The organism is Streptomyces sp. SID5469, from assembly GCF_009862865.1.
GTDB classification, from domain to species: domain Bacteria; phylum Actinomycetota; class Actinomycetes; order Streptomycetales; family Streptomycetaceae; genus Streptomyces; species Streptomyces avermitilis.
Window position 1 is genome coordinate 56,839 of sequence record NZ_WWIN01000001.1, and the last position, 57,045, is coordinate 113,883.

Below are 57,045 nucleotides of genomic sequence, written 5' to 3' on the forward strand. Positions count from 1 at the left end.
GAGGTGTCGTCGGTTCCGTTGCAGCAGGCGCTGCGGCACCTGCAAGGGGCGTTCGCGAACTTCTTCGCCAAGCGTGCCAAGTACCCGCGGTTCAAGTCGAAGCGGAAGTCCCGCGCCTCGGCGGAGTACACCAGCTCGGCGTTCACGTTCCGCGGCGGCCGGTTGAAGCTGGCGAAGATGGCCGGGCCGCTGGACATCGTCTGGTCCCGCCCCCTGCCCGAGGGCAGTGTGCCGACGACCGTGACCGTGTCCCGGGACGCGGCCGGCCGCTGGTTCGTGTCGATGCTGTGCGACGACCCGACGGTGAAGCCGCTCGCGGCCACGGATGCGGCGGTGGGGATCGACGTCGGCCTGGACCACCTGCTGACCCTGTCGACCGGTGAGAAGATCGCCAACCCCCGGCACGAACGCCGCGACCGCGCCCGCCTCGCCAGGGCACAGCGCACCTGTGCCCGCAAGGAGAAGGGCTCCGCGAACCGGGAGAAGGCGCGCCGCAAGTCCGCCAGGATCCACGCCCGGATCACCGACCGCCGCAGGGACGGCCTGCACAAACTGACCACTCGACTCGTGCGCGAAAACCAAACGCTCGTGATCGAGGACCTGACCGTGCGCAACATGGTCAAAAACCACCGGCTCGCCCGCGCCATCAGCGACGCGGCATGGAGCGAGTTCCGGAGCATGCTGGAGTACAAGGCTCAGTGGTACGGGCGGGACGTGGTGGTCGTGGACCGCTTCTTCCCCTCGTCCAAGCTGTGCTCCCACTGCGGCACCCTGCAGGGCAAGATGCCGCTGCATGTCCGTACCTGGACGTGCGACTGCCAAACGGTCCACGACCGGGACGTGAACGCGGCGAAGAACCTTCTGGCCGCCGGGCTGGCGGTGACAGTCTGTGGAGCTGGTGTCAGACCTCAACGGAGAACTCCGGGCGGGCAGTCGGCGACGAAGCAGAAAACCCCACGGCGCGAGCCGTAGGATTCCCCCTCGTTTACGAGGGGGAGGAAGTCAACGGAAACGATCCAAGGCCGCGACTGACGTTTCCCCACAACCAGACCAACGAACAGGCAAGCCAACAGTCACATGATGACAGCTTTTGTTAGAGCCAGTAAGGCACCAACCGCATGATCAAGCTGACCGTCCGCACGGCCCACGGCTTCCGCAACCCCGCCAACCAGCGCCTACGTACACGCTGCGTCACCACCCGCCGAGCCCGCGGACACCTCCGCACCGCTCGACCTTGAAGACCCCCCTTACGGATCGTGACAGGACGTCAGCGGTCCGGCGCAACGCACTGCTCAACTTCGGAGACTCTCAGGATTGTGCTCCGGCGGATCAGGCGTGCGGCAGTTCGCTGACGGCCGGGCGACGGCCTCCGTAGGAGGCGACCAACGCGTCTGCCACGATCGCCGCGTCTGCCTCGGCCGCGTCCGCCGGGTACTCCGGCAACAGGTCGTCCCAGATGACCATCCACGACCCGTACAGTTGGGCTTGCCCCTCGGGACGGGCGAAGAACCAGATGTGCAGATGGGCGCCACCGTCTCCGATGCGGTAGACGTGGGCCCGAGAGATGTGCGGCAGTGCTTGCACATGGCGGGCGATGTGGGTGGTGAGCACCCCCAGTTCGGCGGCCAGTTCGTCGGGCAGGTCCGCCAGGTCGAAGTGATCGCGTGGATGCAGCATCAGCACCAGCGGCACGCCGACTCCCGTGATCCGGGTGAGCCGCCAACGGTCGTCGAGCCAGATCCCTTCGTCCCGGCTGCGGCACGCGTTGCAGTCCAAGGGGTCCTCGCCGTGCCGCGCCGGTTCGGGTAGAACCGGCGGGCGCAGCGGCGCGACGCGCAGGCCGTCCGCCTCGAACGGACTGATGTCCCACCCCGTCATACGGGCTAGCGGGAGCCGTCGCTCACCATCCGCAGCGGTACGTGCGTGGGCGTAGAACTCGTCAGGTCGCAGGGCCATGGGCCGAAGACTACTGTTGTTCGACGGCAATCAGCGCCTACGCATACGCTGCGTCACCACCCGCCGAGCCCGCGGAAACCTTCGCACCGCTCAACTTTGAAGACCGCTCAACGGGCGGACACCAGTGGAGTGGTGGTGGAGACGGACAGGGTGCTGGCGTTCCACCACACCCGGCCGTCGTATTCCGTTCACATCGTGGTGGTTCCCAAGGGACCATGCGCCGTCGCTGATCGACTTCGGGGCCGGCGGTGAGGAGCTGCTCGCAGAAGTCATCCGGGTGGTGCGCACGGTGGCCGCCCAGGTGGAGCAGCAGCACGGCGCGTGCTCGGTGATGACGAATCTGGGGCTGTATCGGGAGTCCAAGCACCAGCACTGGCACGTCGTCCACCGCGGCGAACCCAGGACGGAGGTCCCGTAGAAGTACGGGGCTCCTGCCGTCGGGGTACGGCGGCCGGCCCGGCCGGCTCAGTCTTTGTCCTTCGGGGGCAGCCCCGCCACGGCCTCGGCCGTGGCCTCGGTGATGCGGTCCAGGTCGAGGGTCAGTCCCTGCAGCCATGCCTCGGCGTCGTAGTAGACCGGCGGAGGCGGAGCGGCGTGCGGCCGGGTGTCCTCGGCTCTGCGGGGGCCGGGGCGGCCGGACGGTGCCGGCGGCGGGCGGGTGCCGGCGAGGAGGGTGGCGACCAGCTCGTACTGCCCGGCCAGTTCGGCACCGTCCCTGGCCAGTTCCGCCCGGTATGCGGGAGCGGGCCACCGGGACGCGGCCGGGTCCCCGGGCTCCAGCAGGCGCCTGGAACCGCGCAGGGCGTGATGCCCGGCCATCAGCGTCGCCTGCCAGTCCGCCACCGGTGTGCCGGCCCGGCGCGGCTCGCTCTGGTACTGCGCGAAGGACGACTCCGCCAGCGTCAGGGCGTGCTGCAGCGAGGGCCGGCCGCGCTGTGCCTGCGCATGGCCCTGGGTGAGGAACGACGTGGTCGAGGTGACAGTGGAGGCGATGGCGCCCAGCAGCGCGGCGATGTCTCGGCGCAGTTCCTCCTGGGCGCCCCGGGGCCAGGCGAGCAGCCCGATCACCAGGCCGATCACGCTGCCGGTGAGAACGTCGAGGAAGCGGAACTCGGCCAGATGCCAGGTGGCCGGCGCGAGCTGGGCGAAGACGGTGGACACGACCAGGGTGAACATTCCCTGCGCCCAGCCCACGCCCCGTGTCGGCCCGATCCAGAACGTGGCCAGCATGATCACCGGCAGTGCCACGGCGTAGGCCGTGTTGTTCCCTTTGACGAACACCAGCAGGGCGGCGGCGGCCAGCGCGCCCAGCAGCGTACCGATGAGGGCCTGGCGTACGATCGCGCCCGTCTGCGCGGCCGTGGTGCGGATCAGGGTGAGAGCGGCCAGCATGGCCCAGAATCCGTGCGGCAGGGAGTCGACGCCGGCCACGGTACGGGCGGCCGCCAGGGCCAGGCTGATGCGCACCGCGTTCTGGAAGTACACCGAGCGGGGGCTCAGGTGTCCCACCAGACGGTGCGCCCACAGGCGGATCGTGCTGTGTCCCGCGTACCAGAAGCTGCCGTCCTGTGTCTCGGTGGGCCCGGGGCGTCGCCCCAGGGCGAGATCGGCGGCGGTCGCCAGTGTCACCGCGGCGTAGGCGGCTTCCATGAGCATCGCCTGACGGTGCATCACTGTGCTGGTGGTCTCAGGTGTCGCGCTGTCTGCCGGCACGGTGCGCAGACGCCGGTAGGCGGCCAGGGCGTCCGGCAGCCGTCCCGGGCCGGCCGGCCGGCCGGTGCGCAGCGCGGCGGCGGTCCGCCGGGCCGACGACGCGACCTCGAGCAGGAGTGCGAGGGTGTGGGGGTGCGGGCCCCCACGGCCCGGCCGCGGGACCTCCTGCAGCCGGGCCAGAAGGACACGGGCGGCCATGCCGGTGTGGGCGAGCGCCCGTTCCCGCGGTCCCGGTCCGGCCGGGCGCTGCGACTCCGGTACGTGGAAGGGGCGCAGCGCTTCGCCGGCCGACCGTGCCGCGCTGCGGGTTTCGTCCGAAAGGGTCCAGGGCGGGTGGGTCAGTTCGCTCGCGCAGCGTGCCGCGGTGATGGCCGCGTTTGCCGACCGGGTCCGGTAGGAGGTGGTGGGCGGGTCGGGCAGCAGCAGGCTCTCGGCGAGCACGAGCAGCAGGATGCCGAGCGTGGCGCCGCCCAGGCGTTCGCCCAGTGTCTGCGGCGCGTACGGGGGGAAGCAGGGCAGGATGTAGAGCAGTTGCAGGCCCGGGGCCGCACCGGCCAGGCGTGGACCGGCCGCCGCCGCGAACGCCAGAAGGAAGCCGATCACCAGCATCCCCGCCACCGCGGCCCAGGTGTGTACCGCGAGCAGGGTCCCGGCTGTCACGAGGATCCAGCCGGCCGGGAGCACCCGGATGACGACGGCCGCGCGCTGGCGCCCGGTGCCGGGGATGCGGGAGAGGCCGGCCATCGCCACCGCCGCGAAGAGGGCGTACGTGGCGGTGACGGGCTCGTGCAGGCCGTAGAGGCCGGTGTAGAAGGCGGCGACGGATGCGGCTGTCACCCGGACGGCGCGCCTGCCTGCGCAGGCCGAGGCGCCGGTGCCGTGCCGCAGTTTTGTGGCGGTCCGGCGCAGTGCCGGGGCGGGGCGCGGACGTGCCCGGGCGGTGGTACTGCCGCTGTCCGCCTCAGGGCCCATGGCCGGCACCCCTGCCCGCTCGTCGTTCCTCCAGGATCACATCCGCTCCGAACCGCCGCACGGCCTTGGCGGTACTCCCCTTGTCCGCGGTGCCGCGGTGCCGCGGTGCCGCTGTGCCGCGGTGCCGCTGTGCCGCTGTGCTGACCACGGCCGGGGCCTGCCCAAAGGGCAAGGCCCTGTCCGATGCCACCCGTTACGGTGCCGGCGAGAGCGGCGAGGAGGAGCGGCGACGGCACCCGGGGGCCGGGAGGGCCCCGCCACAGGCAGGCCGGGCAGCTGTGACGGGCAGGGGCTGCGCTGCCCCGGGCGCTCTCGACGTTCTGCGGGCCGGGCCGGGCTGGTCCGTCCGTCGTGATGCCGACCCGGCACAGCGAGAAGCCCCGCCCTTCAGGACGGGGAGGGAGTCACCGCGTCTGTTCGGGTGAGGTGCCGGGCACAGGGAGGTCCTCGCGGCGCGGGCGCGGGAAGGATTTGGTCCATGCAGACCGATCCAGCAGAAACCGTGGAGCGCTTCCTTCATGCGCTGAGCCCGGCGAGCCGGGAAGTTGTCCGGCAGTTGCCGCGCGACCAGCAGGAGATGATGGCCGCGTCGTGGGAGCGTCATCTCCGAGATGACACCAGTCTGCTGACGCTCAGCGAGCTCGACCCGGCCTCCGCCGAGCACCGGGCGGCCGAAGACGTCGTGCAGGACCTCCTCTGAGGCGCTGCCCGGTGTGCTCCTTGCGGCAGTCACCTTGGGCGGCCTCACCACCCCCGGCAGGGTCAGACCGCGGGGTCCAGGCTCAGGCGCATGCGAACGTAGTTCCCGTTGCCTGGACCGGGCCGGTGGTGTCCGTCCGGCTTCCATCCGTGCCGGGCGTAGAAGGCTTGGGCTCGGCTGTTGCGCTCCCATGCTTCCAGTACGCCTGTGACCAGTGACGCATCGCGAAGGACCCGCACGAATTCCGCGTGCAGGGCGCTGCCGGTACCTTGTCCCCAGATGCCCGGGCGGACGTGAATCTGGTAGAGCTGTCGGGCAGTTGCGGCATCGATGTCAGCTTCGTGGGGAGGGCCCATCGACAAGATGCCCACCAACTCACCTTCTCGGTCCGCACACATGACAGTGCGGTCGCTGGAGTGGACGGCCCGCCTCCAGCTCTCCCGCCGGCTGGAGTGCCCGCCGGGGGAGGCGAGCTCCACGTCTGGCACTCCGCCTGCCTGGTAGTACGCCGTGCGAGCCAGCGTATGCAGGTCAGTAATGCTGTCCAGGTCGCCGGGACTCGCAGTCCGCACGAACGTCCGAGAAGTCGTCACGGTCAGGTGACGCACTCATCTCGCTTCCTGGTTCCCCCTCAGATGCCGGGATCAGAAAGCAGGTGCTGAAGGGCGGGCAGGCATGCCCCGTGACCGGGGCTGGAGGGGATCCGCGGGGACCTGCACCGGCGGCGCAACGCGAGCAGGTCCCGCACCCAGGGTGCGGGACCTGCTCTTGACGGCGTCCTGGAATCAGTCGTAGACGGGGCCGACCACCGTGCAGAAGCTGCCGATGTTCTGGGTGTTGCCCTCGGTGGAGATGCCCTGAACGGGTGCGAAGGCGGCGCCGCCGGCGAAGTCCTGGTCGCAGTTCACGGCCTGCAGGTTGCCGATGATGATGTCGGCCGGGTCGTCGAGCCCGTGGCCGCCGGCTGCGTGGGCGGCCCCGCCGCCGAGAGCCATGCCGCCGACCATGACCGCTACGGCCGCGGCCTTCTTGATCTTGTTCACTACTTCTCCGGTTTTTTCTGGGCGCGCGTCTGAATCCGTTACGGAGTGTATTCGGACAGGTACAGAATATAACGGGCAGTCATTTACTCCTGCATTTCCGGCGCCTCCAATTGGGTGCATTAATTGACCTATATACGTTTTAGTGGTACTGGAGTCGTGGCGGACCGTGCGGTGAGGCACATGACAACGTCACAGTCCGTTTCGGCTGTCTCGCGAACACGACGGCATGGCACCGGATCAACAGCCTTCGTCCCATGGCAACCTGCGGGCCGGAACAAGTGACTTGGAGCCGGAGGTGCACGGCCCGTGCCGGCGAACATCAACCCCACCGTCAGAAGACGCCGCCTGGGAGCCGAGCTCCGCCGGCTGCGCAAGGCCAGTGATCTGACGAGTGCGCAAGTGGCAGAGCGGCTGCTGGTCTCCCAGCCCAAGATCAGCCTGCTGGAGAACGGCCACCGCGCCATCAGCCCCCGCGATGTGCGCGACCTGTGCGAGCTCTACGGAGTGACCGACCGGCAGGTCATCGACTCTCTGATGCGGATGGCCCGGGAATCCGGACAGCAGGGCTGGTGGAACACCTACGGCAACATCCCCAACAGCGTCTACATCGGCCTGGAGACGGACGCCTCCTCCATTCACACCTACGAGCCCATGGTGATCCCCGACCTGCTGCAGACACCCGCCTACGCCCACGCGGTCATCGAGACAACGGTCCCCCCGATCCCCGCCCAACAGGCCGACGCGCGCCTCAAGGTGAGGCTGCGCCGTCAGCACCGCATCTACGACCCGGCCCGCCCGCTGCGTCTGTGGGTCGTCCTGGACGAACCGGCCCTGCACCGCGTCGTCGGCAGGCCCGACATCATGCGCGAACAACTCGAGCACCTGAACGCACTCAGCGCCGAACCGCACATCACCGTGCAGGTCCTCCCCTACACCGCGGGAGCCCACCCCGGCCGCCAAGGCCAGTTCTCCGTCCTGAGGTTCGCCGACAGCCCCGAGGCAGGGATGGTGTACCTGGAAAGGTTCACCAGCGACCTCTACCTGAAGAAACCCTCCGAAGTGCAGCAGTACAGCATGATGTACGACCACCTCCAGGCCCGCGCCCTCAGCCCTGAGGGCACCCGCGACTTCGTCACCGACGTCACCAAGTCACACATCGACGTGGCGAGCCGTCCCTGACACCGACGCCCTTCGACGATGCGGGGCGAGCGCCGGCAGCAGCTCGCGCACCGCATCTGCCCACCCGTCCGGCGGCGGCCTACGGCCCGGTCACCGAAAAGCGCCGCTCGCCCTGCGGCAGGAGCGGGGCAATCCCACGGCCCGTCCGGCCCGCTCCACGGCCGATGCCCCGCGCCCCCGGCCACACCTTCAGCGCCCGCTCCGGGCCCGCCGACCAGATCCCCTCCGCCTCACCGTGTGAGGCCTTGCAAGCGGGCCGGGTACGGCAGACGGGGCGTCAGCCACCGCGCCAGCGAGGACCTGACCCGGTCGACACCGACGCTGGTCTTGATGCCACCGAGATGAATATTGATCAGGCCGCAGCAATCGTCGCGGCAGAGCCCGTGCCCCGGCGGAGTCGGGGGTACCGGCGCCGCGGAGACCTGGACCGTGGTCATGCTGTTCGAAGCGAAGCAGTTCGCGTTTCCGTTGTACGCGGCCGTGATCGTGTGAGTGCCGGTGGTGGCGAAGGTGGTCGTGTACTGCGCGTGCCCGCTCGAGTCGACGGACACCTCACCCAGGATGTCTCCCCCGTCGAAGAACGTCAGGCCGAGAAGGACTCTGCTGGGGTCAGCGCTACAGGTCACGGTCGCGGTCAGTGTCACGGGTGCCCCGACACTCGCCGCTGAGGGTGATGCCGTGACCGTCGTCGACGACGACACAGCCGCCGCTGCCGGCGAAGCAAAGCCCACCACCGCAACCAGCGCCCCGATGGTGCCCGCCTTCCACACTCTCCGGTCTTGCCAACGTCTCACAGTCTCGACTCCTCGATCGGTCACAGGACAAAGGTCCGCCGCAACCGGTCCGGGAGCCTCACGCTACGCCGAGGGCTCTCGCGCCCCAGGGAGGCGCCGGCCCAGTCAACCCACTTGGGCCAACGGGCACAGCGGGGGCGGGAAGCGTTGTTCGCAGAGTCCTGGACGGTCACGGGGGACGGCTCTCTCGTGCACCTTGGCACGGCTCCCCCAACCCTGCACCTCGGCCCGGCCCGCCCGGCATCGAAGCAATTCGTGCCCCGGCCGGTAACGGGACCGGGCGGACAGCCCCTTGAGGAAGAGGCCCTCCCGCGCCATCCAAGTGATCTTGAGGACGGACCTAGATCACGGGAGGGGCGACACGTGTGTAGGTGAGGGAGTTGCTGGTGCCGCCGGCCGTGGTCACGTTGACCAGGACGGGGCCGGGCACCCCCGCCGGGGCGTACGCGGCGACCGTGGTGTCGGACAGCACGGTGAAGGCCGCAGATACGGCACCGAAACGGACGGCGGTCGTGGTGGTCAGGCCGCTGCCGGTGAGCGTGACACCGGCTCCGGCGCCGGTGGGCCCAAGGACGGGGACAAGGGAGCTGAGGACCGGTGACGCCACATACGTATAGATGACCGAGTTGCTGACGCCGCCCGGGCCCGTGACGGTCACGGCGACCGAGCCCGTTCCCGCCGGGGCGACAGCGGTGATCTGGCTGGGAGAGTTGACGGTGTAGCCGGTGGCGGGCGTGCTGCCGAAGGTGACCGCGGTGGCTGCGCTCAGATCCGCCCCCGTGAGGATGACGGTGGTGCCGCCCGAAGCCGGCCCCTGGCCCGGCGAGACGGAGGTGACCGTGGGCGCGTTGACGTAGAAGAAGTAGACAGGGCCGGTCGTACCGCCAGGCGTGGTGACGGTGATGGGCACGGCGCCTGTTCCCGCCGGGGCGACGGCGGTGATCTGTGTGGCGGAGTTGACGGTGTAGCCGGCGGCGGGTGTGCTGCCGAAGGTGACCGCGGTGGCTGCGCTCAGGCCCGTTCCGGTGAGGATGACGGTGGTGCCGCCCGAAGACGGCCCCTGGCTCGGCGAAACGGAGGTCAGGGAGGGCTGTGCCGCGTAGGTGTAGGCGACCGAGTTGCTGGTCCCTCCGGGTGTTTTGACGGTCACGGCAACGGTGCCGGTGCCGGACGGGGCCACCGCGGTGATCTTCGTCGTGGAGTCGACCGTGTATCCGAGGGCCGGTTTGGTGCCGAACAGGACGGCGGTGACTCCCGAGAAGCCGCTGCCGTTCAGGGTGACGTTGTTGTTGCCTGCCGCAGGGCCCGTACTGGGTACGACCGAGGTGAGAACAGGAACGGCGGCGACAACGGCGGCGGGCCGGACTGCTCCTGCCGCAGGAGGGCTGTCTTTCACGGTGTCTCCGTAGAGTGTCGGGCGGGCCGGGAAGGGCCGAAGAGAGCTGATCGGGCTGCCCTGCCTGTGTCTTGCGGGCCGCGAGCAGAGGGCCCCCGGCCCGGGTGGGGCTTACCCGGGCCGGAGACTCGGAGACGGGCGGGCCCTTACGGGCTTCCGCGTCCGCTCCGGACGGGGCCGGCCACTGAGAGGGCCGGCCGCTGAGGGGCGGTCAGATGCCGGGGCCGGCGAGGTAGGTGAACGCGTCCGTGGCGGTCGCGCTGCCCGCGTCGTTGGTCACGACGACATCGACGAGACCGGCGGCCCCGGGAGGCGTGACAGCCGACAGCGCGGTGTCGGAGATCACCGTGAAGGGTGCCGGGTTGCCGTCGAAGGTGACCTGGCTGGTGCTGGTGAGACCGGTACCGGTCACGGTCACCGAGGTGCCGCCCGACACCGGCCCCTCGTCCGGGACGACCGACGTCACCGTCGGGACGGCGACATAGGTGTACGAGAGCCCGTTGTTGGTACCGCCCGCGGTGGTGACGCTGACACCGACCGAGCCGGCCGCACCGGCCGGCGCGACGGCGGTGAGCTGGCTGTCGGACACCACCGTCGGCGCCACCGTGTTCGCGCCGAAGGCGACGCTGGTGGCACTGGAGAAGCCGGTGCCGGTGATGGTGACGGTCGTGCCGCCCGCGGTCGACCCGGAGGTCGGACTCAGGGTCTGCTTGAACGGCGCCCCCACGTAGTAGAACGGAATGGGGTTGCTCGTCCCTCCCGGAGTGGTCACGGTGACACCGACCGAACCGCTGCCGGAGGGCGAGACCGCGGTGACCGTGGTGGGCGAGACGTTGGTGACGTTGGTGGCGGACCGCGTGCCGAAGCGCACGGCGCTGGTGCCGGTGAGATTGGTGCCGGTGATGGTGACAAGTGTGCCGCCACCACTGGATCCTTGGTTCGGAGAGATGGGCATGAGGGATTCCTCCTCGCCCGGAATGCGGTACATTTCCGAGCAGTGATGGGGCGTTCGGTCCGCGTACGTCCCCGGTGGGGCGAGTCAGCTCTCGTGTCCACTGGCCAGGTGGTATCTCGATGGCCTTGCGCGGATGCCCGGTCAACGGTCTGCAGCCGTCGGCGCTTTGCGCGGGGCCTATCGAGGAACACAGCCCGTCTGACGTCACCTGACGCCCATTCAGGGGCCTGCCCGCTTCCGTTTGCGGATTCGAATGCCGCTGGTACGGACACGAGAAGTAACCCAGAAGAGTGAGCTGAACGACAAGGGTTCACTCACAAAGTCAACCGTTCAGGCGAGCGCCACAGGCGTGAAACGGGGCGCCTCGGCAGCGCATTGACGAAAAACTGCTCATAAGCCAATCCGCCGCAGAATTCAAGATGGTTGCGGTGGTGAACCCACACCCCCCCGGGTGAACAGCCACGCGGGCTGACGCACAACACCCCGGCCCGTAGCGGCAGCCGGATCCGCGCCACGCCCCCAGCCGCCGGGGCGCTGCGGTCGCCTGGAGCAGTGGACGCCGCCCGGCCGGTAGCGCGCCGGCGCCGTCCGCGCACCCGGAAACGACCAAGCACCTTGAACGCCGCCGTCGCTCACCGCGCAAGCGAGCCAGCCTTCGTCCGGCGCCGGCCGGCGAGGAACTGCACAGCCCCCCGTACGCGCACGAGTGAGGCCCGGAGGCCATCAGCGTCCGCGTACATCCGCGCCTTGGCCGGGCGCCGTGCCGGACCGGCCCGGAAGGAAAACCGCCCGGTTGGCGGGCTGCCGGGCCCTGGACCGGGACTGCGACGGCCCGAGGACGACGCGCCTGACCCCACCGCCCGAGCAGAAGCAGTACGCTCAGCGACCTGCACGCTTCTCCGAGCGCAGGTACGAGAAGTGCCCTGTCCCCAGCAGCTGCAATGCCGGGGACAGGGCACTTCTCGTACGGGGTGCCGGCCGGGCCGGGGCGAGATCCGGCGCCGGGAGCGGACCCGGACCACCGGGGTACGGCCGCGCCGACTCCAGGTCCGGACGGCCGGCGGCGTCATCGGCACTTTGGCCTCGCCCTCGAGGGCGTCCGCGCGGCCCCGCTCGACCTCGTCGTGCAGCTCGGGACCCAGATGGCCCGAAGCCCGATGCTGAAGCTGCGGTCGCGATCGGCCCGGCCACCGCGCTCCTTCGAGTCTCCCAGCCCCCTACGGTCCGATCCGCCGTAGAGGCGAGCCGGCGGCTCCAACGGCGGCGGCTTCAACCGCCCGGGCTGCTGTTTCAGTTGCCGCCGCACTGGCCGTACGCGCAGGCCGTCGGCCAGATGCCCGTCGACAGGGGCATTCTGCCGGGCACCGTCCGCGCGGAGTGCGCCGGCGGTCGGCGGTCGGCGGTCGGCGGTCGGCACGGGAACGGGAACGGGAACCGGCGCCAACGGTGAGGTGGTTCACGACTCCGGTATCACTAAAACGTATATAGATTAATTAGTCGCACTCAGTCGGATGTGCCGGAAATGCAGTGATAAGTGAGTCGCGTGCTATCTTCTGTGACTGTCCGAGCACGGCCCGTAAGGGCTCTGGGTGCGCGAAGAAAACGGAGAAGTAATGAACAAGGTCAAGAAGGTCGCGGCCGTAGCGGTCATGGTCGGCGGCATGGCTCTCGGCGGCGGGGTCGCCCACGCCAGCGACGGCCCGGACGTCGTCATCCCCAACCTGCAGGTCGTGGACTGCCAGCAGGAGTTCGAGGGTGGCGCCGCCTTCCTCCCCATCCAGGGCGCGGCCGCCGTCGGCGACAACTCCCAGAACATCGGCAACTTCTGCACGGTGGTCGGCCCCGTCGAGGACTGATCCAGGACGCCGTGAAGAGCTGGTCCCGCCCCTTTGGCGCGGGACCGGCTTGCGTTGCGCCGCCTGTGCGGCCATCGCGGCGCCCGCAGCACCCCGTCCACTCACCAATACGCCCGGGCCAGTACAGCCGAAGGCGAGCTCAAGTCCGCCCCGCGCCCTGCCCGGCGCGCCGTCCCGCGGTGCACGGTGACCGTCAAATGGGCGCCGCATTCACCCCCGTGCGAGTCACTGGCTTTCCGGCCTTTCGGGTCCCGGAGGAGCTGCCCCGCTATTCCCGCACTCAGGTGCGAGCCATAACGAACAATACTTTCTGGTCACTTCAGCCCCCATGAGAATATGGGCCCGTTCGGATGACCCTTTCGCTCGTCAAATACCTCACGGAAATGGCCGAAGCGAAGGGAAGGGAAGCATGGCTGACTGCAGCCGTCTTCAGTTGCGCTGGTTCAACGGAGAGCGCCGGGTCAAGGGGAGTGCCGGCCGCGGTGCGCGGTCTGTTGTCGCATTCCGTGTCGGCGGGCGCGGCGTCCAGGTCGGTGCTCGGGCAGATCCAGATCGTCCTCCGCATCGCCGAGTAGTCCGCCCGGGCCCGGGCGGACTTATCGGATGGCCGCCGGGTCGCCTGCCCACGCGATTGCCGAGCGGACCGTGGCGTGGCTGAACGGGCACCGCCGCTACGAGCACCCCCCAGACCGGCAGGGCTCAGGTGTTGGCGGCGCCGTAGTGCAAGACCTCACCCCGGGGCAGCAGGTACCCGATGTCCCGCTCCTCCGGCAGCCTGCCTGCCATCGTCGATGCGCTGGTGCAGCCGGAGGCCTCGAAGCCGATGACGCCCAGACTGAAGGACGCGCTTCTGAAAGCCTCGGCCCCGACCGCGGCAAGCCAGTCGTCCGTGGCAGCGGATCTGAAGAACGGCCGGCCGTCCCAGTACGCGACACCCGCGTGATCCAGCGCTCCCACAGGGACGTACAAGTCCAGCCAGTCGCTGCTTTCGTCGCCTCCGCGGACCGCCACGCAACCGCACACGACCAGTTGGCCCGTCGGCAGGCGGACACGACCGTAAAGGTGGCCGAACTCGGCCAGAGAGGCGACCGTGCACGGAACGGCATCCTGTTCCTCAGGCTCACGGTCCGACTGCCCAAAGCAACCCTGCACGTTTGCTGCGGACCACAGGGCGCTCAGGACTGCCTGCAGTCGGGCGTCATCAGTGGATCCCACCTCGATGGCCAACTCGTAGTAGCCGTCGGACCAATTTGCCTGGTCACGGAAGGAAGCGGGGCTCGTCTTGACTTCTCCCCCTCCTGAAGGAGGGGGATTCTCACGGCTCGCGCTGTGAGGGTTTCTGCTTCGTCGCCGACTGCCCGCCCGGAGTTCTCCGTTGAGGTCTGACACCAGCTCCACAGACTGTCACCGCCAGTCCGGCGGCCAGAAGGTTCTTCGCCGCGTTCACGTCGCGATCATGCGTGGTGCCGCAGCCACACGTCCACCTGCGCACGTTCAGCGGCATCGTGTCCTGCAGGGTGCCGCAGTGGGAGCACAACTTGGACGAGGGGAACCACCGGTCCACGGCGATCACCCCACGTCCGTACCACTGGGCCTTGTACTCCAGCATGCTCCGGAACTCGCTCCATGCCGCGTCGCTGATGGCGCGGGCGAGTTTCCGGTTTTTGACCATGTTGCGCACGCTCAGGTCCTCGATCACGAGCGTTTGGTTGTCACGCACGAGTCGAGTGGTCAGCTTGTGCAGGCCGTCCCTGCGCCGGTCCGTGATCCGGGCGTGGATCCTGGCGACCTTGATCCGGGCCTTCCTGCGGTTGGCTCCGTCACCCCTGGCCTTGCGGGCAAGGCTGCGCTGTGCCCTGGCCAGGCGGGCGCGGTCCCGGAGCTCGTGCCGGGGGTTGGTGATCTTCTCGCCGGTGGACAGAGTCAGCAGGTGGTCCAGACCCACGTCGATACCGACCGCCGTATCGGTCGCAGGAAGCGGCCTCACGGACGGGTCCTCGCACAGCAGGGAAACGAACCATCGGCCCGCGCTGTCCTGCGACACAGTCACCGTAGAGGGCATCGCCGCCTCAGGCAGAGGCCGCGACCACACGATGTCCAACGGGCCGGACATCTTCGCCAGCGTCAGCTTCCCGTCCCGGTAGCAAAACGCACTGGCCGTGTACTCGGCGGACCTCCGCGACTTCTTCCGGGACTTGAAGCGCGGGTACTTGGCGCGCTTGGCGAAGAAGTGGATGAACGCGCTCTGCAGGTGCCGCAGTGTCTGCTGCAACGGAACCGACGACACCTCGCTGAGGAACGCCAGTTCCTCGGTCTTCTTCCACGCGGTCAGCATCGCGGAGGTCTGGCTGTAGCTGACCCGCTCCTGCCGCGCCCACGCCTCGGTACGGGCGGCGAGCGCCAGGTTGTAGACCTTCCGCACGCATCCGAACGTGCGCGACAGCTCCGCTGCCTGCGCATCGGTTGGACAGAAGCGGTACTTGAACGCCCGCTTCACCTGGCCCGGGGTCACGCCCACACGCTAACGGGGCCACATGTGGTGATCAAACCTGCGGGTCAGAGCACTGGGATCCGCCCTGGCGGCGAATCCCAGCCCGTTGCCCTGCTGCGCAGGAGTTTCGTTTCCTCCCCCGGCTGAAGCGGGGGTATCCACGAAAGGAATCCGATGAGAGGCGGCGGCGTCCCGCCACAGTGCGAAACCGCCGCCCACCCTCCGCCCCAGCCCTTGCTCAGCCTATCGAATTTCGATAGATTCCCATCGCAACTCGATGGAAGGATGATGGGCCGTGGGAAAGCTGACAGTGCGTGCGCTGCGCGCCGTGCTCGTGGTGGTGCTCACCGGCACCCTGTTCGTACAGGCAGGGATGGTGTGGGCATTGGTCAGCGGGAGCGACCCGGAGGACGGATCGCTCCCGCTGACCCCGCTGCGCGTGATCACGATCCTGGGCATGGTGTCGGTCCAGGTCGCCCTGGTCTGCGTGTGGCGGCTGGTGGCGATGGTGCGACGCGGAACCGTGTTCTCCCACGCCGCCTTCCGGTACGTGGACGGCGTGATCGGCGCGATCGTGGCGGCTGCCCTCGTGTGGTTCGCGGTCACGGTCATCAATGCGCCGGGCCAGCGGGACGACCCGGGCGTCACCGTCATCATGGGCGGGATTGGCTTGGCCATCCTGGGGGTCGCGCTCATCGTGCTCGTGCTGCGGATGCTGCTCGCCCAGGCCGTCGCGCGCGATGTCCAAGCGGCGCACATGCAGGCCGAGTTGGACGAGGTGATCTGATGCCGATCGCCGTCGACATCGACGTGATGCTGGCCAGGCGGAAAATGTCCGTAGGCGAGCTCGCGGACCGCGTAGGGATCACGCCCGCCAACCTGGCGGTACTCAAGAACGGCCGCGCCAAGGCGGTGCGCTTCGCGACGCTCGCCGCGCTCTGCGAGGTGCTCAAGTGCCAGCCGGGCGACCTGCTGCGCTGGGAGGCCGAGGACGCCGCAGGCGGATGACGTGCCCCAGGGCGGGCGTGAAAACGCCTGGCACCACCGGCCCGTGACACGGCACGTAAACCGCGTGACTCCTCCCCTCCCTGAAGGACGGGGCTACTCGCTATGCCGGGTTGGCGTCGCGACGGACCAGCCCGGCCCGTAAGACGTTGAGAGCACCCACCGTGTCAGCGTGCGCGGTGTGGCCGCAGGCGACGCAGTGGAACTTCTCCTGTGCGGGCCGGTTCCCCTTGGCGGTGTGCCCGCATTCGGGGCACTCTCGGGAGGTGTTGCGGGGGTTAACGGCGATCACTTCCCGTCCGGCGCTTTCAGCCTTGGCGTGCAGGATCGTCAGGAACACCCCCCAACCGGCATCGTTGACCGACCTGTTGAGCCCGGCTTTGGCGGCGGCCCCGTTGGGCAGGAAGGCGCCCGCCCGGCCGGGGTCGGACTACGGCGCGGGGGCCTTGCTCATGGTGCGGATCTTGAGGTCTTCGTGCGCGATGAAGTCGGCACTTCGCACTCAGTACGATGCGCCGGTGATCTCGCACAGAGCTGGCAGTCCGGGGCAGCTGCTCGTCATCGCCTGCACAGTCGTTGCCCTGGTCACTGCGCCCCTTAGTTGGTATGCAGCACACACCGTGCGCCCCGACTGCGTCGTCGCCATCTCCAAAGTCACCGACGGCAACGGGCACCATCTCCCTGACGTGAACGGCCGAGTGTGGTCGGACAATGAACTCGCCGATCGCGCCTACCAACAGGCCGTTGACTCAGGCCGCTGCGATCCGCCCCATGCCCGCTGGAGGCAGTGGCTCGACTGACTGTCCTGCCATGCCGTTCAGGGGCACAGGACAAACGCGCAGATCGGGCAACCGCAGCTCGCGCCGCAGCGCCCCTGGAGCGCAAAGGCAGTGAGGGCAGCCGTGGCCGAGGCGCGGACCAGCTGACCACAACGCCCACCGCGTATCCGCCTGAGAATCCGCGGATACGAGGCTGGAGACGGCCGGGAATACCTGCGATTCGGCCTCGGGTACACCCGGTGGGGGCGGGCTTGTATCTCCGCAAGGCAGGCGGGATCGCCTGCAAGGCCATTTGTGCCCACTGGGGCCGGGGCGTCGTGCGGCAGGGTGTCGGCAACGTTGCGGCGGTCGCCTGGCGGTGATCTCGGCGCGAAGGGGTAGGGGAAATGCGACCTGCCCCCTCCCCCGGAGACGCCGACGATGACCGACGACGCCTATCTCTTCCTGCTGGACGACCCGGCCGTGCCGCTCGGCGTGCCGCCGAGCGTGGCCGGTGAGCTGTCATGCATGGACACCCCTGCCGTGCGGGCGTGGCTCGACGCGCAGGGTGTCACGACGACGTCCCCGGCGCTGCGGATACTGCCGCCGGAACAGACCGCGGCGATTCCGGAGCAGGCGGAACGGCTGCCGGTTCCGCTGAGCGAGGCGGAACTGAGCCGCTTGCGTCACCACAACGCCCCTGAGGCCGTCGCCCGCCTCGAGGAGGAGCTCCTGGCCTACCGCGACTGCACGGACGGCCGCGACACCCTGCTCAGGCGGGCCCTTGCGGCCGGAATTCCCCTGGCGCGCATCGTGGAACTGACGGGTGAGGAACCGGCGGCCGTGGCCGCCTCCTCCGGGTGAAGACGGTGCGGGGCCGCCAGCACTGGCAGGCTCCGCATTTCGGCCTGAAGTCCTCGACGGCGATGGCGTCGTGGTCGGTCACGACCTTCTTCGCCCACTTGCGGCCGGTGTCCTGCCGCTGTCGGGCGATCTTCGCGTAGGTTTTCGCCCGCCACTTCTTCGCCTCGCGGTAGCCCTTCGAGGCGGCCTGCCCCTTCTTCGGCCGGCGGCGGGCCCTCATCCGGTCGTAACGGGTCAGCCCAGCCTGCGCCTTGCGGCCGTGCTGGGCGTGCGGCAGGTCGTGGGCGTTGGAGGTGGTGGTCGCGGTCTCCTTCACGCCCCAGTCCACGCCGAGCACCCGGCTGGTCTTTGGCAGCGGCCGCACCTCAGTGGGGACCACGAACGAGCAGTAACCAGTGTCCGACGCTGTCCCGGTACACGCGCGCCGAGGAGGGTTCGGCCGGCAGGGTGCGCGACCACACCACCCTCAGCACGATCCCGCCCGCCAGGTACAGGCGACCGTCCTTCAGCCGGAACCCGCGCCGGTGTAGTTCAGCGTCGGCAAGGCCGCCTCACGCTTCTTCTTCCCCGGCCTGAAGGCCGGGGCATCCTCCGGGGTGCCGGTGAAGGTGAGGGTGACGTCTGCCGGCCCGCCCCTGTGTCTTGTGTGCGGCCGTCATGCCTTTGGAAGTTGGTGAGCCGGTCGTGGTCGGCGGCGTACTGGCGCGTCTCAGCTGCGGTGAGTGTTCAGACGGATTTTCCGTCACCCGCAGCGGCGCGTTTCGTCGGCAGCCCCCGGCCGGGCGGAGCCCGAGGGCTTCCCCCCCCCGGCATCCCCGGGCTCCGCCCGGCGGCCCGTACCACGCTCCCGCCGGCGTGGTACGGGCCTTATCCTCACCGCCCGGGACTCCGCAGGTCATTGACGGGCGGCGCAGGAACTGTTGGCATTCCGCGCACGGCATACGGCGGCTGTCCGTCACCGGACTCGGCAGGCGCGGGGGGCGAGCGCTTCGATGGCGGGCGGAGGCGTCGGACGCAGCGGCCGTCGGGCCCGGCGCGGCTGTCCTTGTCGCATAACGTGCTTCCCCAGGCCATTTACGGTGCACGACCATGCAGGTGGGGCGGAAGCTGTGCCTCGCTGTGTATCTGCGGGTGGCTGCCAAGACGGGTGGGACCACAGGGTGATGACGCTTTGTAGCCGGGATGTGCCGGCAGCCGAGCGGTTCAGCTGGTTCTGCGAGCTGGTGGCCCGCGACATGGCACCGCACGACATCGTCACCGAGCACGTCCAGGACTTCTCCGCTTCGGCGACGCTGTTGTCGCTGGGTGAGGGGATCGGTGTCTCCAGCGTTGCGTTCCCTGCCATGCAGTCGATACGTTCGCGGCGCCTCATCCGGCGTTCCGACCCCGAACTGTGGGTACTGGCCCTGGTCGTCAAAGGGGCCATGCAGCGGGAGCAGGGCCGCAACCAGGTGAATCCGCGACCGGGTGACCTGGTGCTCTACGACTCCTCCCAGCCGTACTGGGCATCGATCGCCACCGACGACGTGGCCCAGTCCATCGTGCTGCATCTGCCCCGGCGCACGGTGCCCGTTCCGGAGCAGGCGCTGCGCCGGATGGTGGCCACTGCGCTGCCGTCCAGGACGGGCATCGGTGCCCTGCTGAGCCAGTTGCTCGGTGGGCTCGTCGAGCAGGGGCCGAAGCTGGAGGCCGGTCAGACCGGCCGGGTGGCGTCTGCCGTGGTCGATCTGACCACCGCGTTCCTGGCAGGGCTGAGCGGTGCTGACGGACCGCAGACCACAGCGGCACGGCGGGTGGCACAACTGCACCAGATCAAGTCGTTCATCCGGTCCCGGCTCGGTGAGCCGGGGCTCACCCCCACGGCCGTCGCCGCGGCCCACCACATCTCGCTGCGCGCTTTGCAGTACCTGTTCCGGGAGGACGGCAGGACGGTCGGCGCGTTCATCCGCGAGCAGCGGCTGGAGCGCTGCCGGGCCGGTCTCGCCGACCCCCGTCTGGCCGGGCACAGCGTCGCCGCGATCGCGGTCCGTGCCGGTTTCTGTGATGCTGCCGCGTTCAGCCGGGCTTTCAAGGCACGTTACGGAATGCCCCCGGGCGAGTACCGTCGGCACTGCGGAGGACCGCCGTCGCAAGGCCGCGCCGGGCACACTGGCTGAAGCCCGCTTCCGCCTCGGGTGGTTCCGCCCTCCCCCTAGGAAGGGAGGCACCAGAGGGGCCCGTCGCCGGCCGGCGGCGGGGCACGACGCCCCGCCGGTACGGCCACGCCAGGGTGTCGGTGCCAGCCCGCCGGCCGCAGCGGGCCCAACGTCTTGCGCGCCGAAGGTCCTCCACGCCGAGGGTCTGTCCGCGGTTCCTGTCGCACGGCTGGGGCGCATCCGCGGCCACCTCAACATGCCAGTCCGCGCCGGATGTTCGTGCTGGAGCCCCGTTAGGGTCCGGCGGTATGACCGACCGTGTTCTGGAACTCCTGCGCACCCGCCCCGATCTGGCCGAACTGGCCGCGTTCCCCTTCGGCTTCGATGTGAGCCGGGCGTACCACGTCGAGGCCGTGCACCTGGCGTCCGGTGCGCCGCTGGAGCCGATCGCCGGCGACGACACCGGCGGCACGTACTTCCTGTGCGGGGCAACGGCCGTGCTCCACGCGTCCTCCGAGGGCGACGCCGTGCTGCTCGCCGACAGCGTCGGCGAGGCGCTCGAGATCCTCGTCCGGCTGCCCTGGTGGTGCGAGAACATCTCCGCGGAGCTGGACGAGGAGGACCTGCTCGCCGAAGTACGTGCGGCGGACCACGCAGCGCGCGAGGAGTTCGCCCCCGAACTGGACGCGCAGCGAGCGGCGTTGATCAGCGGTCTGGGTCTGCCGGACCGGCCGCTGGCCGAACTCCTTGCCATGTCGCAGTCGGCTGCCGGGCGCACCGAGCCGGACCACGTCCTGCTCAACTCCCGTGAGCTCTGCGCGTACCGGCTGGAGGAGTCCTTCCGCCAGCCCCTGCGCGACGTTGTCCTTGGCCCGGGACGGGAGGTGCTGGAGCGGATGCGCCGCGGCGGTCTGGGCGCGCGGGAGGAGGCGGCTGGGGATCCGGTGCTGCGGGCGGGGGTGCTGCGGGCGGCGCAGTACGACCGCCGTGACGGCGACCTGCCGCTGCTGCGTTTGCTGCTGGAGCACGAGAGTGCCGCGCGGACCGAGCGGTTCGAGGAGCGGCGGCTGGCTGCGGTGCTGGTGGCGTTGCACGGGCGGGAGGGGGACGTTTCGCTGCTGCGGTCGGCCACCGGGGGGCAGGTCACCGACAGCGCCGAAGCCGTGGAGTGGGCCCGCGCCGAGGAGGCGAAGCGGTACGGGCGGGATGTGGCTGCGGAGAGCGAGTTCACCTGGATCGAGCTGGCCCGCCGGCAGGGTCGCATCGAGCGCGCCCGGGTCGCGCTCATCCGCATGCTGGACGACACGGGGCCGGACGCGGACCGGCTGCGGGAGCTGAGCCGCGCGCTGGAGCGCATCGGCGACTACGCGCAGGCGGCCCGCGCCCAGTTCAACCTCCTCTCGCTTCAGGACACTGCATGGGACCGGGCCTCGGAGGCGTACGTCCTGGCCCGTCTGGAGCGCCGCAGGGGTGACCTCGTGGCAGCGGGGCGGGCGCTGGAGCGGGCACGGGCGGCGGTCGGCGCCGGGGGCACCACGCCGGGCGGGGCGGATTGCCAGTGGCACCGCCGGGGGCTCGGCCGGCTGATCACGGAGCAGCATCTGGAGCTGACGCTCGCCGCGGCCGAGGCGGGTGACGCGGAACTCGCGCGTGCGACGATGGGGCACGGCAGGCTCCTGCTGGACACGGTCGGCAAGGAGTCGGCGAAGGCGCTCAGCCGGCTGTCCACGCGGGCGAAATGGGCGGTGGCCGGGCTTCGCCCGCCCGGCGCCTGACACCCGCGGCATCATCGCCCATCAGGACCTGGCGCCGTTGAACCGCGTGGCCGGCAGCAAGGGCGGCGCCGGTGGCGGGCCCTCGGTCATGCCAGCACCGTCCTGGCCGTCCTCGTCCAGTGCAGGTATGACGCGGCGCCTGCACCGCGGTTGGTCAGGACCTGAACCTCCTGGAGATCCTCGGCGTCTCCGCCTGCTTCTCCCCGGGCCACGACGGCTCCCCCACCCTTCCCTTCGACCCGCGCACCGGGGCCCTGCGCGAGAACGAGTGGCAGCGCTGGCTGGCCTGGGACCCGGTACGGATGGCCACCACGCACGCCGACGCCCTCCGCTCCCAGCGCGGCATCTGGATCGACGCGGGCACCCGCGACGAGTGGTTCCTCGACCTGGGCGCACTGGCCTTCCGCGATGCCCTTACGGAAGCTGGAGTGGCCGACGACATCGTGCATTTCGAGCTGTTCGAGGGTGGCCACCACGCCGTCGAGTACCGGATGCCGCCCGCCCTTGCCTGGTTGGCGCACCGCATCGCCGATCGGCCTTGACCTCCCGGGTTGGATCACACCCCGCGAACGAATCAATACCGCCGCTCAGCGCACACCCCGGCGAGATCCGCCAGAACGCTCTCCGAAGGATCACCGCCGCGGTGCCGGCCCTTGCGGAGCGCGCCGGGGCCGAGGCCGGCCCGGTGCGGCCCGGTGCGGCCCGGTGCGGCTCCAAAACGTGTGTTCGAGGACGTCCAGGTCTCGGTCCTGACGGGGATGTCCACCCCGCCGGACGGCACCTCCTGGGCGTCGGGGCTTCGGAAGGCGTCACGGGAGCCGGACCGGTTCATGCCCCATTGAGCCGAGCGGCCTGCGTACGGCGGGCGAAGCGTTGCGGGTCACGGGCGGGGGCGGCGTGTGGACGTGTTCGTGTGAGGCCAGTGCCTGCGGGTAAGCGGGCTCCACCAACTCGTCAGATCCGGCGTCGAGCCGACCATGAAATGAGGTGCCGTGTGTCCGCATCACTGGTGGAGACCGTCGATATCGAAGCCCCCGTCGCCGTCACGTGGGCACTGTGGAGCGACGTGAGCCGGTGGCCGTCCTTCCTGAGTCACGTGCGCCTGGTGGAGCCACTGGACGAGCGGCGCTTCGCCTGGCAGCTGTCGCTGCCGGGAGCCGACAAGAACTTCGTCGCCGAGCTGACCGAGGTGATCCCCGGGGACCGCATCGCCTGGCAGACCACGGAGGGCGTTCACCATGCGGGCGTTGTCACCTTCCACCGGCTCAGCGACACGTCGAGCCGTGTGACCCTGCAGATCGAGTACGACCCGAAGGGTTTCGTCGAGCACATCGGGGCGCTCACCAATTTGGACTCCACGCTGGCGAATTACGACCTCGGCGAGTTCCAGAAGCTCGCCGAGACGGCAGCCGCCGGCTGACCTCCCGGCATACGTGTCCCCCACGTGACGGCCTTCAGGGCCATGTCGGGAGAGGCCATCCGCAGCCTTCTTGCGGATGGCCTCTTCCCGTCAGGGCCGGGCGGTGGACGACATTCCGGGATCTGAGGGGGCCCAGGCATCGTTCGAGGTCAGATCATAAGAACAAGCTCAGTAACGACCGAGCCACCACCGCGCCGAGAGAGCACGGCACCCGCCCCTCCCTGCCCGTCCTGGAACTTCACCGGCAGCCCACTGCCGGTGAAGTGGATCCAGCACTCGGGAGAGCACGCCAACACCGCCACGGCAGGATCATCCGCCGTTCCCAAAGCAGTGAACGAGAACAGGCTGCGCTGCACCACGGTGCCCGGCGGGAAGCGTTCGCGGTGGCATCACGCATTTGGGACGACTTCTTCGACTGCCTGCCCGTGCGCGGGGACACACTGTTCGAGCTGACGGACGCGTTGCTGTGTGCGGACGGGCCGGTGACCGCGCTGGTGGACCTGACGCTGACGGCCGCGCATCGGCGCGGGCACGGCGCGATGTACGACGCTCTCAACTGGTCTTGAACGGATGGGTCATCGTCCTCCCGGCCCGTCTGCCCGGTTCGGTGCCGCCACGGCCCTCCAAGGCGCGGGCAGGCCTGAATCCGTCGCTCAAGGGGCCCGGGGATCCCCGGGCCGGGACGGCAGCGGTCACGCGGCGCGCTCCTTCAAAGTCGCTGCGACCTGGCGGACCGCCCCCGACCCTTGAAGGGGCGGGGCCGTATCGACATCGGGTCTCCCGCGGGCAGGCGGAGGACGAAGCACGCCCCCGAACCCTTCGGCTGCACCGCCAGCACGAGCAGGCCGCCGTGCCGGGCCGCCAGGTCGCGGGCTATGGCGAGACCGAGGCCGGTGCCGCCGTCCGTACGGGTGCGGGACTCGTCCAGGCGGGTGAACCGCTCAAATATCCGTTCGCTGTCGGCTTCCGCGACGCCGGCCCCGTCGTCGCGGACGGTGCACAGCACCGACCCGGGTGCGGCCGAGTCCCGGGCCACAGTCAGCAGCACGCGGCCGACGGCGTGGCGCAGGGCGTTGTCGAGCAGGTTCCGGAGGATCCGTTCGAGGTCACCGGGTGCCGCGAACACCGTCGTCGCGGCATCCGGCGCGGCGACGAGGAGATCCACCTTCGGGGAACCCCCGGCGCGCTCCGCGTACTCCTCCGAGAGCCGGCCCGCCAGTGCCGCCACGTCGACCCGTTCGGCGGGGGCCGGCGGGGCGCCCGCGTCCAGCCGGGCCAGCAGGAGCAGTTCCTCCGTCAGACCGCTCAGCCGCCGCGCCTGCCGGCCGGCCGCGGACACCACGGCGGGCCAGTCGGCCCGGTCGGGGTAGGCGGTGGCCACCTCCAGCCCCGCGAGCAGGGTGGCGAGCGGGCTGCGCAGTTCGTGCGCGGCGTCCGCCACGAACCGGCGCTGTGCCGTGGCCGCCTCCTCCAACCGCTGGAGGGTGGCGTTGATGGTCAGCGCCAGTTCCGCCACCTCGTCGGCGGTGTCGGGTACCTCCACCCGTTCGCGGGGGTCCGCCGCGGTCACCGAGGCGGTGCGCGCCCTGATCGCCTCGACCGGCCGCAGCGCCCGCCGCGTGGCCAGCCAGGCCACCCCGGCCACCAGCGCGGTCGCGAGGGGAACGGCCACGACGAGTTCCCGGTCGAGTTCGCCGACCGCCCGCTCGGCATCGTCCGGGACGATCAGGACGTACACCCGGACCCGGGCGCCGGCGGCCACTCCGCGCCCCTGCGTCTCGCCGGGCAGGTAGGAGGCGGGCACCGTCCCCTCGACGGTGGTCAGGGTCTGTCCGGACAGCGAGCGGGCCGCCGGCTCGGCCACGGCGGGGAACGTGAACCGGCGTCTGGTGTACAGGGGCAGGCTCCCGCCCCGGCCCGGGCCCGTGAGGAACGCGTGGCCGTCCTTCTCGTACGGCTCCAGCTCGGGACTGGACGCCAGGAGCATGCCGTCGCCGGCGACGATTTCGTACGGTGCTCCCCAGGGGCCGCTGATGGATGAGTTGGCGGTGGCGCTGAGAAGGGTGGTGACCTGCTGCTGGGCCACCGACGAAGTGGCCCGCAGCCGCTCGTCGTACAGCTGATGCCGCATCAGCAGGGCCCCGGAGGTGAAGAGCACGGCCGCGGCGAAGGCGGCGGCGAGCGCGGAACGCGCCCGCACCGAGCGGGGGAGAACCCGCAGCGAGCGAAGAACCCGTACCGAGCGTGGGAGTAGGCGGGCGCGCTGAAGCCGGCGGAGCATGCCGGGCGGGGACGCGGGTACCAGGGCGCGGCGCCCGTTCGGATCCCGGCCGTTCGGATCCCGGCCGTTCGGGACGTCAGTCACCGGAGTTCCGTCCGGCACCGTCCCACCGCCCGGCCGGGGGCTCCTGAACGGCGTCTTCCTCCGTCTCCCCGCGGTCGTCGACCAACCGGTAGCCCACCCCGCGCACCGTCAGGAGGGACTGCCGTCCGAAGGCCGTGTCGATCTTCCGGCGCAGGGCGCTGACCCGGACTTCGACCAGGTTGAGGTCCTCGGCCTCGTCCGGCCAGGCGTGGTGCAGGATCTCCGACTTCGTGACCGCTTCGCCCGGCCGCCGCGCGAGCACCTCGGCGACTGCGAACTCCCGGGGCGTGAGCGGTACGGCGACGCCCGACCTGAGGCAGGTTCTGGCCGCCACGTCCAGGACCAGGTCGCCCACCGCCAGCAGCGGGGAGGCCGCTCCCCGCGCCCGGCGCATGAGCGCGCGCAGCCGTGCGACCAGGACCAGGTAGGTGAACGGCTTGGTGACGTAGTCGTCGGCGCCGGTGTCGAGGGCCTCGGCCTGGTCCCAGTCGCCGTCCTTCGCGGTGAGCACCAGCACGGGGGTGGTGATGCCCTCGCGGCGCAGCTGGGCGCAGACCCGGTAGCCGTTGAGCAGCGGCAGCATCAGGTCGAGCACGACGACCGCGTAGTCACCCGTGCGGGCCTTCCACAGGCCCTCGCGGCCGTCATGGGCCACGTCCACGCGATAGCCCTCGGCCGTCAGCCCGAGGCGCAGCGTCTGCGCCAGTTCGCGCTCGTCCTCCACCACCAGAATCCTCACCCCGCCAGCCTGGCACAGGCTTCCGGCGGCTCCCTGACCGCTTCGTCAGGTTCGGTCAGGGCCCGGTCAGCGGCTCTCCGGCACGGTGTCCGGGCCCCGGAAGGGTGCTTGGCGCGCCGGCCCACCGCGCGGCGAGCGCCGCACCGGTGATCCGCCGGACGAAAGGCCCCGACATGCCGACCCGCCTGACCGCGCTCCTCTCCCCGTCCCGCCCGTCCCGCCCGTCCCGCGACGACGCGGCCGGGCCCGTCGCCGGAACGGCCCGGCCAGCGCGGGGCGCCGGCTGGGCGACCGCGCTGTCGCTCGCCCTGGTGTGCTTCGTGACGTATGCGGCGCTGTCCGTGCGGCTGCACCAGCGGATGCTGACCACCGGCTACGACCTGGGGATCTTCGAGCAGGCGGTACGGTCCTACGCGCACGGGCACCTGCCGGTGGCCGAGCTCAAGGGACCGGGGTTCCCGCTGCTCGGCGACCACTTCTCGCCCGTGCTGGCCCTGCTGGCACCGCTGTACCGGGTCTGGCCGGCGCCGGTGACCCTGCTGGTGGCGCAGGCCGCGTTGTTCGCGGTGGCGGTGATACCCCTGGCCAGGTGGGCCGAGGAGGTACGCGGCCGGCGGGCGGCGCTGGTGGTCGGTCTCGGCTACGGCGCCTCCTGGGGGGTCGCACAGGCGGTCGGGTTCGACTTCCACGAGGTGTGCTTCGCGGTGCCGTTGCTGGCGTTGTCCCTGACGGCGGTGGGCCGTGGCCGGGCGCGTGCCGCGGCCCTGTGGGCGCTTCCGCTGCTGCTGGTGAAGGAGGATCTCGGGCTGACCGTCGCGGTCGTGGGTCTGCTGATCGCGCGCACCGGCGAGCGCGACGACCGCAGGAGGGGGGGTGCCCTGGTCCTGGCCGGAGTGCTCGGGTCCTTCCTGGAGATGCTGGTCGTGATACCGGCGTTCAACCCCGGCGGCACGTTCGCGTACAGCTCCAGCGTGCCCGGCGCGGGGTCCGCCACCCCGGGCGCCGGCGAGTTGCTCCTCCACTACACGGTGGGACTGGTCACCCCGGACACCAAGGCGCAGACGGTGCTGGCCCTGCTGTCCGTGACCGGGTTCCTGGCCGTGCGCTCCCCGCTCCTGTGGGCGGCCCTGCCGACGCTCCTGTGGCGCTTCGCGTCGGACAACCAGGCCTACTGGGGAACCGGCTACCACTACAGCGCGGTCCTGATGCCGGTGCTGTTCGCCGCCTTCGTCGACGCGCTGACCCGGCCCGGACCGGTGCGGTACGCGCTGGCGGCGAGCGCGGCCGTCACGGTGCTCCTGCTGCCCCAGTTCCCGCTGTGGCAGCTGACGCAGCCCGCCACCTGGCACACCGACTCCCGGCTCGCGTCCGCCCGGCGGCTGATGGACCGCATCCCGGACGGCGCCACCGTCGCCGCCTCCAACCGGCTGGTCCCGCAGCTCACCAACCGCGCCCGGGTCAGCGTGTTCGGCCTGGGGGGCAGCCGTCCCGACGCGGAGTGGATCATCGACGACAGCGCGCAGCCGCAGGGCTGGCCGATTGCACCCGACGACGACCGCAGGCTGCTGTCCGAGGTCCGGAACAACGGCCGCTACCGGACCGTCGCGGACCAGGACGGCTACGTTCTCCTGCAGCGGCGGCCCTGACAGAGCCGCAGGCCGGCGACGCCGTGGAGCTCGTGGCGCCTCCTACGCCTGTCCTACGCCTGCGCCCGCCCCTGTTCCCGTACCTGGGCGAGCCGTTGGACGCCGAGGCCGAGGGCCGTCCGGTGGCGTCCGCCGGGAAGGTGCCGGGGGCGCCGGCGGTGAGGACGATCGCGGAGCAGCCCGGCAGCCCGCTGGGCTCATGACGCGTTCTCCGGCCACAGTCCCCACCCCGGGGCTGCGGCGGTGCCCGGGCTTCGCTCGAAGATCACCTCTTGCCGGGCCGTTCACCGACTGTACGTAGCTGAGACGCGGCGTGTGCTGGGCTCCCACGGCCCAACACACGCCGGGATGGACAGAGTTGGTGCCGTATACCGTGGCCTCGTCACCTGTCGTCCGAGGAGTTCACCTGTGCCAGATGAGACAGACGAGTCAGAAGAGACCATGCTCACCCACATTCCGCCAGACGGGGTCGCCCCGGGGAACGGCTACAGCCATGTGGTTGTGGGCGAAGGCCGACTGGTCGTCATCTCCGGGCAGGTCGCACTGGACGAAAAGGGAAATGTGGTCGGGAAAGGCGACGCCGCCGCCCAGGCCCGTCAGGTCTTCGAGAACCTGCGGCGCTGCCTCGCGGCAGGCGGCGCAACGTTCGCCGAGATCGCCAAGTTCACCTTCTACGTCACCGACGTCGCCATACTGCCGGAGGTACGGGCCGTCCGCGACGCGCACATCGACACCGCGCGTCCGCCTGCCAGTACCGCAGTACAGGTCGCCGCCCTGTACCGGCCGGAGCTCATGCTGGAGGTAGAAGCCCTCGCCATCATCCCCTGGTGACTCGGCAAGCCTGTGGCCGGGCGGTGGGACGGGTTGCTCATGACCTTCGAGTGAACCCGCCGCGGCCCGGGCATCACCGCAGCTCAGGGATTGCGGCGAGCGGCATCACGCGAAGAATCTCAGCAGGATCACCGATGGACGGGGGCGGGCTCGCTTTGTGAACGCGCGGTTCGAACGGACGGCGGCCGGCTGCCGCCAGGCCCTCAGCCTCACCGCCCGGACCCTCACTGCCCCGCCGCGCAGCCGCGTTCTCCCGGCCCAAAGAGCAGACGTCCGGCCGGGGAAGGGAATTCACCAGCTTCTGAGCAGGATCCACCGGGCTTCATCAGGCCGGCCGGGCACCGGCAACCGTCCGCTCCTGTCCTGGCGTTGTACGGAGTCCGGCGGCGGCGCGCGGGCAGACGCAGCCGGCCGGGCGGCCTGACCGTCACCCCTCAGGCGCGGAGATCTTGGGCGCTGGGCGCCACCGGGCCGAGAAGGCCGCAATTGCCGCCCGGACTGAAGGCCGGGATCCCTTGCGAAGAACAAGGGATGGGAGTGCTCTGTGCGGTGAGGGGCGAGGGCGCCGCCGGGCGGGTCGGCCTCACCCCCTCGCAGGGCGCCGGCACGCGCCGTCGCGGCCCACGACGCCGGGAGGTCCCATGCCCCAGGACATCGACTTCGGCCTCCCCGCGCCCGCGGGGATCAGCCCCGGCCTCGAGGCCACACGCCGGCACAACCTCGGCTGGGTGCGCCGTCTGGGTTTGGTCGGCGACGGACCGTCCCTCGCCTGGTACACCTCCTGGGACATGCCGCGTCTGGCCGCCTGCGGCTTCCCCCACGCCCGGGGCGCCGCGTTGGACCTGTGCGCGGATGCGATGGCGTTCTTCTTCGTCTTCGACGACCAGTTCGACGGCCCTCTCGGCCGGGATCCGGCCCGGGCTGCCCGCGTCTGCCGGCGGCTGACCGGCATCGTTCACGGCGCCGGCCCAGGGCCTGGAGCGGACGCGTGCTCGGCGGCGTTCGCCGACGTGTGGGCCCGCAGCACCGACGGCGCCCACCCGGGCTGGGTGGCGCGTACCGCGCACGAGTGGGAGTACTACTTCGCCGCCCAGGCCCACGAGGCGATCAACCGGCTCCGCGGCACCCCCGGCGACATGGAGTCCTACCTTCAGGTCCGCCGGGGCATCGCCGGCACCGATCTGCCTCTCTCCCTGGGCGAGAGAGCCGCCGGGATCACCGTCCCGGCGGCCGCGTTCCACAGCCCGCAGCTGCGGATCATGCGGGAAGCGGCCATCGACGTCACCTTGATGTGCAACGACGTGTACTCCCTCGAAAAGGAGGAAGCACGCGGTGACATGGACAACCTCGTCCTCGTCATCGAACACGCCCGGCGCTGCACCCGCGACGAAGCCGTCACCGCGGCCCGCGGGGAAGTCGCCCGGCGTGTCATCCGGTTCGAGCAGCTGGCCCGGGAGGTACCCGCCCTGTGCGCCCAGCTCGGGCTGAGCGCCGTGGAGCGGGCCCACGTCGACACCTACCTGGGTGTCATGGAGGCCTGGATGAGCGGATACCACGCCTGGCAGACCCAGACACGGCGCTACACCGGCGCGCCACACGTCCTGCCCAGCACCGGCCCCGGGTACTTCGACGAGGTCCTGCCCACGTGAAGTGCTCTCCGGGCCGCCCGCCGGCCGTCGTGGTCACCCGGGGCGCCCACTGTCCGCCGGTCGGCAGGCGGGTGCGCCCGCTCAGGGTCACCGGGGCCGGTATGCGGTGGCCAGCACGGAGACGGTGACCTGGTCGGGCAGGAGGCCGTTTCCGGCCAGGTCTGCACGGTTCAGGTGGCGTGCGCTGGGCGTCATCCCCACCAGGTCGAGGGCCTGCGTCCTGGTCAAGAACGTGGCGTACTCGACCTGTTCGGTACGGGAGGTCTCGAAGAAGGGGGTCAGAGCCGTGAACAGGCGCTGTTCCTTGGCCGGGTCGATCGTGACCAGCGCGGGGACCTGGCCGCGCAGTTCGGCCAGGTGCCGTCCGGTAGGGCGCACCACGACCAGCCGGCCGGTCGGGCGCAGCACCCGGTGGAACTCGGATGGGTTGCGGGGGGCGAACACGTCCAGCACGACGTCGGCCAGCTGGTCGGCCAGCGGGAAGGGACGGACCCAGGTCACCGCTGCGGCTCGCTCATGGGCTCGGGCGGTGGAGCGCAGCGCGCGCACCGAGGTGTCCAGGCCCAGACCACGGGCGCCGGGCAACTGGTCGAGGACGCCGGCTAGATGAATGAGTCCAAGGGGTGTTGTTGCGGTCAGTGACCGTAGGCTGTGAGTGATCGTTTGATGGGCTGTCCAGTTTGGTCGTTGTGCCAGATCGCCGCTGTGAGTGCGAGGATCCGGCACAAGACCCGGGCTGACACTCCTGCAGGGCTCTTGCCGCCGTGTCGTTCCAGGTTGAGCTGCCCCTTGAAGGTCTGATTGATCGACTCGATGACCTGCCGCAGCGGTTTGAACAGGTGTGACCCGGTCAGCTCGGCTTCCCCCTTGCGGGCTGGCCGCAGCAACTTCAGGTGACGCTCGGCAAGGCCGCGCTCGAACTCGCGGCCGAAGTAGTTCTTGTCCCCGATGATCGTCTGCCCGGGGTGAGCGGCGAGGACGTCTGGCGCGGTATCGAGCATGTCGCGCAGTGTTTCGCGCTCGTCCGCCCCGGTGAGTGCGAACAGGACCGGCAGTCCGCCGAGTGTGCACACCAGGTGCAGACGCAGCCCCCAGAAGTATCGCGAGTGTGATGCGCAGTAGCCGTACTGGGCCCAGCCTGCCAGTCTCACGGGAGCAACCGCAGCCGACCGGTGTGGAGTCGACCAGCCACACATCGTCGCTCCACAGTGAGGTATCGCGGGCCACGATCCGGATCATGCTGGTGAGCAGTGAGAACGCGGCGCGCAGCCGCTTGTTGTAGCCGGACTGCTGGGGCACGTAGGGAAACAGGTGGCCGAAGTCCCGCCCGACGCGGCGAAGCCAGCGCCGCTCAGAGGTGTATCCGAGCAGCGCCGACATGACCGCGAGCGTGATCAGCTCGGCGTCACTGAGTGTGGGCGTGATTCCGATGGCAGGCCGCCACGGCGCCAGCCACGGTGAAGCCTTCAACTCGTCGTCAATCCGGGCATAGAGTGCCGTTGCGAGGGTGTCCAGGTTGTTAGTCACACATCGACGTTGGACGCCCTCGCCTCATGTCCGCAGGTGATCCTCTGGACTCATTCAGGGATCCGGGGCGTGCCCACTGCGGTGACTATGCGTCACGGCTATTTCGCAGGGCCTGGATGAGCCAGGGGTACACCGGGATCAGGTTCGGTACTACGTGCCAGCCGTTGACGATCCATACCAGCTGCCAGTATCGGTCTACCCGGGGATCGTGCGTCTCTTCGAACTGCTGGGCCATCCAGTCCCGGAATTCCGTGTCAGGGGTGCGCGCGAGCACCTCGGCGAAGCGGTGCACGAGGTCGTCGATGACGGGTGCGCCCCTGTCGTTGAGCGGGTCGATGCCCGCCTCCATGGCCTCGGCCACCTTCTGACGGGTGAACTCCATCAGTTCCTCGCCGGCATCGCATTCGATGTCGAGCGGGCGCCCGGCCGCCTGACGTACGGCCGTCCGGCGCATCCGGGCACGGAAATCCTCGTCGCCGACCAGCTCGGCGAGCTCCACCCACGCGGTGACCTGCTCGCCGGTCGGATCATCGGGGAGGTCGGGAGTGGCAGCGCGAACCATGGCCACCGCGGCTGGGTCGGCATCCACTGTGCCGAAGGTGCCATCCATGAAATCGTCGATCAGACGGCGGCGTTCCTCGCCGGACAACTGCGTGAGCCTGTGCATGAGCTTGGTCTCCTCGGGACTGGACCCGCGGCTGGCCACGACTCGCAGAACGCTCCGACGCAGTTGCAGCGTCCGGATCTGGACGTCCATGGCGTCGGCGTGCGCCGCGGCGACTTCCGCCACCGAGAGCTCACGGTCCAGTACCCGTTGAATCGTGGGCAGGTCCATGCCCAGCTCGCGCAGTGTGCGCAGGAGTTCCAGACGGAGCAGTGCGTCGAGGTCGTAGAGCCGGTAACCGGCGGGACTACGGGTGGTCGGCGCTACCACCCCCGAATCGGAGTAGAACCGGATGGTCCTCACAGACAAGCCGGTCCGCCGGGAAAGCTCCCCGATCGAGTAGAGGGTCGTAACGTCCATGTCCCCCACTCTGCTGTCTCCAGTCAGTGGAGACTCAAGGCCATTCCCCAGCCGGGCCCCGACCCAGACGTCCACCGAGTCGCTGAAGCATGCGTCGCGTGCTCTCCGCTGACCGCCAAAATGAAACGGGCACGCCTTGCACGTGCTGGGCGGGCGATGGCAGCGACATGCGACGCCACTCGCTGGCGGCCTACGACTACGAGCCCTTGGACTCAATCATCTAGGTAGTAGCCCGTGCCGCACCCCACGTCCAGGACCGTGCCCTGCTCGGGCATCGCGTCGGCCGCCAGGCGGGCCACGGCTTGGCGGATGGGCCCGTAGCTGCCGGTGGACAGGAACCGGTCCCGGGCCCGGGCCATGGCCGCATCGTCGCCGCTGGTGGCGCGGGTGCCCGTCAGAAGGCTGACGTAGCCGTGGCGGGCGATATCGAAGGTGTGGCCGGCCGGGCAGCGCAGTGCGCCGTGGCCGAGGTGGAGACCGGTGCGGCACGTTGGGCAGCGCAGGAGGTCGAGGAACGGTTCGAGGGCAGGGGACAGCGACACGGGCACAAGGCACTCCTGGCAACGGTGAAAGGGAGAGGTCTGTGCCTGCACGTGTTCAGAAAAACGCCGTCCCAAGGGGGAACGGGCCCGGCATCCGGCCGCCTCGGTAACGGGCAGCTCCGGGAACGTAAGTTCACGCAGCAGGCACACCAAGGAGGGCGACGCCGTCCGGCATCGCCCTCGGCCTCCCGGTCAGAGGAAGCAGTAGTGCGGGGTGCTCGTGAACGTCACACCGCGATTCTACGATTTCAGCGCACTGGGAAGCCGAAGGAATATCCCTGCTGCTTCAGCCACGGCAGGAGCTCGCGCAGGGCGGCCACGGTCTGGGAGCGGTCCCCGCCGGCGTCGTGGAAGAGAATGGTCGGGCCGTGGGGTATCTCGTTCTTGACGGTGGCGCTGATGGCGTCGGCGCCGGGGCGCTCGAAGTCCTTGGAGTCGGCGTTCCAGCCCAGCGGCCGCATCCCCCGGGAGGCCGCGAGGTGCCGGCTGTAGGGGGTGAAGGCACCGCCCGGGGCCCTGTAGTACAGCGGCCGGACGCCTCCGGAGGCTTTGGTGATCATGCGTTCGGCGTCCAGGATCTGTCGTGACTGGTACGAGTGGGACTTGGTGTCCATGGTGGTGTCGTGCGAGACCGTGTGGTCACACAGCCGGTGCCCGGCCGCCACCACCGCCTTGACCAGGTCCGGGTGAGCCTGGGCCTGTGTGCCCACCATGCAGAAGGTGGCCTTCACGCCGTTCTCCCGCAGCACTTGCAGCACCTGCGGTGTCCAGATGGGGTCCGGTCCGTCGTCGATGGTGATGTTGACGCCTTGGGCGCCGTGGTCCGAGGCGTGGGCGATGTCCGCCGACACCGGCGCCCGGCCGGTGCCGGAACCCGGTGCGGCGGGGCGCGCGGAGTGCTGCCCGTCGACGGGACCGGCCTGTGCGGTCCATACCGAGGTAGCGGCTGCCAGCGCCGTCACCCCGACCGCCGCCGCAAGTACCCGGCCGTACCATCCCCGCCCGCCATGCCGCGCCATGTCAGCCCTGTTCCTTGTCGTCGTGGTGGATTCCGTGCACCCGTCAGGACGGAGAAACGGCCCCGCGAGATCCCTCTGTTGCTGATCACGGACAATTCCGCAGGGGTTTCGAGACGCGTGAGCGTCCGCGTCGGGAGCCGGTGAGTTCGTTGACCAGCGGTATCGGGCCGGCGGTGCCTGTCCGGACGGACGCGTACGCCATCAACTCGCGGCCCCCGCCGCGTGTTTCACCTGGCCGGTGGGCTCCACCGGCAACATCGACCAGACCTTCAGCGTCGACGGCTCGCTGCTCCAGTCGGAAATCGTTGCCTGAGCTGGCCGGCTTCGTTGTTCCGGGCATGGCAAAGTGGCCGAAGCCGGTTGGTGGGACTGGGAGTTGGAGTCGGTGTTCGCACGGGTTGCGGGCCGGTTCGCGGGGTGGATCTGCGGTGGCGGACGCGGGACCAGGCGCGCGGTCTGCGGTCGGGTGCGGTCCGTCCGACTCGCCTGCGCCAGGCGGTAGTTCACACCGCTTCGCGCAGGTCATCGGATTCCTCGGGTGGGTCAGGAGGCGGTGGGCCAGCTGCGCAGCAGGGCGTCGAGTGCGTTGAGGATCTCGGTCCAGCTCTCCTTGGAGTCGGGGGCGCTGTGGCTGAAGCCGCCGGCGCTCTCCAGGCCGACGTAGCCGCTGAAGACACTGCCCAGCAGCCGCACCGCGTGTGTCTGGTGCGGTTCGGCCAGGTGGTAGCCGCGCAGGATCGCCCGCGTCATCTGGGCGTGCCGGACGCCGGCGCTGGCGGCCGCCGTCTGCGGGTCGAGCCGGAACTGGGCTGCGGCGAAGCGTCCCGGGTGGATGAGGGCGTAGTCGCGGTAGGCGTTCGCGAAGGCGGTCAGGGCGTCTTTGCCGGCCCGTCCTGCCACCGCGGTGGAGACCTGGTCGGCGAGTTCCTCCAGGGCGAGCAGGGCGATCTTGGTCTTGAGGTCGTGGGCGTTCTTCACGTGCGAGTACAGGCTCGCGGTCTTGACGCCGAACCGCCGGGCGAGTTCCGCGGGGGTCGCCTGCTCGAAGCCGATCTCGTCGGCGAGTTCTGCTCCTGCCCGGACCAGGCGCTCCGTGGTCAGTCCTACCCGTCCGGTCCCTGCCATGCTCATCCTCCGAATTGCTTCCCATCTCTGGCATCGACGATTATGCACTTGCCTAATCGAATTAGGTCTGCGCCAAGGGATGGGGCCAGGCGTCTGGCCGTCCCCCGTGACCGGCCGGGCAGTGCCTCGGCGGTCTGGACTTCCTGGGCAGGTGAGATCCCCGGGCCTGGCCTTTGACCGGGCCTGCCTTTGACCGGGCCTGCCTGTGACCGAGCCGGACGGCCGCCCGGCCGGTGTCCGGCTGTGCTCCTCCGGCGGCGGCGCCGGCGCCGGGCAGATGTGCCGCAGCAGGTGCTCGGTGTGCGTGGCCACCGGCACCGGGGGCGTCTGCCTGACGGCCGCGGCGAGGTCCGGGAAGGCCGGGCAGCAGGGCAGCTCGGCCGGCATCTGCATGGGCATCGATCTGGCCTGCCTGCTCCTGTAGGCACGCGGGAAGGAGGACGCGGGCACCGGCGCACGCCTGCGCACGAGTCCCTCACCCTGGAGGAGAAGGTCCAGCCGGCCGTGGCGGACCTCGCCGCGTCATCGCCCAGGTGACCGCGGCCGGGGGCCGCCTCCCGCTCCAGCCCCCCTCCCCCCGGTATCGCGGTCAGCGACACCTTTCTGCCGTCAGGTGTCGGTTCAGCCGGTTTTGCTGAACAGCCGGGGCCGGCTCTGCACGACGTCCTTGACGAACACGATGCCGTCGCTGTCCGCCAGGTGGGCCGGGTCGAGCGGGGCGTAGCCGAACCAGGGGGATACGCGGGGCGCGGGCCGCGTGTCGCCGAGGGCGGTGGCCAGCCGCGGGGCGTCGATGACGCAGCGGTCCTGCGGGAGCGCGTACAGGAGTCCTTCGACGGTGTCCGGCGGCGGGGTGTCCACTTTCTGGTGGCGGATCGTGCCGAGGGCGGTGGCCACGAAGGCATACTCCTCGCCGAGCCGGGCGCTCACCAGCGCACCGGCGCTCCACCACTCCAGCGGTATCCCGCCCATGCGCATCGTGCTCTTGGCCCGCTGGAGATGGGAGTTGTGGGCGTGGATGAGTGCCGGGCCCCGGGCGGCGAGGGCGAGGAGGTTGTGGGCCATCATCTGGTCCCGCAGGCCCACCAGCCGGGTCATGCGGGCCGGTGAGGTGTCGGCCATCCAGTAGTGGTAGCGCAGCAGGCCGGTCGCGGTGCGCCCGTACAGGCGTGCCCGGTCCCAGTCGTCCCGCGAGGTCGCCGTGGTCAGGTGCGGCGTCTGTGCGTCGAGCAGCGCCACCAGATCGTCGGCGAGCAGCCGCAGCCGGCCGGCCTCGGCCGACTGCCCCGCGGACTGGGCCGGGTCCGTCATCGCGGCGGGATGGGTCCACCGGTCGTCGGTGCCGAGCAGGTGGTCGAGTGTGGTTGCGGTGCAGGGGAGCAGGTTTGTGTCCACCCGGGTCGCGAGGTAGCTGTGGAGTGCGGTGAGGGCCTGCCGGGGGCTCGCGGCGTGGGTGATCTCCAGCGGGCCGTCGAAGCCGGCGAAGCGGAGCCGCTCGCAGGCGGGCCGGCCGTCGTTGGCGGCACGGACATTGTAGGCGCGCATCCAGCGCACGAGTTCGCGGTTGGCCGCAAAGGTGCCCCAGCCGTGGCTGAATCCGTGTTCCATGGCCTCGTCGAGAGTGCCGGTGCCCGAGGTGACGTAGTCGTCCACGGCCAGGCCCGTCAGGCAGTCGCTCTCGATCGCGATCGTCCGGTAGCCCTCCTGCTCGACGAGCTGCCGGAAGAGTTCGTTGCGCAGGCCGAGGAGAGTGTCCTCGCCGTGGGTGGGCTCGCCCAGGGCGAGCAGCCGGGGCCGGGCCGGGAGCAGCCTCATGACGGCGGCGGCCTCAACAGCATGGGCGGTGTCCTTGATGCCAGTAGCCATGCCTTCGACGGTATCGTTGAAGCTTCGGTTGAAACTTTTCCGCGATATCGGCAGGTTCATGGGGCGAAACCTTCAAAGCGGTGAGCGGCTCAGGCCGGTTGATCTGGCGCGTGGGCACGGTCTGTCCACGCAGGCGGTCAGGAATTACGAGGAGGCCGGCATCCTTCCGGCCGCCGGCCGCACACCCCACGGCTACCGCACCTATACCTCGCTGCACGCGGGGGCCCTGCGCGCGTTTCTTGCGCTGGTGCCCGGCCACGGCCACCGGACGGCGGCGTCGATCATGCGGGCGGTGAACGAGGGCGCGGTCGATGAGGCGTTGCGCCTCATCGACGAGAGCCACGCCCAGCTCCTCGACGACCGGCGGACCCTCCAGGCCGTGGAGAGCGCCCTGCGCGACCTGGAGCCCACCACGGGGTCCGGGCCCGGTGGGGGGTCCGGGCCGGCCGCGGGGTCCGGGTCCGGGTCCGGCGGCACGTTCATCGGGCCGCTGGCACACAAGCTCGGGATCCGGCCCGCGACGCTGCGCACATGGGAACGCGCCGGGCTGGTGCGCCCGCGCCGCGACCCGCTGACGGGGTACCGCGTCTACGACGAGGCCGACGTACGGGACGCCCGGCTGGCCCACCAGCTCAGGCGGGGCGGCTACCTGCTGGAGCAGATCGCCCCGCTGATCGCCCGGGTGCGGGCGGCCGGCGGCCTGGAGCCGCTGGAGGCCGCCCTGCGCGACTGGCACGGCCGGCTGTCCGCCCGCGGGCGGGCGCTGCTGGCCGGGGCCGCCGGGCTGGAGGCGTACCTCCACGAGCGCAGGAAAACCAGGTCCTGACCTGCGTCTTCAAGGTTGAAAAACACCTGCTCGGCTTGTTCTTGGCCTTCCGGTGCTGAACGGTGCCTCGCCTCCAGGTGTCCTGGCTCCAGGTGAAGCCCTAGGCCCGCGCGGGCAGCCAGCCGCGCTGGACGGCCCGTACGCCCGCCTCGAAGCGGCTGCGGGCCTCCAGGCGTTCCATGAGTTCGGAGGCGATGCGGCGGGCCGTGCGGGGCGAGACGCCCAGGCGCTTGGCGATCGTCTCGTCGGTGTGGCCCTCGGCGAGGAGGCGTACGACGGTGGCCTGCTGGCCGGTGAGACCGTGCCGGTCCACGGGGACGGTGTCCCCCAGCGGCTGCGCGCCAGCCCACGTCGTCTCGAACAGGGCGTGCAGCGCGGTCAGCGTGCCCTGTCCGGTGAGGACCACCGCTCCGGCCGCGGTGTCGTCGCTGCTGACCGAGATCAGCGCGGTCTTGCGGTCCATGAGGATCAGCCGGGTGGGCAGGGCGGGCACGGTGCGCACCTGGCCGCCCAGGGACGTGAGCCATCTGGCGTGTTCGACGGTGGCCCGGTCGGTGCGCACGCTGTCGAGGTAGAGCGTGCGCATGCGCACCCCGCGGCCGAGGAGGTCCCCGTTGAGCGGCCGGGACGCGGCCATGTTGTCCGCGGTCTGCGGGCCGCCCGGGGCGAAGGTGAGCAGCTCCTCGCTCACCTCGCGCGTGAGACCGGTGAGCCGGTCGCGTATCTGGTCCAGGCCCACCAGTTGTTCCACCTCGGGGTGGCGGGTGGCCGGGCGCAGCTCGGAGTACTCGGAGATCAGCTGGGCCGCGGCTGCCCGCGAGGCCTCCACGCGCTGCTGCTGCGCGGCGAGTTCGGCCTGCTGGCGTGCCATCAGGATCTCCATGCCGATGTCGGGCGAGACCGCGCGCAGCCGCCCCGCGTCCTCGGCGGACATCCGCACGAGCGCCAGTTCGCTCAGCATGTCGAGTGCGTCGCGTACGTCCCCCTCCGGTACCTCCAGGTGTACGGCGAGTTCGGCGACGCCCGCCTGCGGATGCATCAGCATCGTGCGGTAGACCGTCTCAGCGGCCGTGTCCAGACCCAGTGTGGTCAGCATTGGTAACCCCCCAGTTCCCATGGCTTTTGCCAAAAAGCGAAACGATCTTTCCAGACTGTTGCCGGTTACGACAGACGGTGGACGGAACAGGCCACGGACGGAACAGGCCAAAGCGGACGGCCGTGGTGGGTGCCCGTGTGCTGGGACGGTAGAGGCATGTACCTCGTCCACATCCATCTGGAGTTTCCGCCCCGGACCCAACTCCCCTTCGGAGCACGGGACATGATCCGGGCGGCCCTCACGGCGGACGACCTCGTCGAGCACGTGGCCGTGCATCCCCGGTCGCCGTCCCGGCTCACCCTCGGCTTCTATCTGCTCGCCGCCCGCCTGGAGGAGGCGGAGGAGAGAGCCGCACGGGTGAGCCGCCGGCTGGCGGAAGACGTTCCCGTCCTGCGCGGGGCCCGGCTGCGCGGCGCGGGGGTCCCGCTCGTGCCGCTGGCGTTCGAGCGGACGCCGGGCTGATCAAGCCGGTGGACTGATCGGGCCGCCGGACAGGGCCGGGCCGGGAGGGCCGCCGGGGCCGGGAGGGCGGCCGGTCGGGCCCGGGTCGTGGCCGTGGCCGTGGCCGCCGGCCGGGGCCGGTGTGGACGCATCCGTCCAAGGCCCCTTCCGTCCACCGGCCACCCCTTCCCGCCCGCCTGACCTGCGGCGAAGCTATGAATCACCGGCCGGGACACGCACCACCGCGGGGTGTGGGAACGGGCCGGAGCCGCCTCATAGTTGACGCCGGAAGGACCCGAACAGTCATGAGCCGCACTCGTATCGCCCAGGCCGCCGCGGTCGCCACCCTCGCCCTCGCGGCCACCCTCGCCGCTCCGGCCTTCGCGTCCGAGTCCGCAACGGCCCGGGTCTTTGCCGCCGGCGACGCGGGCTGGCAGGTCGCCCCCGCCGACGCCGGCTGGCAGTGAGCGGCCCCCCGCACCCGCCTGTGGCCCTGCTGCTCCCCGTGAGCGGCAGGGCCACAGGCGGGTGCGGCCCTCCTGGGCGCGGCCCCTGACCTTGGACCGGACAAGGGCCGTCACATTCTCCGCGCTCCGGCGCCGGCTCTCCCCCACGGCGGGCCCCGCGACGCCAAGCGGGCTCGGGGGCAGGGAAACAAGACCGCCTGGCCCATGGGCCAGGGCCAGTTCGGGCCGGTGCGGCATCCGGCGGCACTGCCGGTGCAGTCGCGCCACCGAACGCGCCAACTGGTGACGCCCCTGCCGCCCAGGCATGCGGCATCCGGCGCGGCCGTCCAGGAGGCGCCGCACGGCCGCCGCGGAACCCTGTCGGCCTCTTCCCGCGTTCCCAGTGAGATGACCTTCACCCCCGCCGCGCCTTCGGGCTACTGTGCGGCCGGACGGAGTTGAGGCCTGTGCCGCCGGGCGTCGTTTCGACGGTCCCGGCGCCGCCGCACCGGTTCGCCTGCTCGAGGACACCTCCGGTTCGGTGCCGGGTCGGCAAGGGGGGCAAGCGCGCAGCCCGGAGGCGAGGGCCAGCAGCCTTCGGGGCGGGTGACGGATGAGGGGGCGGGTACGTTTCCCTGCGGCGCAGCAGCCGCCCCTCATGGAGTTCGGCCGGCGGGCGTGTGTCGCCGATGCCGGGTTCGGGGATCCAGTCCGGTGACACTCCCCGGTCCCTCTCACCCCGGCACGACACCTGATGCCGCATCGCCCGCCGGGCGGCACTCGGCACGGGCCTGACGGCAGGCGTGTCGCACCCCGTTGCCGGCAGGGCTGCGCCGAGGTACCGGGCGGTGTCACTGGCCGCCGGCGGCGTGGCGTGGTGGGCGCCGCAGAACCCGGTTGCCGGTGCAGCGGCCGACGTCTGGGTCGCCCCCGCGGGCAGAGCAGCGAGCGGCGCCCTGCCCCAGTAGAGGTTATCTGCGCCCCCGACACTCCGAAATCTATGTCCGCCGGAGTAGACATTGTGCGGTGGCGTGGTTATGGTTTCTCTCGTAGCCAAGGGAGAGCAAGCCCGGCAGAGATGAACTGCCAGGCGGTAGTACCGCAGTTCGCAGGACGGTGCGGTGGTGGAGTTCCGAAGCCAGGGCTTTTGCAGGACGGTGACGGGACTGACGACCGGACCGGGTGGCCCGCAGTATTCAGGGGCCGCCGTTCAGCAGTGCAGTGGTGAGTGGCTTCTCGGTGAAGGCGTCGGGCTGCGGGCGCGCGTGCCGGGAGGTTCGGCGGCGGGGTTCTGGGCCGGAGCGGTTCAGGTCGGTTCCAACGAGGCCGGCTGCCGGACAGAGTGGCGCTTTCCGGGGCCACCAGTAGTTCGCATCACCAGGAGTACCCGCAGTACAGCAGTAAGAGCGGTATCAGCAGTTCGCAGTACCGGTTTTGGCAAGTGATGGGTTCAGAGGGAAGAACGGAGGAGTTGAGCGCCATCAGGATCGCCCGGGCGTACGACGTGAGCCCGGGTACCGCAGGACATCGATAGGTAGGTGGTCTCCGGTCACGCATCCGCGATCCCCGCATCCCGCCCGCGTATCGGGCGGCCGTGCGGACTTCAGTAGGCCGGCGCAGCACTGAGGCCGGCAGATGGTGTAGCAGTTCCTTCGGGGCCCTGGTGCCGTACAGCACCAGGGCCCCTCCACGCGTTCCAAGAAGAGGCACCTGGCCGCCGAGGCGGGGATCGCCGTCGTCACCGTCCCGCCCCGGAATACCTCCCGGCACTGCCCCCGTTGCCTGAGCCCGCTGCGGCAACGGGGGCAGTGCCGGGCTGGAAGTGGGCCTTGTGTCCCGACCGGGCCGGATGCGGTTGGCAGGGCGACCGCGACCACGGCACCTGGCAGCGCATCGCCGCACGCGGCCTCACGCATCAGGCGTCCCGCGCAGAGCCGCGCGGTCATCCGCCGGTAGGCGGCCTGGATACCGCCGACGCCGCGGCGGGCGAGGAGGGAGCAGCGGGGCCACGCGATCCCACCGGTCATCAGACACAAGATCATCCGGCACCTGCAGAACTCTGCCGCCCGCTAGCCCAACTGCCAAGCCCCTGAACCAGAATTCATTCTGAAATGATCAGTAAGGGAGGCCTTCCCCGTGGGGTGCCTGCGGCCGGCGGTCCGCGCCCATGCGACGAGCCCGTTCTCGCGAGCCGACCGGAGCCGAATGCGAGCGGCAGATTCCGGGAGCCGCGCACACGTGGGAACCGTGCGCAGTGGGCAGAGCGCAGGGGCGGGCCCGATCAGTTGGCCGACGTGTTCCGTGTCATCTCGGCTGCCTCGGTGATGGCGCGTTGTCTGAGATCGCCGAACAGCTGCATCGTGACGGCGGCCAGGACGTCGTCCCCGCCAACAGTCCGCCCGTCCCCGCGGCGGGTGGACAGGGCGAGGAGGGGGTCCTTGAGCAGCGGGGCCGGGGCTGGCTCGCCCGGCACCACCAGACTGACCGTCCCGAACCGCTTGACCCCGCCCTCGCGGACGACCTTGGCCGCGTCCCGGGCCAGGGCCGTCAGGAACACGCTCACGATTCCGTCCAGGTCGCGGACCATCGCCGGGACCGCCCTCACCCCCCGGCTTGCCAGCAGCCTTCTCACCCCGGCCTCGAACCGGTGGGCGCCAGCCACACCACTCGGTGTACGCGCCCCGCGGCGCTCACGAAGAGACACGAGCGCACCATCGGCGTTGCGCACCTCGCCCATCAGGCCGTGGAAGGTCGGGCTGTGCAGGTACCACGCCGATCCCACCTCCACCTCGACGTTCCGGTCGATCGCCGAGATGAGGTCCTTGGGAATCAGCCTCTTCCTGGCCTCCTCGGCCGCCGCGCTTCTCGCGCCGTCGATGATCTCCGTCAGCACGGTCCGCGTCACCGACGCGGCGGCCCACGCGGCCGGCCGGGAGACGTGCAACGAGGTCACGTCCCTGAACACCGCTTTGACGAGCTGAGGCTTGAACGGCAGGTCGGTCACGAGGGAAGCGGTCTGCGGACCGCTGCGCTCGGTGCGTAGGGGTTGTGTGGTCATCGAAGAATGTGCTTTCTGCTGTCGGAGGTGTCAGTGGCCCATGCCGCACCAGGCGGCGAGACCACAGAGCTCTGCGGAGGGCGCCGAGCCGGCACAGGGCCTGCCGGGCGGGGCCCGCTGGCACACAGAGGTGCAGGCGGCCCCGCCCGGATTCTCGGCGTTCCGGCGACCGTGCGTGCGGCAGGAGGTGCCACCCGGGCGACGCGCTGTGGTGCGGCGCCGTGCCGGTCAGGCGACCTGGTACCTGCCGACTTCCAGGAAGTGGCGCAGTGCTTCGGGTGTGTTGTCGTCGAGGGCGGCGTTGGCTGCCGCGCGCAGGGCCGGGCTGATGGACGGGTCGGCGAGGATGCGGGCGATGGCGACGCGGTCGTCCTCGGCCTGGGCGATGCGGTAGCCGGTCTCCAGCCAGGCGCGGATCGCGTCGGAGTCGTTGGCGTCTAGGAGGGCGTTGACCTCGGCGATGACGCGCCGGCCGCTGTCGGGGTCGGCGAGCAGGCGCGTGATGGCGACGCGGTCGTCCTCGGCCTGGGCGATGCGGTAGCCGGTCTCCAGCCAGGCGCGCATGGCCTCGGGGTCGTTGGCGTCCAGGAGGGCGTTGGCTTCTCGTGTCACACGCTGGCCGCTGTCCGGGTCGGCGAGGATCCGGACTATGGCCACCCTCAGGTCGTCGGCGTCCGGCTCGTTGGCGGACGAGGACACCGCGGGCACCGTCACCGCGGTCGGTGCCGCCGTGGCGGCGAAGGACGGGGTGGCGAGCAGGAGGGCCGGGGCGAGGATGCCCGCGGCGATGCCGGGCGCTACGCGATGCAGTCGCAAGGGGAATGCTCCTCTTCGTTTGCTACGGAGGTGAGTTGAGGACGCCTCAGGGCGTTCACTTCGGTGATGCTGCCACCTGGGTCTGACAGTGGCAGTTGCCCCGCTGCGGTCGCAGGGCACCGTCGCCGCGGACGTGGCCGGTGTTTCATGGCGGCGCGCCTTCGAGAAGGGCGGCCTTGAGCGCGGCTCGTGGCTGTCGGGGCATGATCGGGCGAGACGATTCCTGGGGGCGGTCGTGGTGTGGTCCGAGCGTGTGGTGGGGCGCGACGGGGTTCGGCTTGTCTGCCGGGACCGGGGCGGGCCGGGGGAGCCGGTCGTGCTGCTGCACGGCTTGGCCGGTCATGCGGGTGAGTGGGAGGTGGTGGCCTCGCGGCTGATTGCCCGGTATCGGGTCGTCGCGGTCGATCAGCGCGGGCACGGCGCGAGCGAGCGTCATCCGTACGCGCCGACATCCACCTCAGCCTGCTCCAACTCGCCTGCAGCATCATCTGCTTGAGACGACTCCGAACTTCATTCTGAAACGATCAGTAAGCTGATCAGAGACGCTCCCCTGTGCGCCGCTCTCGGCTGGGAACCGGCCGTGCTGGAAGCCGCGCAGGGCGCACCGGCCTCGTCCGGGCGCCGCACGCGCCGCCCGGGGCTCTCCGAAGAGGTGCTGCGGGCCTATGCCTACGCGTGCGCTTTTTGCGGATACGACGGCATGCTCGGCCGTAACCCCGTCGGCCTGGAAGCGGCACACATACGGTGGCACAGCCAGGACGGCCCCGACACCCTCGCCAACGCACTCGCCCTGTGCGCGCTGCACCACATCCTCTTCGGCCTCGGGGTCCTCGGCCTCTCCCCCGGCCTGCGCATCCAGGTCTCTCCCCTGTATGTCGCCCGCAGCCACGCCGGACACGCCGTCGGCATCCTCCACCGCCGGCCCCTCGCCCCGCCCCGCCCCGGCCACCCCAGCCCCGGCCCGGAACACATTCACTGGCATCACCAGCAGGTCTTCAAGCACGCCCCCACGCCCGTGGCGCGGTGAGCGGGCCCCCGGCAGCCTGACACGGTGCCAGATCCCCGAGCCTGGCCGGCGCATCGTCAAAGATGCTTGCGCCCATGCCCGTCGCCGGCGCCGCTCCCCCACCCCGCCACCCGTACCCGCTGGTTCGGGCCGGCCGGCGGCGGGCTTCTGGCGGCTTTGCCTTCTCTTTACAACCTGTTCTGCTGCTGCCTCGTCTCTGTGCCCGATCCGTAATTCAGCCCGCCGCATCACCGGGCGGGCCGACCGACGAAAGAGAGCGATTCATGCGCCGAACTGTCCTCAGCGCCGCGGCACTTGCGTGCACGGCCGTGCTGGCGAGCACGGCGGTCGCGTTCGCCGACGGGGCGAGCCCGGCTTCCTCGACCCGTCCGGCCGCCACCACCGCCCCGACCCCGGCGGCGAGCGCCGCACCGACCCGGGCGGCGACCCCGAGCGCCGTGCCGACGCGGGCGTCGACTCCGAGCGCCGCACCGACGCGGGCGTCGACCCCGGGCCAGGTCGCCGTCGTACCGAAGGGAGCGCCCGACACCGGTGTGACGCCGGCGTCGGCGCAGTCCGAAACTGGGGGCGGGCTGATCGGCGGGGGTGCTGCCGCGGTGGCCGCCGTGGGCGGCGCGGCGGTCTTTCTCGTGCGTCGCCGGCGGGCGAGCGGGGCATGACCCTGCCCTCCAGGCGCGCCTTCACCGCCGCGGCGATGGCCTCGTTGCTCGTGGGCTGCGCCGGCCCCGGGGCCGGCCAGGCCACGACGGCCGCACGCCCTGGGCGTACGCCCTCGTCTTCGCGGGCCGCCGCGAAGCCGGCGCATGCGCTTGGGCGTTCGGTCCCCGTCGGGTTGCAGATCCCGGCGATCGGGGTCGACACCCCGCTCCTGCGGCTGGGGCTGGCCGCGGACGGCAGCGTGCAGGTGCCGCCGGTCACGGCGCACGACCGGGCGGGCTGGTACCGGCACTCGCCGACGCCGGGGCAGAGGGGCCCGTCGGTGATCCTCGGCCATGTCACGGTCGGCGCTTACGGGGACGGGGTTTTCCGTCACCTCGCGCGGCTGCGCCGGGGCGAGCGGATCGTGGCGCGCCTGGAGAACGGCACGGCGGCGGTGTTCGCCGTCACCGCCGTACGGACGGTTCCCAAGGCCGACTTCCCGGCGGACGCGGTGTACGGGGACGTAAACCGTCCGGAGCTGCGGCTCATCACGTGCGGCGGCCCCCGCAACGGTGACGGGTACCTCGACAACGTGATCGTCTTCGCCGCGCTGAGCTCCGCAAGCCCCTGACCCCCGCCGCCCGGATCCCGGGCCGGCGGACCCACGTGTGCCGGCGGCCCGGGATCCTTCCCTATGAGTGCCATCACGACCATGGAGAGCGTTGAAACGGTCCCGCGAGAGGGCAGCGTCCGAGCTGTTCGCCGCCCTCTACCCGCGCCTGGCCGGCTGGTGCCGCCGGCTGGTCGACGACGACGAGACGGCTCACGAGATCGCCTCGGAGGCGTTCACCCGGCTCTGGGCCCGCTGGACTTCCGTGGCGGAGCCCCGGGGTTTCCTCTACGTCACCGCGGCCAACCTCGTGCGGGACCACTGGCGCAAGCTCGAGCGTGAACGCAGAGCCGTGCACCGGGTCACCGCCGAAGCCGCGCTCCGCCCGCCGAGCGAACAGGCCGATCCGTCGGTACGTCTGCTCGTGCAGTCGCTGCCGGAGCGACTGCGCGTCCCGATCCTGCTGCACTACTACGCTGACATGCCGATCCGGGAGGTGTCCGTGCTGACCGGGCGCAAGGAAGGAACCATCAAGGCCGACCTCCACGCGGCCCGAGAACTGCTCCGTGCCCACCTCAGGAGAAGCCTTGATCACACACTCTGACGACGGTCCGGACTTCGAACCCGACGACCCCCTCGCCGTCATCCTGCGGCCCCCTTCCGACTATCTCGGCCCACCGGCCGGCCGCTACGAGGCGATCCGCCGCGGCGCGGCCCGCCGCCGGCTGCTGCGCGCCGCGGCCGGGGCCGGCCTGGCGTGCGCGGTCGCCGCCCTCATCGCGCTGCCGCTGCACCTGGCCACGCCCGGCGCGCCCCCCTCCCCCACGGTCCCTCTCGCCCCGCCGCCCGCGAGCAGTTCCCCCACCGCGCCCGCCCCGCCGGCGTCGCCCGAGCCCGTCAGCCCCAGCCCCTCCGCAGGGAGCAGGACCCAAAGCGCCACCACCACCCCGACCAGGGCGGCCGTCCCCACCCGCGCACCGTCGGCGACACCGGCCTCGGCGTCCCTCGCACCATCGGCCCCGGCAGCCACACCCGAAAGCAGCACCCGCCCGTAGCCACGGTCAGCACGGCCGCAGCGGTCCGCGGGCCTCGGACGGCGCCCCCAGCGGCAGAGCGTGCCCGCCGGATGCTCCGCCCCGGGCGTCCACCGCCTCCCGCGCGACGGACACTTCGCGGTGTCCCGCGCGTCCCGCAGGGCCGCCACCCCCGCCCGCACTCGGCGGGCTTGATGCCAGTGCCTGGAGCGACACACGCCGAACAGAACCGGGCCTTCGGGCCGGCGTCCGGCTGAAGCCGTTCACCGCAGGCCGGGCAGTACCGGGCGGGCGCCCGGCCGGAACCATCGGCCACACCACCAGGCCAGGCCCGGCGGGAGATCACACTTCAGCGACTTCGAAAAACGGGCACTCAGCTCTCGTGCGCGCAGCCGGCGGCCGCCTGATGAGCCGTCAGCCACCCGTTGTGGTCCGAGGGAGCCAACACATGCCGCTCCCTGCCCCCTGCCCCCGCGCTGCTTATGATCTACGCCTGCTACTCATGTGCCGGACGGAGACATGCTCCGTTCACCTGATGGAAGGGTGCGTGTGGCACTCATACGGACACTCAGACCGCTGGCCGTCCTCGCGGCGACAGCCGCCCTGTTCGCCGGGATCACGGACCTGCCCGCGGCCGCGGACGGTACCGCGGTGACGAAACTGACGCTCGGCACCGACCAGTTCAAGATGACCGACACCAACTACGAGTCGGCGACGAACAACCTCTACAACAACGTCCTGACAAACCACGCCAACCTCACGGACGTCGTCACCACCGACTACACGAAGAACTCGTCCGGGGCCACCGACGCCTGGATGAACCTGCGTTCCATGCGCGCGTGCGCCGGCAGCGAGACGCAGGCGCTGCCGCCGGTGAACAAGAAGGTCGCCTGGTGCTGGTCCTCGGCGCATGCCGACGACACCACGCCGCGCTGGTTCCCGCAGGGCATGAGCACCACCGGCACCGCCGACGGGGGCGACGGCGCCATCCAGGGCAAGCACGTCTCAGCGGTCGCCTGGCACTACAAGACGTTCAAGACCAACTCGGCCGGCGACCTCGAGGCCAACGACGGCTGCAAGACGAACAACCTGCTCAAGGTCTCCTTCATCGACCGGGACACCGGCAAGTACCGGCACGTCCTGCTCGCCGAGCCGACCAGCACCTCATCCAGCGCCTCGAACTTCAAGTTCGTCACCGGCCACGGCGGCGGCATCGTCTGGTACGCGAACTACCTCTACGTCACCGACACCGCCAACGGCATCCGCGTCTTCGACATCAACAAGCTCGCCAAGGTCGACACCTACGGCTCCGGCCTCAACTCCTACGGCGTCAGCGGCGGCAACTCCAGTGCCTGCGGCTACCCGTACGTCCTGCCCGAGGTCCACTACTACAAGCAGGCGTCCACACCGGCCTCGTGCTCCACGAACGCCGTCGACGGGACCCCCGACGCCGACGCCCTGTGCTATTCCTGGCTCTCGCTGGACAAGACCGGCGCCGGCCCGTTCAAGCTGGTCACGGGCGAGTGGTACGGCAATGTCGCCGGCGGCCGGGTGGTGCGCTACCAGCTCAACCCGACGAGCGCCTCGGCCTACCCCGGGCTGCTGAACATGTCCGGCGGCAAGACCGTGATCCAGGACGCGTACGCGGCCTCCGGCTACCAGGGACTGCAGGGCGGCATGACCTGGACGGACGATGCGGGCCTGCTGAACTTCGCCTTCAGCAAGGGCTGCGGCACCAAGCCCGCCGTCTTCTCGCACACCTGGGCAGGTGACACCCGGGCCGTGACCAGCTGCGCGGCCGGCGGCAACTGGGCGGTCGGCTCGCCGCAGGCCCTCAGCTACTGGCCCAAGCTCGACACGGCCCAGGTGGACGAGCTGTGGGGGCTGACGGAGGGCATCTGCGCCGGCACCTCACTGCGCGCCTCGTACCCGTACGAGTTCCCGGCCGTCTCCGAGAGCGGCAACGCCTGCACCGGCTACAACAGTTCGGACAATCTGTCGCTCCGCTCGGTCTTCGCCGTCGGTTTCACCGACCCGGCGGTCCAGAACCTGCACTGACCTACGACAGCCCGGCTGACCCACACCCGGGGCGGGCCCCGGACAAAGGCGCCACCCGGCGCCCCGGGCCCCGCTCCGGGCGCATCACCGAGCACGGCCCCGCCCATGGACAAGCAGGTGCACGATCCGCCGTCCGCCGGGCGCCCCGCGTCTCCCGGCTGCGCACCGGGCGGGTGCCTCCGGTGCGCCGGCCCGCGTCTCGCCGCGGGCCTGCACGGCGCGGGCCGTCCCCGGCGCTGTCTGCGGCCTTGCTGCTCAGGGCCTTGTCGCCGGCCGCGTCGCCTGGTCTTCTGTACTCCGGCCGGTCGGCCACGCGTTCGCCGCCACCGTGGCGCACGCACCCGGCGCGGGCCGGACAGCAAGACCAGCAAGGACAGGAGCGGCGTGGAATCAGTGGCTGGGCAGGACGTACGGGGCATCCTGCCCGAGGGGCTCGGTGCGGCCGTACGCGATACCGCCGAGGAGATCGCCGCGCTGCTGCGCGGGGGCGCCGACATGGGGCGTGGGGTGCCCGGGTCGCAGTGGACCGTCGGGCAGGCGGCGGCGCATCTGGCGCAGGCAGGCGAGCTGATGGCCGATATCGCGGCGGGACGCGCGCGCAGCTGGGGGGACGGCACGCCGCAGAGCCTTGCCGCGGCCAATGAGCGGGCGCTCGCCGCGTTCGGCGAGCGGAGGGCCGAGCCGCTGGCCGCGATGATCGTGGCGCAGGCCGATGCCTGTGTGACGGCGCTGGAGGAGAGCGCGGCGGGGGCAGCTCTTGTCTCCCCGCTGGGTCCGATGGGCCCCGGTGTGCTGGGGTCCTACCTCCTGACGCACATGCTCGGCCACGGCTACGACCTCGCCCGTGCGCTGGGGTGTGCGCACATGATCGACCGTGCCCGGGTGGAGCTGACCCTGCCGTTTTTGATCACGGCCATGCCGCGGGTGAGCGAGCCCGCCCGCACGGCCGGGCTGAGCGCCTCCTACGCGATCCGCCTGTGGGGCGGCGGACGGTTCGGTGTGCGGGTGGCCGGCGGTGCGGTGGCTGTGGGGCCGCGGCCGCCGGACCGCCCGGACTGCACCATCCTCATCGAGCCGGTCACCTTCCTGCTGATGGCACTGGGCCGCCGCGGTCAGTGGAGCGCCATCGCCCAGGGCCGCATCCTCGCCTGGGGCCGCAGGCCGTGGCTCGCTCCCCGCTTCCCGGCTCTCTTCACAGCGCCCTGAACCGCAGCAGACGGCAGGCGGCAGGCGGCGGGGATGTGTGCCTGCGCCGCTCACCTGTGCCCGGGTGAGGTGAGGGCCGGGCCGGGGTGCAGGAGGCCGAGCAGGCTCTCGCGGTGGAGGTCCGCGATCGGGCCGAGGAGATCCGGGTGGCGCAGCAGCGGCGCCGCACGGTGATCGCGCGGGCTGGGAATGGTCAGCCGGCGCGCGTCGCCCACGCCGTTCGCGCCGTGGTGGGTTGCGGCCAGGCAGGCCGCTGCCACGGCGGCGAGAGCGGGGTCGGCCAGCAGGCAGGCCGCCCAGCTGACGACGGTTTCGTCCACCTGGGTGCGCCAGGCGGGTGCGGCGTCCGTGAGCGGGTGGGCGGCGGCGCCGGTGACGTGGTCCAGCGCCCCGGAGCCGCCGGGGCCGAGCAGGTTCAGCAGTTCGGCGTCCAGCGCGGTGGGGTAGCGCAGGGCGGCGGCGATGGTGGCCGCGTGCTGTGCCTGGGCTTCGGCCAGCGCATCGTTGAGCGGGCCGGCGGCCGGCGGGAACGCCGACAGCAGCCAGCGCGCCGAGGCGGCGATGACGGGCGAGAGATCACTGAGCATGGTGGTCCGTTCTGTGCAGGTGCCCGCCCGGCCTGTGCGTGGATCCGGCCGCGGGCACGCGCGCGCCCCTCGAGGGGCGCGCGTGTGGCAGGCACGTGGCAGGCAAAGGTACGGGGGCCGCCCGGGCGGGCGACAGGACCTGTGTCACAGCCGGCCCGGTCCGGCGGGGCGCGCCACTGCCCGCGGCCGCACAGGCCGCACAGGCCGCACAGGCCGCGGGCGGCGGGCGGCGGGCAGTGGGCGGCGGCGGGCGCGGTCTGGTTCCGGGCGGGCCCGTCGTGCCGGGCGGGGTGAACCGCGCGCGGCGGGGGCCCGGCGGTGCTAGCCGAGCACGCGGTCGAGGTTGAAGGCCGCGCTGATCAGGGCGAGGTGGGTGAAGGCCTGGGGGAAGTTTCCGTGCTGTTCGCCGGTGGGGCCGATCTCTTCCGCGTACAGGCCGAGGTGGTTGGCGTAGGTGAGCATTTTCTCGAACGCGAGGCGGGCCTCGTCCAGCCGGCCCGCGCGCGTCAGCGCCTCGACGTACCAGAACGAGCAGATCGAGAAGGTGCCTTCCTCGCCCTGGAGGCCGTCGGGGCTGGCCTGCGGGTCGTAGCGGTAGACCAGTGAGTCGGACACCAGGTCCTCGCCCAGCGCGTCGAGGGTGGCGAGCCATTTCGGGTCGGTCGGGGAGATGAATTTGGCCAGCGGCATCATCAGCAGGGACGCGTCGAGGATGTCGCTGTCCTCGTACTGGGTGAAGGCGTGGCGTCCGGCGGACCAGCCGTGGCGCATGATGCGCCGGTAGATGTCGTCCCGGGCGCAGCCCCAGCGCACCATGTCGGCGGGCAGGCCGCGGTGCTGGGCCAGTCGCATGGCGCGTTCGATCGCCACCCAGCACATCAGCCGGGAGTAGAGGAACGTCTTGCGTCCGCCGCGGGTCTCCCAGACTCCTTCGTCGGGCTGGTCCCAGTGGTCGCACACCCAGTCGACGAGCTCGCTGATGCTGTCCCAGTGCGCACTGGACAGGGGTTTGCCCCATTTGTCGTAGAGGTAGAGGGAGTCGACCAGCGCCCCGTAGATGTCCAGTTGCAGCTGGCCGACGGCGGCGTTGCCGACGCGTACGGGTGCCGAGCCGCGGTAGCCCTCCAGGTGGGGCAGCTCGCGCTCGGGCAGTTCGCGGCGTCCGTCGATGCCGTACATGATCTGCAGCGGGCCTCTCAGGTGCGGTGCCTGGGTTTCTTCGATGCGGACGTACTCGGAGAGGAAGCCCATGAAGGCTTCGGCCTCGTCGGTGAAGCCGAGCCTGAGCATCGCGTACACGCAGAACGCGGCGTCGCGGATCCACACGTAGCGGTAGTCCCAGTTGCGTTCGCCGCCGATCTGTTCGGGCAGGCTGGTGGTCGGCGCGGCGATGATGGCGCCGGTCGGGGCGTAGGTGAGCAGTTTCAGGGTGAGGGCGGAGCGGTGGACCATCTCCCGCCAGCGGCCGCGGTAGCGCGAGCGGGACAGCCAGTGCCGCCAGTAGCGGACGGTCGCGTTGAATTCCCTTTCGGCCTCGGCCACGGCGCAAAAGCGTGGTGTCACGTCGCCGCCGATCCGGTCGATGGTGAAGACGGCGGACTCGCCCTCGTGCAGTTTGAACAGGGACCACACGTCCTGGCCCGCGACCTCGATGGGCACGGTGGAGGTCAGGGCGAGCCGGAGCGAGGACGATTCGAAGAGCGCCTGGCCGTCCTGGACCTGCACGGTGTGCGGTGCGGTGCCGAACTCGAAGCGGGGGGCGATGAGCGCGCGGAAGGGCAGCGCTCCGCGGGCGCACACCACGCGGCGGATCAGGCGGTGGCGGTCGGCTTCCCGTGAGTCGTCGACGACCGGCATGAAGTCCTGGATCTCGCCGACCCCCTCGTCCGCGAAGAAGCGGGTGATCAGCACATTGGTGTCGGGGAAGTAGAACTGCTTGGTGCGTGCCACAACGTCCGCGGCCAGTTCGAAGGATCCGCCCCGCTCCGCGTCGAGGATCGAGGCGAAGACGCTGGGCGCGTCGAAGCGCGGACAGCAGTACCAGTCGATGGTGCCGTTCGTGCCGACCAGGGCCGCGCTGCGCAGATCGCCGATCAGGCCGTGCTCGGCGATCGGCAGGTAGCGCAGCGGGCCGGCACCGAAAGGCACACCGGGACTGCCGCGCGCCCCGTCCCTCGCTCTGGCTTCGGTCGTGTTCCTCGCTTCAGCCACGTCAGCCTCCCTTGGGCTGTCGCCCGGGCCGCCCCCTGCTTCTCCAGGCTAACGAGTCATCGGGCAACGGACTTGCGGGAGCGGCCCCGCCGGGGGGAACGGCAGCCCCCAGGGGCCCGTCCTGGAGGCCCGCCCTGGGGCGGCCCCGTCCTGGGGGCCCGTCCTGGGGGCCCGTCCTGGGGGCCCGTCCTGAGGGCCCGTACTGGGGGCCCGTCCTGGGGGCCCGTCCTGGGGGCCCGTCCTGGGGGCCCGTCCTGGGGGCCCGTCCTGGGGGCCCGTCCTGGGGGCCCGTCCTGGGGGCCCGTCCTGGGGGCCCGTCCTGGGGGCCCGTCCTGGGGGCCCGTCCTGGGGGCCCGTCCTGGGGGCCCGTCCTGGGGGCCCGTCCTGGGGGCCCGTCCTGGGGGGGTGGGGAGACGGTCCGGTGGCTGGGGTGTCTTCCTGCCTCTGGTGGCGGGCTCCGGTTACTGCCTTGCCGGCCTGGCGTCAAGTGACGAATAGCCGGGGCTGGGGCGGGGCGCGCGCTCCGGGCACGGTGGCAGTCGAGTGTCCGCTGCATCTGAGGAGCGGACCTCGACCGCACTGGAGGCTGGGATGTTCTGCTGGATCGGGGAGGCTGCCACTCGTCGCCCGCGGCTCGTCCTCTTCGGTGCGTTCGTCTTCCTCGTGCTGTGTGTGGCGCTCGGTGCGGGGGCCGGTGGCCGGCTGAAGACGCAGGGGTACGACGATCCCCGTTCCGACTCCAGCTTCGCGGCCCGGGTGACGGCCGAGCACCTCGGGGCGGCCCCGAACCTGGTCGTCGTGGTGCAGGTGCCCGGCGGCTTCGTCGACGACGCCGCCGCCCAGAGGGCGGGCGAGGACCTGACCAGGCGTCTGGCGGCGCAGCCGCAGGTGAGCGCCGTGTCCTCGTACTGGAGGGGCCGTGCGGCCGAGTTGCGCAGCCGGGACGGCCGCTCGGCCATGCTGCTCGCGCACGTGGACGGCACCGGCGAGGAGCTCGGTGGGCGGGTCAAGCGGCTGCGTGAGGCGCTGACCGCTGCCGGGCCGTACACCGGCGGGTCATCCGCCCCCGGGCCGTCCACCGCCGGGCCGTCCACTCCCGGGCCGTCCGCTGCGGGGCCGTCCGCTGCGGGGTCTTCCACGGGCGGATCGCCGGCCGGCGGGTCGTCCGCCCGGGCGGCGGCAAAGGGGATGCCGGCCCTGAAGGTGCACGTGGGCGGGCCGGCTCTCGTCGATGCCGAGCTCCAGGACCTTTCGGAGTCGGACCTGAAGCGGGCCGAGGCCGTGGTCCTGCCGGGGACGCTGATCCTGCTGGTCCTGGTGTTCGGCAGTGTGGTGGCCGCACTGCTGCCCCTGCTGATCGGGGTCCTGTCCATCGCCGGGACGCTGCTGGTACTGAGCGTGCTCGGCCGTGTCACCGATGTGTCGGTGTTCGCGCTGAACCTGACCACGGTGCTCGGCCTGGGCCTGGGGATCGACTACGGGCTGCTGATCGTCTCGCGGTTCCGTGAGGAGATCACCGGCGGGCACAGTGCGCGCGACGCCGCCCTGCGCACCGTGCGCACCGAGGGCCACACGATCGTCTTCAGTGCCGCGACGGTCTGTGCCGCGCTGGCGACGCTGCTGGTGTTCCCGCCGTACTTCCTGCGGTCCTTCGCGTATGCGGGCATCGCCGTGGTGGCGATCGCGGCCGTGGCCGCCCTGACGATCATGCCGGCGCTGCTCACCCTGCTCGGCAAGCGGGTGAACGCCTGGCCGGTGCCGTGGCGCCGCAGGGTCCAGGCGGGCTGCGCGTCGCGCTGGTGGGAGGCGCTGGCGCGCCGTGTCGTGCGCCGCCCGGTGCTGGCCGCGGTGCCGGTGATCGGCCTGCTGGCGGTGCTCGCCGCGCCGTTCGCGCACGCCGGATTCGCCACCCCCGACGACCGGGCGCTGCCGGCCGGCTCGTTCAGCCGGCAGGCCGGGGACCTGGTGCGCGGTGAGTTCGGCACGCGCAGCGCCGGGGCACTGACGGTCTTCACCACGAGTGCGACACCCCAGGTCGCACTCGACTACGCCCCCCGGCTGTCCGCGCTGCCCGGCGTGGCCCAGGTGGTGGGGCCGTTCGGTGTCTACCGGGACGGCCGGCAGGTGGCCGCATCCGGCCCGGGCCAGGCCGGCCCTTCCGGCACCGACAGGGCGGCCTTCCACTCGGTGGTGCCGTCGGCCGACCCCCGGTCGGGCGCCGCCCAGCGCCTCGTTCGCGCCATCCGCGCGATGCCCACGCCCGCGGACACCCACGTCCACGTCGGCGGGCCGAGCGCGGTCCTGGTCGACGCCAAGGACACGGTCGCCGGCCGGCTTCCGCTGGCGCTGGCCGTGATCACCCTCACCACGTCCGTACTGCTGTTCGGCTTCACCCGCAGTGTGATCCTGCCGCTGAAGGCGATCGCGCTGAACGCCCTGAGCCTTGCCGCGGTCATGGGCGCCATGGTGTGGGTCTTCCAGACGGGCCATCTGCAGAGCCTGCTCGGCTTCACGCCCGGACCGCTCTCCACGACCATGCCGGTGCTGCTGTTCTGCATCGTCTTCGGGCTCTCGGTCGACTACGAGGTGTTCGTCCTCGCCCGTATCAAGGAAGCCCACGACGCCGGGCAGGACACGGCCGGCTCGATCGTCACGGGCATCGCCCGCACCGGCGGCATCGTCACCACCGCCGGCGCCCTGCTCGCGTTCACCCTCCTCAGCTTCGGCACCTCCCAGGTGTCCCTCCTGCAGTTCTTCGGGATCGGCGCCGGTCTTGGCGTTCTCCTCGACGCCACCCTCGTGCGCGGCGTCCTCGTGCCCGCGCTCATGCGCCTGGCGGGCGGCTGGAACTGGTGGGCACCGCGCGGGCTGCGACGCGACCGGCCCGCCAGAAACGGCCCGCCCGTCACAGGCGATCCGCCGGCGCGCCGGGCGCCTCCGCCGCCGCCCGCACGGCATGCACCGCCCACACCGCCCGTACCGCCCGTACCTCAGGTATCGCAGGCATCGCAGGCATCGCAGGCACCGGCTGGTGCAGGCCCTGCCGTACCTCCCGTCTCGTCCCCATCACGGCGCACACCCGACGTCTCCCGCTCCAGCCACCCGACCCAGGAAGGCCTCTCATGACTGACAACGCCACCGACAACGCCACCGGCATCGCCATCGTCGGACTCGGCTGCCGTTTCCCCGGCGCCGGCGACATCCAGGCCTACTGGAAGCTCCTTCTGAGCGGACAGCGGCAGTTCTCCGCGGTCCCGGCAAACCGCTGGAACCACGACACCTTCCACGAACCGGGCAGGCGGCGCGGCGGCCATGCCGCATACACCGACCAGGTCGCCTTCCTGGACGGCGTGGAGCGGTTCGCCGGCCTGCACTACGGTCTGCCGCCCGCCCGTGTGCGGGCCATGGACCCCCAGCACCGTCTGATGCTCGACGTCACCCGCGAGGCCCTCGACGACGCGGGGTGGGGCCGCGGCGGCTTCGACCGGGAGAACACCGGGGTCTTCGTCGGGATATCGGTGTCCGACTACAAGGACCTCATGACGGCCCGTATCCGCGCCGTCAGCCTCGCCGACGGGTCCATCGGCGGCGCAACCGACCCCCGCATCCTGGAGGCCTTCAGGGAGCGGGCCGAGGAGCTGAGCA

48 protein-coding genes and 9 pseudogenes (2 of these 57 cut by a window edge) are annotated in these 57,045 nt (G+C 71.0%); 31 read left to right on the forward strand and 26 right to left on the reverse strand.

Going from position 1 to position 57,045, the window contains the following annotated elements; all coding sequences use genetic code 11:
- Positions 1-972, forward strand: the 3' portion of a protein-coding gene (locus GTY58_RS00255; protein ID WP_010981483.1) for an RNA-guided endonuclease TnpB family protein. 219 nt of this gene lie to the left of the window's left edge; the window shows 972 of its 1,191 coding nt (coding positions 220-1,191); its start codon lies beyond the left edge, outside the window; its stop codon occupies positions 970-972.
- 357 nt (positions 973-1,329) lie between these two features.
- Here GTY58_RS00255 and GTY58_RS00260 read toward each other — a convergent pair whose 3' ends face one another.
- Positions 1,330-1,956, reverse strand: coding sequence for a hypothetical protein (locus GTY58_RS00260; protein ID WP_037651975.1), 627 nt, complete (start codon positions 1,954-1,956; stop codon positions 1,330-1,332).
- Positions 1,957-2,106: 150 nt separating this feature from the next.
- On the opposite strand from GTY58_RS00260, the gene GTY58_RS39975 reads away from it, so the two are divergent.
- A complete protein-coding gene (locus GTY58_RS39975) occupies positions 2,107-2,208 on the forward strand; it encodes a hypothetical protein (RefSeq protein WP_242432053.1) in 102 nt (33 codons plus the stop codon).
- Positions 2,209-2,233: 25 nt separating this feature from the next.
- A complete protein-coding gene (locus GTY58_RS39275; RefSeq protein WP_202497279.1) occupies positions 2,234-2,374 on the forward strand; it encodes a hypothetical protein in 141 nt (46 codons plus the stop codon).
- A 47-nt stretch (positions 2,375-2,421) separates the two neighbouring features.
- Here GTY58_RS39275 and GTY58_RS00270 read toward each other — a convergent pair whose 3' ends face one another.
- The gene (locus tag GTY58_RS00270; RefSeq protein ID WP_042494110.1) at positions 2,422-4,506 is read right to left on the reverse strand and encodes an FUSC family protein; all 2,085 of its coding nucleotides are present in this window, start codon (positions 4,504-4,506) and stop codon (positions 2,422-2,424) included.
- 613 nt (positions 4,507-5,119) lie between these two features.
- On the opposite strand from GTY58_RS00270, the gene GTY58_RS00275 reads away from it, so the two are divergent.
- The gene (locus tag GTY58_RS00275) at positions 5,120-5,341 is read left to right on the forward strand and encodes a hypothetical protein (RefSeq protein WP_037651977.1); all 222 of its coding nucleotides are present in this window, start codon (positions 5,120-5,122) and stop codon (positions 5,339-5,341) included.
- A 62-nt stretch (positions 5,342-5,403) separates the two neighbouring features.
- On the opposite strand, the gene GTY58_RS39980 is transcribed toward GTY58_RS00275, so the two are convergent.
- Positions 5,404-5,949, reverse strand: a complete 546-nt coding sequence (locus GTY58_RS39980; protein WP_338058975.1) for a GNAT family N-acetyltransferase — start codon at positions 5,947-5,949, stop codon at positions 5,404-5,406.
- A gap of 177 nt (positions 5,950-6,126) precedes the next feature.
- Positions 6,127-6,384: a hypothetical protein gene (locus GTY58_RS00285; protein ID WP_042492586.1), complete on the reverse strand. Its 258-nt coding sequence runs from the start codon at positions 6,382-6,384 to the stop codon at positions 6,127-6,129.
- Between the two features lie 306 nt (positions 6,385-6,690).
- Between GTY58_RS00285 and GTY58_RS00290 the strand changes: the two genes are divergently transcribed.
- The gene (locus GTY58_RS00290) at positions 6,691-7,563 is read left to right on the forward strand and encodes a helix-turn-helix transcriptional regulator (protein ID WP_010981489.1); all 873 of its coding nucleotides are present in this window, start codon (positions 6,691-6,693) and stop codon (positions 7,561-7,563) included.
- Between the two features lie 230 nt (positions 7,564-7,793).
- On the opposite strand, the gene GTY58_RS00295 is transcribed toward GTY58_RS00290, so the two are convergent.
- The 3 genes from GTY58_RS00295 to GTY58_RS00305 all read right to left on the reverse strand — a co-directional run bounded on the left by GTY58_RS00295 (position 7,794) and on the right by GTY58_RS00305 (position 10,708).
- Positions 7,794-8,381 (reverse strand): Ig-like domain-containing protein, encoded by a 588-nt coding sequence (locus tag GTY58_RS00295; RefSeq protein ID WP_338058976.1) that lies wholly within the window; start codon positions 8,379-8,381, stop codon positions 7,794-7,796.
- Positions 8,382-8,697: 316 nt separating this feature from the next.
- Entirely contained in the window at positions 8,698-9,753 is a 1,056-nt protein-coding gene (locus tag GTY58_RS00300) for an IPT/TIG domain-containing protein (protein WP_010981493.1), read from the reverse strand.
- Between the two features lie 211 nt (positions 9,754-9,964).
- On the reverse strand, positions 9,965-10,708 hold the full coding sequence (locus tag GTY58_RS00305) for an IPT/TIG domain-containing protein (protein WP_010981494.1): 744 nt from the start codon (positions 10,706-10,708) through the stop codon (positions 9,965-9,967).
- A 1,613-nt stretch (positions 10,709-12,321) separates the two neighbouring features.
- Between GTY58_RS00305 and GTY58_RS00315 the strand changes: the two genes are divergently transcribed.
- Positions 12,322-12,564, forward strand: coding sequence for a hypothetical protein (locus tag GTY58_RS00315; RefSeq protein WP_037651979.1), 243 nt, complete (start codon positions 12,322-12,324; stop codon positions 12,562-12,564).
- A gap of 699 nt (positions 12,565-13,263) precedes the next feature.
- Here GTY58_RS00315 and GTY58_RS00320 read toward each other — a convergent pair.
- Entirely contained in the window at positions 13,264-13,791 is a 528-nt protein-coding gene (locus tag GTY58_RS00320; protein WP_202497280.1) for a hypothetical protein, read from the reverse strand.
- An 88-nt stretch (positions 13,792-13,879) separates the two neighbouring features.
- A complete protein-coding gene (locus tag GTY58_RS00325; protein ID WP_107117923.1) occupies positions 13,880-15,076 on the reverse strand; it encodes an RNA-guided endonuclease TnpB family protein in 1,197 nt (398 codons plus the stop codon).
- Between the two features lie 274 nt (positions 15,077-15,350).
- On the opposite strand from GTY58_RS00325, the gene GTY58_RS00330 reads away from it, so the two are divergent.
- Both GTY58_RS00330 and GTY58_RS00335 read left to right on the forward strand, forming a co-directional pair.
- Positions 15,351-15,842, forward strand: coding sequence for a DUF2975 domain-containing protein (locus GTY58_RS00330; RefSeq protein WP_010981498.1), 492 nt, complete (start codon positions 15,351-15,353; stop codon positions 15,840-15,842).
- The gene (locus GTY58_RS00335) at positions 15,842-16,063 is read left to right on the forward strand and encodes a helix-turn-helix transcriptional regulator (RefSeq protein ID WP_010981499.1); all 222 of its coding nucleotides are present in this window, start codon (positions 15,842-15,844) and stop codon (positions 16,061-16,063) included. The genes GTY58_RS00330 and GTY58_RS00335 overlap by 1 nt, the downstream gene beginning before the upstream one ends.
- Before the next feature lie 100 nt (positions 16,064-16,163).
- On the opposite strand, the pseudogene GTY58_RS00340 reads toward GTY58_RS00335, so the two are convergent.
- Positions 16,164-16,562 (reverse strand): annotated as a pseudogene (locus tag GTY58_RS00340) (transposase); the annotation flags it as partial.
- A 697-nt stretch (positions 16,563-17,259) separates the two neighbouring features.
- Here GTY58_RS00340 and GTY58_RS00345 point away from each other — a divergent pair.
- The gene (locus GTY58_RS00345; protein WP_010981501.1) at positions 17,260-17,682 is read left to right on the forward strand and encodes a DUF6003 family protein; all 423 of its coding nucleotides are present in this window, start codon (positions 17,260-17,262) and stop codon (positions 17,680-17,682) included.
- 37 nt (positions 17,683-17,719) lie between these two features.
- Here GTY58_RS00345 and GTY58_RS00350 read toward each other — a convergent pair.
- Positions 17,720-18,247, reverse strand: a pseudogene (locus tag GTY58_RS00350) (transposase); the annotation flags it as partial.
- A 598-nt stretch (positions 18,248-18,845) separates the two neighbouring features.
- Between GTY58_RS00350 and GTY58_RS00355 the strand changes: the two are divergent.
- The 5 genes and pseudogenes from GTY58_RS00355 to GTY58_RS00375 form a co-directional block, all read left to right on the forward strand.
- Positions 18,846-19,838: a helix-turn-helix domain-containing protein gene (locus GTY58_RS00355; protein WP_037651980.1), complete on the forward strand. Its 993-nt coding sequence runs from the start codon at positions 18,846-18,848 to the stop codon at positions 19,836-19,838.
- A 287-nt stretch (positions 19,839-20,125) separates the two neighbouring features.
- The gene (locus GTY58_RS00360) at positions 20,126-21,592 is read left to right on the forward strand and encodes a hypothetical protein (protein ID WP_037651981.1); all 1,467 of its coding nucleotides are present in this window, start codon (positions 20,126-20,128) and stop codon (positions 21,590-21,592) included.
- A 302-nt stretch (positions 21,593-21,894) separates the two neighbouring features.
- A complete protein-coding gene (locus GTY58_RS39990; RefSeq protein WP_010981505.1) occupies positions 21,895-22,134 on the forward strand; it encodes a hypothetical protein in 240 nt (79 codons plus the stop codon).
- A gap of 452 nt (positions 22,135-22,586) precedes the next feature.
- Entirely contained in the window at positions 22,587-23,012 is a 426-nt protein-coding gene (locus tag GTY58_RS00370; RefSeq protein WP_010981507.1) for an SRPBCC family protein, read from the forward strand.
- Between the two features lie 350 nt (positions 23,013-23,362).
- A pseudogene (locus tag GTY58_RS00375) lies at positions 23,363-23,569 on the forward strand (transposase); the annotation flags it as partial.
- Positions 23,570-23,721: 152 nt separating this feature from the next.
- On the opposite strand, the gene GTY58_RS00380 reads toward GTY58_RS00375, so the two are convergent.
- Both GTY58_RS00380 and GTY58_RS00385 read right to left on the reverse strand, forming a co-directional pair.
- Positions 23,722-25,377 (reverse strand): HAMP domain-containing sensor histidine kinase, encoded by a 1,656-nt coding sequence (locus GTY58_RS00380; protein WP_010981508.1) that lies wholly within the window; start codon positions 25,375-25,377, stop codon positions 23,722-23,724.
- The gene (locus tag GTY58_RS00385) at positions 25,370-26,116 is read right to left on the reverse strand and encodes a response regulator transcription factor (protein ID WP_010981509.1); all 747 of its coding nucleotides are present in this window, start codon (positions 26,114-26,116) and stop codon (positions 25,370-25,372) included. Before GTY58_RS00385 ends, GTY58_RS00380 begins: the two co-directional genes overlap by 8 nt.
- Positions 26,117-26,289: 173 nt before the next feature.
- On the opposite strand from GTY58_RS00385, the gene GTY58_RS00390 reads away from it, so the two are divergent.
- The 3 genes from GTY58_RS00390 (at position 26,290) to GTY58_RS00400 (ending at position 30,242) form a co-directional block, all read left to right on the forward strand.
- Complete coding sequence (locus GTY58_RS00390) at positions 26,290-27,762, forward strand: DUF2079 domain-containing protein (protein WP_107082910.1); 1,473 nt, start codon at positions 26,290-26,292, stop codon at positions 27,760-27,762.
- Between the two features lie 441 nt (positions 27,763-28,203).
- The gene (locus GTY58_RS00395) at positions 28,204-28,593 is read left to right on the forward strand and encodes a RidA family protein (protein ID WP_010981511.1); all 390 of its coding nucleotides are present in this window, start codon (positions 28,204-28,206) and stop codon (positions 28,591-28,593) included.
- Between the two features lie 641 nt (positions 28,594-29,234).
- Complete coding sequence (locus GTY58_RS00400) at positions 29,235-30,242, forward strand: avermitilol synthase (RefSeq protein ID WP_010981512.1); 1,008 nt, start codon at positions 29,235-29,237, stop codon at positions 30,240-30,242.
- Positions 30,243-30,329: 87 nt separating this feature from the next.
- On the opposite strand, the pseudogene GTY58_RS00405 reads toward GTY58_RS00400, so the two are convergent.
- The 6 genes and pseudogenes from GTY58_RS00405 to GTY58_RS00430 all read right to left on the reverse strand — a co-directional run.
- Positions 30,330-30,851, reverse strand: a pseudogene (locus GTY58_RS00405) (methyltransferase type 11); the annotation flags it as partial.
- Positions 30,852-30,877: 26 nt separating this feature from the next.
- A pseudogene (locus GTY58_RS00410) lies at positions 30,878-31,769 on the reverse strand (IS982 family transposase).
- Between the two features lie 85 nt (positions 31,770-31,854).
- Positions 31,855-32,793, reverse strand: coding sequence for a MerR family transcriptional regulator (locus GTY58_RS00415; RefSeq protein ID WP_037652249.1), 939 nt, complete (start codon positions 32,791-32,793; stop codon positions 31,855-31,857).
- 221 nt (positions 32,794-33,014) lie between these two features.
- Positions 33,015-33,341: pseudogene (locus tag GTY58_RS00420) on the reverse strand (putative RNA methyltransferase); the annotation flags it as partial.
- Positions 33,342-33,583: 242 nt separating this feature from the next.
- Entirely contained in the window at positions 33,584-34,354 is a 771-nt protein-coding gene (locus GTY58_RS00425) for a polysaccharide deacetylase family protein (RefSeq protein ID WP_010981517.1), read from the reverse strand.
- Positions 34,355-34,897: 543 nt separating this feature from the next.
- Complete coding sequence (locus GTY58_RS00430; RefSeq protein WP_010981518.1) at positions 34,898-35,479, reverse strand: TetR/AcrR family transcriptional regulator; 582 nt, start codon at positions 35,477-35,479, stop codon at positions 34,898-34,900.
- Positions 35,480-35,684: 205 nt separating this feature from the next.
- Here GTY58_RS00430 and GTY58_RS39995 point away from each other — a divergent pair, with 205 nt between their 5' ends.
- Positions 35,685-35,903: an FBP domain-containing protein gene (locus GTY58_RS39995; protein WP_010981519.1), complete on the forward strand. Its 219-nt coding sequence runs from the start codon at positions 35,685-35,687 to the stop codon at positions 35,901-35,903.
- A gap of 197 nt (positions 35,904-36,100) precedes the next feature.
- Here GTY58_RS39995 and GTY58_RS00440 read toward each other — a convergent pair whose 3' ends face one another.
- On the reverse strand, positions 36,101-37,345 hold the full coding sequence (locus GTY58_RS00440; RefSeq protein ID WP_010981520.1) for an erythromycin esterase family protein: 1,245 nt from the start codon (positions 37,343-37,345) through the stop codon (positions 36,101-36,103).
- Between the two features lie 58 nt (positions 37,346-37,403).
- On the opposite strand from GTY58_RS00440, the gene GTY58_RS00445 reads away from it, so the two are divergent.
- The gene (locus GTY58_RS00445) at positions 37,404-38,171 is read left to right on the forward strand and encodes a TioE family transcriptional regulator (protein WP_010981521.1); all 768 of its coding nucleotides are present in this window, start codon (positions 37,404-37,406) and stop codon (positions 38,169-38,171) included.
- Positions 38,172-38,271: 100 nt separating this feature from the next.
- On the opposite strand, the gene GTY58_RS00450 is transcribed toward GTY58_RS00445, so the two are convergent.
- Positions 38,272-39,267 carry a helix-turn-helix transcriptional regulator gene (locus GTY58_RS00450; protein WP_010981522.1) on the reverse strand — a complete coding sequence of 332 codons (996 nt, stop codon included), beginning with the start codon at positions 39,265-39,267 and terminating at the stop codon, positions 38,272-38,274.
- A 156-nt stretch (positions 39,268-39,423) separates the two neighbouring features.
- On the opposite strand from GTY58_RS00450, the gene GTY58_RS00455 reads away from it, so the two are divergent.
- A complete protein-coding gene (locus tag GTY58_RS00455) occupies positions 39,424-39,729 on the forward strand; it encodes a hypothetical protein (RefSeq protein WP_037652235.1) in 306 nt (101 codons plus the stop codon).
- A gap of 284 nt (positions 39,730-40,013) precedes the next feature.
- The gene (locus tag GTY58_RS39280; RefSeq protein ID WP_167544187.1) at positions 40,014-40,175 is read left to right on the forward strand and encodes a hypothetical protein; all 162 of its coding nucleotides are present in this window, start codon (positions 40,014-40,016) and stop codon (positions 40,173-40,175) included.
- Between the two features lie 1,902 nt (positions 40,176-42,077).
- Here the strand turns inward: GTY58_RS39280 and GTY58_RS40000 are convergent.
- The 3 genes and pseudogenes from GTY58_RS40000 to GTY58_RS00465 all read right to left on the reverse strand — a co-directional run.
- Positions 42,078-42,203, reverse strand: a pseudogene (locus GTY58_RS40000) (IS5/IS1182 family transposase); the annotation flags it as partial.
- 232 nt (positions 42,204-42,435) lie between these two features.
- On the reverse strand, positions 42,436-43,212 hold the full coding sequence (locus tag GTY58_RS00460) for a hypothetical protein (RefSeq protein WP_010981524.1): 777 nt from the start codon (positions 43,210-43,212) through the stop codon (positions 42,436-42,438).
- Between the two features lie 228 nt (positions 43,213-43,440).
- Positions 43,441-44,028, reverse strand: coding sequence for an ALF repeat-containing protein (locus GTY58_RS00465; RefSeq protein ID WP_010981525.1), 588 nt, complete (start codon positions 44,026-44,028; stop codon positions 43,441-43,443).
- Positions 44,029-44,263: 235 nt separating this feature from the next.
- Here GTY58_RS00465 and GTY58_RS00470 point away from each other — a divergent pair.
- From GTY58_RS00470 to GTY58_RS00505, 8 genes and pseudogenes are all read left to right on the forward strand, one after another.
- Positions 44,264-44,467 (forward strand): annotated as a pseudogene (locus GTY58_RS00470) (alpha/beta fold hydrolase); the annotation flags it as partial.
- A 189-nt stretch (positions 44,468-44,656) separates the two neighbouring features.
- Positions 44,657-45,055: pseudogene (locus GTY58_RS00475) on the forward strand (HNH endonuclease); the annotation flags it as partial.
- A 263-nt stretch (positions 45,056-45,318) separates the two neighbouring features.
- Entirely contained in the window at positions 45,319-45,714 is a 396-nt protein-coding gene (locus tag GTY58_RS40005; protein ID WP_078234661.1) for a Tat pathway signal sequence domain protein, read from the forward strand.
- On the forward strand, positions 45,711-46,325 hold the full coding sequence (locus GTY58_RS00485; protein WP_010981528.1) for a class F sortase: 615 nt from the start codon (positions 45,711-45,713) through the stop codon (positions 46,323-46,325). The genes GTY58_RS40005 and GTY58_RS00485 overlap by 4 nt, the downstream gene beginning before the upstream one ends.
- A gap of 91 nt (positions 46,326-46,416) precedes the next feature.
- The gene (locus GTY58_RS00490) at positions 46,417-46,908 is read left to right on the forward strand and encodes an RNA polymerase sigma factor (protein ID WP_010981529.1); all 492 of its coding nucleotides are present in this window, start codon (positions 46,417-46,419) and stop codon (positions 46,906-46,908) included.
- The gene (locus GTY58_RS00495; protein ID WP_078234660.1) at positions 46,892-47,359 is read left to right on the forward strand and encodes a hypothetical protein; all 468 of its coding nucleotides are present in this window, start codon (positions 46,892-46,894) and stop codon (positions 47,357-47,359) included. The genes GTY58_RS00490 and GTY58_RS00495 overlap by 17 nt, the downstream gene beginning before the upstream one ends.
- Before the next feature lie 528 nt (positions 47,360-47,887).
- Positions 47,888-49,396: a hypothetical protein gene (locus GTY58_RS40010; protein WP_242432067.1), complete on the forward strand. Its 1,509-nt coding sequence runs from the start codon at positions 47,888-47,890 to the stop codon at positions 49,394-49,396.
- 384 nt (positions 49,397-49,780) lie between these two features.
- Positions 49,781-50,602, forward strand: coding sequence for a maleylpyruvate isomerase family mycothiol-dependent enzyme (locus GTY58_RS00505; protein WP_037652240.1), 822 nt, complete (start codon positions 49,781-49,783; stop codon positions 50,600-50,602).
- A gap of 50 nt (positions 50,603-50,652) precedes the next feature.
- Here the strand turns inward: GTY58_RS00505 and GTY58_RS00510 are convergent, their stop codons facing one another.
- The gene (locus tag GTY58_RS00510; protein ID WP_010981533.1) at positions 50,653-51,189 is read right to left on the reverse strand and encodes a hypothetical protein; all 537 of its coding nucleotides are present in this window, start codon (positions 51,187-51,189) and stop codon (positions 50,653-50,655) included.
- 321 nt (positions 51,190-51,510) lie between these two features.
- The gene (locus tag GTY58_RS00515; protein ID WP_037652242.1) at positions 51,511-53,337 is read right to left on the reverse strand and encodes a glycoside hydrolase family 15 protein; all 1,827 of its coding nucleotides are present in this window, start codon (positions 53,335-53,337) and stop codon (positions 51,511-51,513) included.
- Positions 53,338-53,943: 606 nt separating this feature from the next.
- Between GTY58_RS00515 and GTY58_RS40015 the strand changes: the two genes are divergently transcribed.
- Both GTY58_RS40015 and GTY58_RS00525 read left to right on the forward strand, forming a co-directional pair.
- Entirely contained in the window at positions 53,944-56,526 is a 2,583-nt protein-coding gene (locus GTY58_RS40015) for an MMPL family transporter (RefSeq protein ID WP_148663778.1), read from the forward strand.
- A protein-coding gene (locus GTY58_RS00525; protein ID WP_010981536.1) for a polyketide synthase crosses the window boundary here: on the forward strand, positions 56,523-57,045 show its 5' end (the start). It continues 983 nt past the right edge of the window; only the first 523 of its 1,506 coding nucleotides appear in the window; the start codon lies at positions 56,523-56,525; its stop codon lies beyond the right edge, outside the window. Before GTY58_RS40015 ends, GTY58_RS00525 begins: the two co-directional genes overlap by 4 nt.

Coding starts and splice junctions, on each gene's coding strand:
- GTY58_RS00260 (WP_037651975.1), bottom strand. CDS start 1,956: ATGGCCCTGCGACCTGACGAGTTCTACGCCCACGCACGTACCGCTGCG.
- GTY58_RS00275 (WP_037651977.1), top strand. CDS start 5,120: ATGCAGACCGATCCAGCAGAAACCGTGGAGCGCTTCCTTCATGCGCTG.
- GTY58_RS00305 (WP_010981494.1), bottom strand. CDS start 10,708: ATGCCCATCTCTCCGAACCAAGGATCCAGTGGTGGCGGCACACTTGTC.
- GTY58_RS00315 (WP_037651979.1), top strand. CDS start 12,322: ATGAACAAGGTCAAGAAGGTCGCGGCCGTAGCGGTCATGGTCGGCGGC.
- GTY58_RS00335 (WP_010981499.1), top strand. CDS start 15,842: ATGCCGATCGCCGTCGACATCGACGTGATGCTGGCCAGGCGGAAAATG.
- GTY58_RS00345 (WP_010981501.1), top strand. CDS start 17,260: ATGACCGACGACGCCTATCTCTTCCTGCTGGACGACCCGGCCGTGCCG.
- GTY58_RS00355 (WP_037651980.1), top strand. CDS start 18,846: ATGACGCTTTGTAGCCGGGATGTGCCGGCAGCCGAGCGGTTCAGCTGG.
- GTY58_RS00360 (WP_037651981.1), top strand. CDS start 20,126: ATGACCGACCGTGTTCTGGAACTCCTGCGCACCCGCCCCGATCTGGCC.
- GTY58_RS39990 (WP_010981505.1), top strand. CDS start 21,895: ATGGCCACCACGCACGCCGACGCCCTCCGCTCCCAGCGCGGCATCTGG.
- GTY58_RS00390 (WP_107082910.1), top strand. CDS start 26,290: ATGCCGACCCGCCTGACCGCGCTCCTCTCCCCGTCCCGCCCGTCCCGC.
- GTY58_RS00395 (WP_010981511.1), top strand. CDS start 28,204: ATGCTCACCCACATTCCGCCAGACGGGGTCGCCCCGGGGAACGGCTAC.
- GTY58_RS00400 (WP_010981512.1), top strand. CDS start 29,235: ATGCCCCAGGACATCGACTTCGGCCTCCCCGCGCCCGCGGGGATCAGC.
- GTY58_RS00415 (WP_037652249.1), bottom strand. CDS start 32,793: ATGGACGTTACGACCCTCTACTCGATCGGGGAGCTTTCCCGGCGGACC.
- GTY58_RS00425 (WP_010981517.1), bottom strand. CDS start 34,354: ATGGCGCGGCATGGCGGGCGGGGATGGTACGGCCGGGTACTTGCGGCG.
- GTY58_RS00430 (WP_010981518.1), bottom strand. CDS start 35,479: ATGGCAGGGACCGGACGGGTAGGACTGACCACGGAGCGCCTGGTCCGG.
- GTY58_RS00440 (WP_010981520.1), bottom strand. CDS start 37,345: ATGGCTACTGGCATCAAGGACACCGCCCATGCTGTTGAGGCCGCCGCC.
- GTY58_RS00445 (WP_010981521.1), top strand. CDS start 37,404: ATGGGGCGAAACCTTCAAAGCGGTGAGCGGCTCAGGCCGGTTGATCTG.
- GTY58_RS00450 (WP_010981522.1), bottom strand. CDS start 39,267: ATGCTGACCACACTGGGTCTGGACACGGCCGCTGAGACGGTCTACCGC.
- GTY58_RS00455 (WP_037652235.1), top strand. CDS start 39,424: ATGTACCTCGTCCACATCCATCTGGAGTTTCCGCCCCGGACCCAACTC.
- GTY58_RS39280 (WP_167544187.1), top strand. CDS start 40,014: ATGAGCCGCACTCGTATCGCCCAGGCCGCCGCGGTCGCCACCCTCGCC.
- GTY58_RS00460 (WP_010981524.1), bottom strand. CDS start 43,212: ATGACCACACAACCCCTACGCACCGAGCGCAGCGGTCCGCAGACCGCT.
- GTY58_RS40005 (WP_078234661.1), top strand. CDS start 45,319: ATGCGCCGAACTGTCCTCAGCGCCGCGGCACTTGCGTGCACGGCCGTG.
- GTY58_RS00485 (WP_010981528.1), top strand. CDS start 45,711: ATGACCCTGCCCTCCAGGCGCGCCTTCACCGCCGCGGCGATGGCCTCG.
- GTY58_RS00510 (WP_010981533.1), bottom strand. CDS start 51,189: ATGCTCAGTGATCTCTCGCCCGTCATCGCCGCCTCGGCGCGCTGGCTG.